This is a genomic window from Bacillus sp. ME78 (assembly GCF_903970865.1).
Lineage (GTDB): Bacteria > Bacillota > Bacilli > Bacillales > Bacillaceae_G > Bacillus_A > Bacillus_A cereus.
The window spans coordinates 1-40,883 of sequence record NZ_CAJCKK010000035.1 but is presented as its reverse complement, the minus strand read 5'-3'; the positions used below and the strand labels follow the sequence as shown (position 1 = coordinate 40,883).

Sequence of the window (40,883 nt, the reverse complement as noted above, 5' to 3'; positions counted from 1 at the left end):
CTTCTTAACTCAGTAATTAACGAGTTTAATAAAGTATCCATTCACTCACCTCATTTCCATTACTATATGTCATACAGTATGTGTTTTATACTATGTATCGTACAGTATTAGTGTGACAAAAACTGTGCTTTTTTAGCTAAGTTATATATATATCTATAACACTCTAAAAGGTAGCAACCTTAACTACTAATTTTGAAATTCCAGTAATGCTATATTAAGTTACAAGTATCGTACACATATGATGTGACCATAACATATCACTATAGGAAGCTAATAAAACGGAAAATTACCATGGTTGAATGATTCCTGTTTTATTCTTTAGGCACTGTTGATTTCACACTGTTTTCAGCACCTAATCAACGTTATTTCCTTCATAAACTTCATCTTGTTCAAAATCTCTATTTTTATTTGGTTTATTAAAGTAAAATAAAAAAACAATTAAATTAGGTTAATTGTTTTTCAAATGCAAAATCTTTATTTTTTTAAATAACCTATGATATTCGAAAAGACAAACTCTCCAAATGCAAGTGGTATATAAATAAACCATAACTTTAATATTGCCTTTGTTTCTTTGTGATCAGAATCCCCCATTAAAACCAATCCAATCCTTTTTCTTCTAATATTTTCATTTTAATTCCAATAACAAGGAAATTATACCATTTATTAATGTTATAGTCTATGTTTTCTAAAAATTAGATAAATAAAACTTTTGTATTCCCTCAATATTCAGATAAACATAATAATTTTTTTACATTTCATCTTCAAAGTCTATAATGAGTCCTGTTAGAACTGCTTCATTACCAATCGATTAGATCCCGTGACCAATAAAATCCATCTTAAATTCTTCCCACTCTAACTGCTCTTTTGTGATTCATCGTCACATTATGATGAATCACTCATACATTATCTAGAAGTAAAAACCCTAATTCACTTTTCTCTTAAAGAGCACAATTCAAATGTGCTCTTTTTAAGTCTGTTCGAATAAAATTAAAAATCCTACTGATAAACAAAAAATCTCGTTTATCAATAGGATTCATTAGCTATATATAGCGATTATAGCGAACTCCATCGCCTATTACTAAAGTCAAACTGATTTAAGTAATATAAATTCCCCTTTTTCTTTAGAAAATGGAACAACCTCTACAATCGCCTCAACATTAATTACTCCGTAAACATGCGGATATTCTTGACCGTTTGAAGCAAGTTCATATTTTACTTTTGCTTTTAATAGGGCTGGATCAATTGTAAGTAATAAAACATCTTCTTCATGCTTGAAATATTTTTCTGCAACTTTTAAAGCTTGATCTAATAATGAACAATGAATAAATCCCTCTTCTATAAGTGATTCTTCATTAATTTCTCCAGTTGTTTTTGCGATTTCCCAATTATTTTTCGTAATTACTTTTGTAATCATAGTGACTCTCCCTTTTTAATTTATGTAATGATATAATAACACTAAATTTTCAACACGTGCTTAATAGATTGGGGACTTATAATGGATAAACCTCTCACTGCATTACAAACTATTATTATACATATGAATACAAATGAGTATTGGCATGATTTTATTTGTTATTGTCAGCATCGCAAAGCGGGACTTCGAAAATTAGCTTATATACATTTAGAGACATTTATTTCAAATGCAAAGAAATGGGAATCAAAAGATCAAGAAGAGTTTGCCATTTCGCTGTTTACTATTTTAGATGCATTAAACGAAAAAGATGAGGTCTTAACTTTCTCACTAAATAGTTTTCTAATTGACATTCTATATAGATGGACAGAAAACAACCCATTTGATTCAAGACCTTTTAGATGGATAGGAATTTATATGGACTCTAGCAATAAAGATGACGATTTAGAAAAATTCCTTCGAAAAGCGATTGAATTAGGTGGTGATACCGAACAAGAAGCTATGATATACCTAGTTTCTAATTACATTAATACTTTAGAATTTGGCACACATGAATTCCCTTCAGGTTATTGCGGAGATTTAAGCGAATGTATAGAAAAACTTCCCTATATGCTTCAATTAACTAATAGAATTCAGAATAAGAACATAAAGAAGCAAAACATTGGTCAAATACAAGAACAACTACACCTTATTCTAGATTGGTTAAAACATACACAAACTCCAGTAGATGCTGTTCGTACATGGGAAAAAGAACAAACTAAGAAATTAGAAAATAGCATCGTATATCATTTAAACAACAGCTCAAGTCATTAATTCGTCTACCATTTCAATATAAAAAAGAGGATCTTCATACTGTACTAGAAAATCCTCTTTTTATATTTATCCCACATTAACTTGCAGTAAAACTCCCCACTGATTATAGTTTCACTTTATTTTAATCCTTTAATTAAAGGTGACGCTTTTCCGCTATGGAAAATCCATAAGTCATGAAGTGATCTCGTACATCCGACATATAGTAACTTTGCATCATGTTTTGTGTTTTTGTAGTGTTCTTCATCCACATCAATTAAAAGCACCGCATCAAATTCTAAACCTTTCGCTAAATAGACAGGTACTACTGATATACCACCTTCATATTTACTTTGGTTTGCTTCAATTACGTTTACCATTAATCCTGCATTTGTTAATTTCATATATATATCACGACATTCATCTTCTGTTCTTCCGATTACCGCAATTGTTTTCACATCTGCATTTTGCAAATGTTTTACCGTCTTCACAATTTCAGTAAATTGATTTTCTGCATGAATTACTTTCACATCTTCTCCACTGCGGAAGACTGGTGTTGCGAGTCCTACTGGGATTTCTGCATTTTTAATTATTTCATTTGCAAATTCAATAATTTCTTTTGTAGAACGATAACTTCTTGTCAATTCATAATAACCGGTTTCTTGGAATACTTCCTTAAAAGCATTCCAATCTTCAATTCCTTGGTAATCATAAATCGCTTGCGATAAATCACCTAATATAGTGAAAGAATTACCTAATGTAATTTCTTTTAATACATAAACTTGGAAAGGCGAAAAATCTTGCGCTTCATCAATAACAACGTGATGAAACTTCTGCCCGATTTCGATCCCTGTTATACGATGATGTATGTATATTAAAGCTGGTAAATCTTCTACACACACTTCTTTTTTACGACAACTCTTTTCTGTTTCTTTAACAAGTTCTTCAGGTAATACCTCAAGTATTTCTTTACTTTTTACTATTGAACTATACAGTGAAAGAGCACTCATTTTCGGCCAAAACTTCATATATGCGTTCAGTCTCTTAGTCGCTTCTTTTTTAAGTAATTTTTTCTCGTTTGTTTCCCCGAATTTTTTAAGTTCAATTTCAATCCAGCGCTTCATTCGTCCTACTAATCGTTCTCTTCTTTTCTGTAAAGGATAATGTTTATATTCAACTTGCATCCATTTTTTAACATCTTCTACTGGAATAATCGCTCTATCCCACGCCTCAAAATCTTTTGTCGGAACTAACTCATTTTCAAATTGGATCATTCTCTCTTCAATAAACGTCTTAAATTCCAACGTACCCTTTAATTTACCTAGCATTACCTTCTTTTCATCACGATTAATTGAAAATGCTTCTTTCAATTTTTTTTCTGTCTGCTTTAGTTTCACTGAATCATCTAACGTACGTAATGCCCAATCTGGAAACGTTGTTTGACTAATATTCCCTACACCTAATTCAGGAAGTACACTCGAAATATAGTCTAAAAACAGACTATTCGGTGCAAATACGATCATTCTTTCTGCTTCTAGTTGTTCACGATATTCATAAATTAAAAAAGCAAGGCGATGTAAAGCAATTGTTGTCTTTCCACTCCCTGCAACCCCTTGAATAAGTAATGGTAAATTTCTTTCCGCTCGAATAATATCATTTTGTTCCGATTGAATCGTTGAAACAATATCCTTTAGCTTATTATCTTTATTCTCACCTAATCGATATAGAAGAAAATCATCGGCATGTGATACATCCTCATTTCCTTTTACATATGTATCAACAACACGTTCAAGTTCTCTTTTTCGAATGGAAATGTTTCGTTTTAAATACACATCACCTTCTACTAACCCATCTGGTGATTGATAAAATGCTAATTCTTCTCCACCGGTAAATGAATAAAACATACTTGCGACAGGCGCCCGCCAATCAATAATGATTGGCTTCATCGTGTCCATATCCGAAACCCCTACTTTTCCGATATAAATCGGCATAACTTCTTCTTTTCCATCTTCCTGAAAATCTAACCTTCCAAAGTACGGCTCTTGCACACCAATACGTAAGTTTTGTCTATTAGACTCCCTCATACTTTCAAGAATTTGCTCTTTAAAATCTTCTCCATAATAAACTGGGATTTTTTCAAGCTTATCCAATTGCTCATCCATCGTATGTAAAGTATCCTTCATTTTTTGTAACTCATCTTCAAATATGTTGCTCATTTCGACGATTCCCTCCTGTCCGTTCTAATTTTTCAGTCGAAGTATCATTGTATTAAAAATCCAATCATAAAGTCAATAGTTTCCATTTAAATTTTCCGAAAAAACTTACTTTTCATCTTTCTAATTTAAAAAGAATATGCAACATCTAAATCACACACATACACATATAGTATAGTGATGCATGTAAAAGATACTTCTTTCTATTTGTCTCCTATTTAATTTATCTATTAAAAAACATTGTAAAAATTAAAGACTTTAATCAATGGGCGTTTTACTGCCCATAAATAGTAGGATAAATAAAAGTAAAGGAGGCTCTTCAAATGAATATTTTGAATCTATCTCAAGATTAAATATGCTTTTATCTGGCTGTATCCTTATGGTTTGTTGGTCAATTATGTATGTTGAAATATATAGACTTACAAAATCCGTCTGGCATGCGTTATCATGCATGCGATCGAGGATGCTGTTCCTACTGTTTTAGTTACCATAACAGGGATTATTCCCCTTACAAACAGTAGTGATTTTTGGTTAAATCCTATTAGCGGGGTCGCTGCTACTGTTTTATTTCTCGGAATTGGAATCGTACTAAGAACTATAAGAATAAAAAGAGAACGACAATTATTCACACAATAAAAAGCAGATAATGAATTCGTCATTATCTGCTTTCCAATTTTTAAAACTACCTTATTATATTTTTTGATACATAAGCCAGTCACCAGATTCTATCACTTTCTTTAACATCTTTTTATCTTGAGCGATATACACATATGCCTCAATTTCCCTATCAGCAACATATACTGTTTGCGTAATTCGATCATATAAATCAGTCTCCGCATTACCTGTATATTCTTCTAGTTCATCTAACTTACACAATATCTCATCATTTACTACATAAACTTCTCCATACACCTTTTCTTCAATCGAATAAGTCATGGCCGGATATCCTTCATTCGTATCAAATAATTTTCCATATGTCCAAGCTCTGTCTGCAATGCATGTTGCACCTAGCATATAATGAGCATTCGTTTGTCCTCTTCTTAACGTGCCATAAACGAAAACATGATACATAAATTCTTATCCCCTTTATATGTCTCTACTTTCTTATTTGTAAATAAGCACGAATCATAAAGTAACTCACTTCATTCGGAAGCTGTTCTTTAATAGATTTCAGACCACCCTCTGCATTTTGAACGGCAGTTTCAATAAGAGATTCATACTCTGATGGAACAAAACTTTGCCACTCTACTTCCATTCCATCCTCGTAGCAGCGAATTAAATGGTTTTCGATTGTTTGTCTTGATAAGTTGCGTTCTTTTGCAATCTCATTCAAATCAATACCTTGTTTATACATTTCATACGTTTCTAAATGAGAATTTGCGGACGCTTTTCCTGACTTTTTACGCTCTGAAACTACTTCTGTCTTAATCGTTTCAGCATAATTTGGATTTTCTTCAATAAAATGCTGAACTGCTTGTAAGAAGTGCGAGCCATATTTCACAAGTTTGTGTTCTCCGATACCTTTTACCGTCAACAATTCGGAATCACTTTGCGGCATTTTCACGCACATATCTTTCAATGTTTGGTCAGAGAAAATAACGAACGGAGGTACACCTTCTCCTTGTGCAATTTCTTTACGTACTTCACGAAGCACTTCAAATAAAGGATGGTCTTGAACAATTTGTCTTGTCTCTACTCGTTCTTTTCGTAAAACATTCTCTTTACCAAGTAATACTTCTTTCCCTTTTTCTGTTACTTTTAACGTCGGATAAGTGCCATGTTCAACTGCAATTAACTCATCTGAAATTAAAAACTCAATAAACTCACTGACCTCTTTTACACTACGGTTCGATAAAAGCCCATACGTTGGTAAAGTATGAAAATTAAATTCAATAACTTTCTTATTTTTCGACCCCGTTAATACTTGCGCTATCATTTGCTTTCCAAAGCGTTGGTTCGTTCTAATCATGCATGATAAAACCATTTGTGATTCCCTTGTCACATCGATGCTCTCGCGATTGTCTGTACAATTACCACAGCGTCCACAATCTTCTTTCGGTTCTTCTCCAAAGTATTGCAAAATGAATGATTGTAAACATTGTTCTGTATGACAGTAATCGGTCATATTTTGCAATTTTTCAAGTTCATTTGAAAAACGTGATTCTCCAGTTGATTGATCAATTAAAAAACGCTGTACTTGTACATCTTGAGAAGAATATAACAATATACATGTACTATCTAATCCGTCACGACCAGCACGTCCTGCTTCTTGATAGTAACTTTCCATATTTTTTGGAAGCTGATAATGAATTACGTAACGAATATTCGATTTATCAATACCCATCCCGAATGCAGATGTTGCTACCATTACACTTACTTCATCTCGTAAAAAGAGTTCTTGTTGCTCATTTCGATCACTATCACTCATACCAGCGTGATATTTTGATACAGAAACTCCTGCCTTCATTAAATCTTCATATAACTGATCGACTACTTTTCTAGTAGCTGCATAGATAATCCCAGATTCCTTTTGATTTTGACGAATATAATCCGCCAAATATGCATTTCGATCTTGCCCTTTAATGACAGAAAACGATAAGTTCTCACGCTCAAACGTTGTCATAATTGTATTTTCTTGATTAATTTCAAGTGTATTACAAATATCATCACGTACTTGCGGTGTTGCTGTTGCTGTTAATGCTAATACGAGCGGCTTTTCTGGAAGATAATCTAATATGCGATGTATATGTAAATAACTTGGACGGAAATCATGTCCCCACTGTGAAATACAGTGTGCTTCATCAATCGCAATCATAGGGATTTTCATATCGATAAGTTGGTCAACAAACTCCATCGAATCAAGACGCTCAGGCGCGACATAAAGTAATTTGTAATGTCCTTGTTTCGCTAATTGAATTCGCTGATTTGCTTCAGCAATAGAAATAGAACTATTAATATATGTAGCTGAAATGCCATTCTGTACCAATGTATCTACTTGATCCTTCATAAGTGATATTAAAGGAGATATAACCAACGTCGTTCCTTCAAATACTAATGCCGGAATTTGATAACAAATTGACTTACCGCCACCCGTTGGCATAATACAAACTGTATCTTTCCCATCTAGTACATTTTTAATTGTTTCATCTTGTCCTCTTCGAAACGAAGAATAACCAAAGTAGGACGCTAAAAGTTCTTGTGCTTTAGTAAACAAAAAAGAGTCACCTGCTTTTCTTTATCTTTCATCTACTCCTATTATATCATCTCTTATGCATCATGAAAGTGATGAATACATGACTAACAGCCTGCTTTTTCATTATTTTATGCTTCTTTACGTTTTTGAGAATGATTAGCAATTATAACGAATTTCAAAATAAATACACATTTTATTAATTCTCCTTGAATACTACTAATCTTATACATATGAATTCAGGGGGTTACTATATGAAGCACCGTAATATTAGTTCCATCAAACAGAAAACGGTATCGAACCAACTCCAATTCTCAAATAATGAAGCGTGGAAATATGAATCATACTATAAGTACCAGCCATTACTCTCTTATAAAAAGCTTTTACATTTTCTTTCTCAACTTTTTAGACGTTAATATATGCGCAAAAAAATGTATCATTCACAGAAGTTTTCTCAATATTAAACGTATAGACTTACTACAATTCAGTTGTTACCATATATAATAATCTGTTGGATAAATCCCTTAAGTTGACCTGCTTATATTAACAGGTCTTTTTCATGATTACATACTTCTGTGCACTTCAATCCCACTTCCAAGTCTTTTCTCCATTTTATAACTATATTTAAATCCCAACAGTTAATGATAATCATAAATTGTTGGGATTTAAATTGTTCACATATAATTATGCAATTCTTCTTTCTCAATACACAAAACACATTTTACTTGTTACTATAAAAGTACTCCAGATGAGTTTTTGCTCATCGACATTATCTAGTTAATGGGGCCTGCCGCGGGAAGCAGGTCCCTTTGACTTTATGACGGTACCAATTTCATTTGGACACATTTACCAGGTTTTTTCAAAAGAATTTTATGATAATATTACGTAGTCGAGTCCGACATCTCGGCAATACCCTTTTGAGGGGCTGCAACTTCCCTTGCAGCCCCTCTTTTACTTTATATTCATTTTATTCATATATACCACAACATCATTCATCGAATTTCTCCATTTCAAATTCCCTAAAAATAATCTAGGACACGTAACTAAAAATAAATATTTATCATACTTTGAGTTATACATGTTCAAAGGAGTGTTACTATTTATGTATTCTTATTGGCAATCGTATTACTCCCCCTACCATAACCCTTATGTAAACTATGATTTATCCGTACGTAACTACCGAATTAGTAAAAACGAGAATTTTTTAAAAGGGTATATGCGTTCTTTATGGGAACAACACGTCGCTTGGACGAGATTGGCTATTATAAGTATTATATTTAATTTACCAGATGTTAACGTTACTGTTGGACGGCTTCTACAAAACGCAACACACATGGGACTATCACTTGAACCATTTTACGGTGAGGATGCAGTGAAAAAATATAGTGCATTAATTAAAGATCACTTAGTAATTGCAGCGGATCTTGTTAAAGCTGCAAAAGCTGGTGATCAAAATGCAGCGGCCGCTATAGAGAAAAAATGGTACGCTAATGGTGATGAAATTACTGAATTTCTTAACAGTATTAACCCATATATTGATAAAGAAGAATTTAGAAAAATGTTTTATGAACATTTAGCACTAACGAAAGCAGAAGCACTTGCCTTCCTAAATAAGGATTATGAAGCAGGAGTAAAACTTTACGATAAAATTGAAAAAGAAGCATTAGAAATGGCCGACATGATAACAAACGCAATCGTAAAACAATTCCCGCAAGTATTTCAATAAAGTGAAACTTTAATCAGAGTAGGTTACTACTCATTAATACTGGATAAAAATAAGTCGATTTCCCAACATAAATCGACTTATTTTTATCCATGATATTTCACCTCTCCTCTTTACATTTAGCTTATATCGATATATTTTATTAATATCCGTTTTTTATAGGAGGAAATAGTTTGATTAACGCCATTGGTCTCGTTTTTATACTTACAAATAAACACGAGAAAAAAAAGAAAGTTTACCTAAATGAAAAATTTGCACTAATAGATATTATTGATTCTAAAGAAGTATTTGATGATGACGGGAATCCTTTAGTAGAACTAACATGTAAATACAGTATATATTTAGATGAAAAATATTACTGTAAATCTCTCGATGATTATACCGGACAAGTATTTCCTTTCTTAAGTGCAAAAATAGGAAAAGGTCTTCTAAGAAACTTAAACTACTACTTTTCTTACGTTGATGCCTATGATAAGAAACCACCAGTTAAAGAAATAAGACCACTTATGAAACAAGTAACGAACAGATAGCCAAAAATACAAAAAAAGAAAGCATCTAACTCTGGATGTTTTCTTTTTTATTGAAAACTCATTAACTTTCATCCTCTTCTAAAAGTATGTATCCAAGCATATTTTAAATTAAAAACATTGGAGGATTAGAGTGAATGAAATACTCAGAAACAATTATAAGCAAACGACTTCGAATACTTAAAATGACGGGTATGTTTTTCATGCTAGTGTTAATAGCATGGATTGGATATACAAAATTACTTTATGAAAACGGATTCCTTCAAGAAAAAAAGAATTCAGTAGAAGTAATGAATACTAGCATTACAGGAGAAATAGAGCAGCTTTTTCATATAAACTTGCAAGGTTATCGAAAAACAAGCCTTGATGCTGTTATAGAAGCAAGTAAAACCGATCCAAGCGAACTATCCCTAATTGAACTGGTCAACAAATCCTGCTCGCGAGATTGCATAGGCGAACCAGTAACATATGTAAACTCAAACAATGGATATATCTTTTATAAGGAATCTAATGGAACTAATGTAGCTATAACGGTTAAAAAGAAAGACACATGGGTAATTGTAAAGAAATCTGTTCAAGATGGATTATAATTCCCCCCAAAAAAGAGTACGTATCGTACTCTTTTTTATTATTAATCCCCTTCCTCTTCATCCCTACAATGACATTTCGGTTTTGTTTTACAATGACATTTTTCACACTCACATTTCGGTTTCTCTTTGCAACAACATTCGTGAAAATCTCTGCATTTACATCTACATCTCCCAAACATTAAATCATCCCAAAATTTATTGCAATTTCGGGAATGCGCACAATGACAAGTATTCCCCATGAATATACTTCCTCCTAAATAGAATTCATCATATTCTATGTTTGAAAGTATACAAAGGCTTGTATATTAGTCTATTTTCTCCATATCATAAGTAGAGTTAGAAGATTACATAAAAATTAGTCTTATCTCACATACTCATAGTACCACTTACGTGAATCTAACCAAGCTGTAAATTTATCGATATTTCCAGCCGGGTAACCATTCGTTATAGCATAACCAATGCCATCTTTCTGAACGACAATTTGTCCATCAATACCCACATCAACCATCGCTTGAGCCAAAGCTTGTAAATTACTAAATGCTACACCGCCAGTTTTTACTTTGAGCAAATCCACTGCACCTCCTCCAGTTTGTCCTGTAAGAGCAAATACAATAGAATTAGCGATTTTATCAACATTCCATTTTGCCATGTCGGATTCATTGTCAATAAACCCCAATTCTATAAGAATAGCAGGTGCTTTCGTCCCATTTAATACCGCTAAATCTGTACGCTGTTTCGCACCTCGATTACGCCATCCAATATCTTTTGCTAGTTGAGCTGAGATTTTAGCCGCCAAGTCTTTCTGATCATAATACAGAACCTCAACACCCTGTCCATTTCCATTGCTCGCATTAAGATGAAAAGAAATAACTAAATCCACAGCATGGGAATTGCTTTTACGAATAATATTAATTAAATTTTGTGATTGAGTTGTCCCTACCTCGTCCGTATCGTCATAAACCGTGTGTCCCAAGGCTCTTAACTTAGCCGCCACAGCATCTTTAACTTGCCTATCCAGAACGTGTTCTCTCCGATTCCCAAAATTAGCACCTTGAACAATACTATTGTGTCCTCCGTGCAAACTATATCTGGCCATTATTCATCAACATCTCCTTTCTTAATATCCTATTCAAAACTTGTCTCATTGCTATTCCCACTTACAATCTTAACTGCACCAATACGTCATACATTTTCTAAAAGTGAAGGCAATTCGTTTTCGATTAAAAAAAGAGATGTCACTTCACAAATCGGATTCTTTATTCTCTAAATTGTATTAACTTGAATGGTAACACGAACAAAAAAGCATCACCTTTTTGGCGATGCTTAAAAACTCTATTTTACTTTTAGTTCCCTAAATAAAGTTTAAGATCATGGTGACCGAAACTATACCTATATTTCCGCCTCCTCCTTCACTGCCTCTTTTAACCTCTGCAACATATACCCAATTCCTTTACACCCCTCTAGCGGATATGTAATCATTTCTTCTGGATATAACTTTGTCACTACTTTTTTATGCTTCTTCCCTGCTAGTAAGACGATTTCGTCAAACTGTAGTAAACTTTTATCTACCATCTGTTTTTGTAATTTCTCTATACTTATTACCTCATCGCTTTTTGAATCAAATGCAAGATCATAGTTTTTTAATACAATATCATTTGGCCTTAAAAATCCATGTTTCGCTGATAATATAACCCAGTTTTCGAAAAACATGGATGCGTACGCCTGACATGCTTTTCCGAACGGACTAATATATACATCTTTTGCTTCCATCGGTCCGTAGTTTGAATGCTTATCCCAAATTTTCTTTTTTCCACATGGAATTATACATAGCCTTTTCATATATATTTCTACTCCCTTAACTTCAATAAATAAAATCCATTATTTTGTACATTTTTCTCTCGAAATACTATATAATAATTCTGAAAGTTTTAATTACACATTTTACCATATAAGTACTATGGATCACTCTCAATGTAAATATTATAATACCATAAAAATTTTTCTTTTTTTCTTCAAAATAATAAAAATAAATTGCAATATTATGATTCATGAATAAAGTTAAAAAGGAGGTTCGTAAAAATGAAAAATATTATCCCTGCACTATTAGTCTATTTTATCGTTTGCGTTATTTCCGTTATCATCCCAGCATCTGAAGGCTACAATTATGTCGGCTGGAAGTTATTTGTTGGGCAAGTGTATGCGATACCTATTTTCTTCATTACTGCGATAATCACATTTTATATAAACAAGAAAAAATCTTACGAATAAACAATTATAAGGATAGCTAACGCTATCCTTATTTTAATTCGTTAATCAAATCTAAAATAGCCCTTGCAGTACTTTGTATCCTTTCTTCCGAAAAGTCAAACGCAACACCTGTATTTTTATATATTTCCTGTATAGATAAATTCCAATCTGAACTCGCTCCCTCTTTAAAGAAAGTAATCGCTTGTTCCGGATTCTCTCGATAAATTTGAAACAATTGAATCGCTCCTATTTGCGCAATTGCATATTCAATTTTATAAAAAGGAAACTGAACAAAGTGAAATGACTCGAACCAACTAGAACCAATTTCATTCTCTACTCCTGCAATATCAACTGATGAATATTGATACCTTTTACATAGTTCAATATATTTCTCATTTCGCTCTTCTGGTGAATGATTTGGATTTGTATAAAGCCAGTGCTGGAATACATCTCCTGAAACTGACGATATTAATAACGATAAAGTACGATATAATTGAACTCGCTGTACTTCTTTATAATCATCCTCTTGCGTATAAAAAATAGTAAGCTTATCCATTAATAATAACTCCAGGCTAAGGGAATAAAGTTCCGCCACCTCTTCACGAAGGTATCTTTCCTGCATACTACTTTCATTGTTAAATTGTTTATAAAAATGTAATGCATGCCCCAATTCATGTATTAATGCATGAATTGCATAAAATGAAGGACTAAAATTAGAATAAATAAAAACGTCTTTACTATGAGGTAAGGTAAAGCAAGCAGCTCCTGATGCTTTATTTTTCCGTTCTTGTACGTCAATTAATCCCGCTTCCCTTATATGAGTAAATTCCTCATGAAAACATGAATCTGTCTTCCGAAACATTTCTTCAACCCCATCCAATAAATCAATGTAATTTTCAAATGAGGATTTTTGCAAATTACAAGGAGCAAGATCCCAAGGACGATACGTTTTTACATCAAGATTCTTTTTAAAAAGACTTCCTAACTGTTTCCAAATTGGTACAACACACTTTTCTATCGACTCATGAAACTTATAACAATCTTCAATACTGTAATCTCTATTTTTTTGTTTAAAGGCATACTCACTATAATTATTAAACCCTGCATTTAAAGCCATCTGATTCCGCAATTGTACGAGTTCCTTCATAATACAATCTATTTCTATTTTTACTATACTTCTTGCTTCGCATAAAGCGTACCAAGCTTTTTCACGAATAGCTCTATTTGGGTTATCTATCCTTGCTTTTACGTATGCAGACGTCTTTTGCTCGCCTTCCCAATTAATAGATATGTTAGACATTATTTCTCTATATTTCGTAATAAGTTCTTGCTCTTTAACGGAAATCGCTATGTTCTTTTCATTAAACATTTCACTCTTCACAAATCTTGCTTTTTTCATAAATCCATATTTCTGCTCATCTAATAAATCAAAAAACGGACAATCTCTAAATTTCTGGTCAAATTTTGCATTGTATCTTTTTAAAAGTGGCTGAATTTCATTTTGGTTATACATATGTATATCACGTATATTACTATCTTTTGTATCTCTATACATAGCGATTAAATTGATCGTTAACTCTTCTTCTATTTCTGCGTTTAAACGCAGCTCCTCCGAAAGCCAGCTCTCTAATTCTGAAACCGACGTAATATTTCGCTCTAAAAGTGACTGTAATTTACTCTCCAAATCATTCAACATACACAATCCTCCCGTTTTTAATTTTCTGTTTTTTAGAGATAAAAAAGGACAAGTAGCCAATCTGACTACTTGTCCTTGCTGTTTATGTGTACTCAATAAAATTAAGCTTGGAATGCTTCTGTTAATACTGGTACGATTTGTTTTTTACGAGATACAACACCTTTTAAAGTAGCTGTGTTGTTTTCTAGTGATACGTTGTATGCTTTCTCAACAACGTTTGCTGCTTTACCGATCGCAAGACCGACAGAATCGTTAGTTAAGATATCAGTTACAACGAATAAGAATAGGTCTAAACCTTTCTCTTCTACTACTGCAGAGATTACTTTTTCAAGTTCCGCTTGGTGTACAAGAACGTCGTTTGTATCAACAGCGTTTACTTGTGCGATTTCAACTTTCGCATTACCCATTTGGAATTCTTTAGCGTCAAGAGAGATTAATTGCTCCATTGTTTTTCCGCTTAAGTCAGCACCAGCTTTTAACATTTCTAAGCCGTAGCTATCAGCATCTACACCAGCGATTTCCGCTAATTCACGAGCAGCTGCTACGTCTTGTTCTGTGCAAGTTGGAGATTTGAATAGTAAAGAATCTGAAATAATTGCAGATAACATTAAACCTGCAACTTCTTTACGAATTGTAACGCCATTTTCTTTGTACATTTTGTTTAAGATTGTAGCTGTACATCCAACTGGCTCACAACGATAGTATATAGGATCGCTTGTTTCAAAGTTAGCAATACGGTGATGGTCAATAACTTCTAACACACGAACTGATTCGATATCGTTAGCACTTTGTTGACGCTCGTTATGGTCAACTAAAATAACGTTGTCCACTTCGCTTGCTACTGTCTCAACAAAACGCGGTCCTTCTACTTTAAAATAGTCTAACGCAAATTGAGTTTCACCGCTGATTTCGCCTAAACGTACAGGCTCAGCATTCATTCCTAATTCTTTTTTCAATTCTGCATAAGCAATTGCAGAACAAATTGCATCTGTATCTGGGTTTTTATGCCCGAAAACTAGTACTTTTTCCATGTTTTCCACCTCTTCATGAAAAGGATATCTTAAAGAAGCAAATATGACAATATTTAAAGCATATTTTTTTATAAATAATTGTACTTTCTTCTATATTTTTCATCATTTTCATAAAAAAAATCATCTAAAATGAATTAGATGATCGAAATATATGTTTCAATTAAAATAGTGTAGGAGTTTGCACTACGTTGTTAAAAGCGAAATTTGAAGCTAAGCCATTATTCACAAGGTTTACATCTATAACTTGATAAAACGCATTTCCAGTGTCTGCAATTTCCCAAACAGCTAAAATAAGATGGTATCCACTACGGTCAGTTGGTACATTTGCTTCGTGCGTTACTGTTGTCCCTGGTCTAGCTCCACCGTCATTTTTCACATAGAATGGCACTAAATCTAAATCTGATCGCGTTAAAGGTTTATTTGGATTCCAACCTTTTTTCGTAATATAATATTTCCACTCTTTTGTACTATGAGGAGCCGTTAGTTTCCACTTGAATGTATTCGTTCCGCCATTTAACGTAACTTTCTTCCACCTATCTACAGTTTGAACATCTAAAGCGGGAAAATGACCAGCCCCTGCAATTTGTCCATCAGAAGGTTCGAGTTGCGGAAATCCACCTATCCCTTCTACACTTTGTGGTTCATATTGAATCGGTCCACAATTTACATTTACCCCTTGCTTACATAAATAAGATCGGCTCGCTGGTGATTCTACATATCCATGAGCTGAAGCCTTTTCTGAAAATCCAAATGTTAATAATCCCGTAAGTAATACGCCACCACTTAAAATAACTTTCTTCATCTTTTGTAAACTATTCTTTTTCATTCTTTCATCCCCTTCCAATAATAAAGCGAAAATAACTATAGTTGCCTAGTCATCTTCTCTACATTTATTATAAGACGAGAATCATTACTAAAAGAACCCTCTAAAAACTTTCTCAAATTCATTTAGTGCGTTAATTAGATTATAATTAACTATTTTAACACCGCCAGAAAAATATAGACGGTGTTAAAATAGTTTCTTATTATTCAGTATGATAACCTTTTAATCACAATTTATATGCATTTATAATAAAGAACCGTAGCATCTAACTTTCCATTCGGAGAAATTGCATACCCTGGTATTGTTCCAACTTCTTGGTAGTCTAGTGATTTGTACAATTTATTGGAAGGATCTCCTTCTCTAGTATCTAATACTAAAAGAGACCTGTTTTCTTGCTTTGCTCGTTCCTCTGCTTTTTGCATAAGCGATCGTCCAATACCGTTACGTCTAAAGTTTGGATGAGTCATTAATTTACAAATCTCGGCTCTATGAATTCCGTTAGGCTTTGTAACTAATTGTAATTGAATACTCCCTGCTACTTCGTTGTTTATTTTAGCCACATACAATATCACTTCTGGCGCTAATACTGTTTGCCAATACTTTGTTGCGTCTTTTTGTTCCAGTGGAGGCAAAAAACCAATTGATGCCCCATCATTTACAACCATTTTCAAAAGTTTCGAAAGTTCTTCCATATCATTTTCTAGTTTCTTAATTTCTTCAATTACTAAATTTCGCATTACTTTTCCCCCTTTTGTTTCATTGTAACAATTTTTAAAGAAGGAATAATGAAATAATAAGATGAATTTATATTAAGATATGATTTTTTTTGAAAGGATAACGATATGAAATATATATTAGATAGAACGTACGCAAAAGAATTACTCGAATGGGCATATGAACAAAACCCGGGCCCTTGGTTTGAACATTCACTACATGTTGCTCATGCAACTGAAAACATAATTATAGAACTTATAAAAAAAGGGTACAAGCTAGATGCTGACATAGCATATAACGCTGCCCTTTTGCATGATATCGGAAGATACAAAGGTTTTACCAAATCGGTCATTCATTCCTATGATGGTTATATGTATATGAATGATTTAGGATATACAGGAAACGCTGTTATTTGTGTGACACACTCATTCCCATGCAAAAATGAACATATAGATATCGCAGCGGAGTGGAGTCTCGTTCCTGACCATATGAGAAGCCGGTTAGTTGAAATATTAAATGAACATTGTAACTACGACTTATACAATAAAGTAATTACTCTTTGTGACGCTCTTGCTGACGCAGATGGCTTTACTACGCTGGAAAGAAGATTAATTTCCGTTGGTTTGCGTCATGGTACAACATCTCATACATCTTTACATTGGAAAGGGTTTTATGCGATTAAGAAAGAATTAGAAGCTTTAATCGGTAAGAGTATATACAAAGTTCTTCCTGATGTAGGAAAATCTATTTATGAAGATATAGAATATTAAATTGAATACAAATTGAAAACGATAAAAATTGAACCCATCCTAGATAATTTTTATACTCAAATTTAATTTCACATAAAAAACGTTTTAAACATAAAGTTTAAAACGTTTTTTATTCAATGCTTTTGATTTTTCAGTTCTGTTAAACACTCTTGCACTAAAGTTACCGCTTGACTCATCGCAGCTCCGCCAGCAAATGCTGCTGAAACACCACATGCTTCCAAAATCTCTTTATCCGAACATCCTTGATCAAGACAACCTTTTGTATGATAAATTGTACAATACTCATCTTGCGTTGCTAAACTAATTCCTAATGCAATAAGTTGTTTTTCTCTTTTTGTTAAAGCACCCTCTTGAAAACAAGCTTGCGTGAACGCATTATATGTCTCAGCGATTTCAGGAATTTGATTTGTAAAACTACCTATACCTTCTTTATAATGATGTAGAATATCATTTATCGAACTATGTTGCTCATGTTCCATCTTATTCCCTCCAGTCATATTATCCATACCTATTGTAGTATGCGATGAAATGGAGGCAATATACCTTCTTTTAAATTGAGAATTTTCAGTTAATTTACGTTATAATTTTAAATTATCATCTACAATAACTTTTTCTCTAGAACTTTTTCTTTCAACCTCTTTACTTCTTTCTTCCCAAAATGTTAATCCTTCAATCCCCACATTTTTAGGATTAAATACTGGATCTTTCCCTTCTTTTTTCTGCGTTTCATAGTCTTTTAACACTTTTAATGCGATTTTACTTAATAATAGAATCGCGATTAAGTTTAACCATGCCATACTACCGATTCCTAAATCTCCGAGATTCCATAAAAGCGACGCTGATTCAACACTACCGATGTAAACCATAATTAAAAATCCAAATTTTAAAACTGGTTTTAACCAGCCATACTTCAATTGACGATCTAAATAAGTAAGTGTCGTTTCAGCGATATAGTAATAAGCGAGTAACGTTGTAAATGCAAAAAAGAAAATTGCAATTGAAATAAATATTGGACCAAACCCTGTCATCACAGTTTCAACTGCTTGTTGCGTATAAATTGGACCTGCTTCCACATTTCCTATGTTTTTTACAATAGCGCTTTTCCCTTCAGGTATAACATTATACATACCTGTAATTAATATCATAAGAGCTGTCGCTGTACATACGACAATTGTATCGATATATACGGAAAATGCTTGAACTAATCCTTGTTTTGCAGGATGCGATACTTCAGCAGCAGCCGAACTATACGTCGCTTCTCCGACACCAGCAACGTTTGAAAATACAGCACGTTTTACACCCCATGCAATAGCTGCACCAACAATTCCACCAAACATTTCATTTACACCAAATGCGCTAGAGAAAATTAAAGCAAACATACTTGGAATCTCCGTTACATTCGCAATTAATATGATACATGTAACAATTACATAACCAATTGCCATAAATGGAACAAGCATTTGAGAAACGCCAGCAATTCTCTTTACACCACCAAAAATAATTGCTGCTAGTAACACGACTAAAAATATACCAGTTATATATTTGTTAATACCATTAGAGTTTTCGAATCCAACTGCGATACTACTAGATTGAATACCTGGTAATAACATGCCATATGAAAGTGTTACAACTACCGCTACAATGACTGCAAACCATTTCATTTTTAAACCTTTCTCAATGAAATATGGAGTACCGCCGCGATATTCATTCCCTACTTTACTTTTGTATACTTGAGATAATGTTGATTCAACAAACGCACTCGCTGCCCCTAACAAAGCCATTACCCACATCCAAAATACAGCTCCAGGCCCGCCGAAAGCGATCGCTGTCGCTACCCCTGCGATATTACCAATTCCAACTCTTCCTGATAAGGCTAAACAAAATGCCTGAAAAGATGATATTCCCGTCTCGGAACTCTTTCCTTCAAATAATAGTTTAATCATCTCTTTAAAATAACGAATTTGCAAAAAACGTGTTGCAATCGTGAAATATACGCCTGCCCCTAATGCAAAAACAACTAAACCGATACTCCACACTTGCCCTACTAACCATTCTACTAAATTCTCCATCCAAATCCCCCTTATCATTCTTTGGAAAAGCAATTTTGTATATAAGAAAACGGACAACTATTATCAAACTTTCTAGTTGTCCGCATCTTTCATTATTTCATCCCTCAATTTTTGTCAGTAAAACGCCCTATTACTTTATATTTACCCAAACACTTTTCACTTCTGTATAATTGTCAAGCGCATATGAACCTAATTCGCGGCCAATACCAGATTGTTTGTATCCACCAAATGGTGCAGCTGCATTTTCTAAGTTATAATCATTAATCCACACTGTTCCTGCTTTTAATTTATTTGCCACTTGATGACCCGTTTTGATATTTTGCGTCCATACACCCGCAGCAAGGCCATAGGATGAGTTGTTCGCTCGTTCAATTACTTCTTCTGTCGAATCAAATGGAAGTACAACAACAACTGGTCCAAATATTTCTTCCTTAACGATTGTCATATCGTCTGTAACGTCTGTGAATACAGTTGGCTTAACGAAATAACCTTTTTCAAGCGCACGTTCGCCACCAGCCGCAACTGTAGCACCTTCTTTCTTCCCTTGGTCAATGTAATGTAACACACGCTCTTGTTGTTTCTTGGATACGAGTGGACCCATTTCCGTTCCTTTCTCCATACCTGCTCCAAGTTTTACGTTGTTCGCCATTTTCACAAGTGCATCTACTACAGTTTCATAATGTTTACGATGAACAAATACACGTGATCCTGCGCTACAATTTTGACCGTGATTATACATAATACCTTGGAATGCACCATTAATTGCTTCTTCCAAGTCCGCATCTTCGAAAATGATATTTGGTGATTTGCCGCCAAGCTCTAACGTTACATGCTTAATCATTTCTGCAGACTGACGCATAATATACTTTCCTGTAACAGTAGATCCTGTAAAAGCAACTTTATCAATGTCATGATGATTTACAATTGCTGCTCCTGCTTCAGGACCAAAGCCTGGTACAAAGTTTACAACACCGTTTGGAAATCCAGCCTCTTTAAAGAGTTTTGCTGTATATAGTAAGGATAAAGGTGTTTGCTCTGCTGGTTTTAATACGATCGTACAACCTGTCGCCAGTGCAGCTCCCATTTTCCAAGAAGACATAACGAGCGGAAAGTTCCACGGAATAATCTGACCTACAACACCTACAGGTTCATGTCTCGTGTAATTTAAGTAATCTTTTGAAATTGGGATTGTTTGCCCAATAATTTTTGTAGCCCATCCTGCGTAATAACGATAATTTTCTACAGTCGCTGAAATATCATCATCAAGTGCTACTTGATATGGCTTTCCATTATCTAAAGCTTCTAGTTGCGCTAATTCTTCTCTATGTTCTTCAATTAAATCTGCTAATTTATAAATAAGATGCGCTCTTTCAGCAGTAGTCATTTCTGCCCACGGACCAGATTTAAATGCAGATCTTGCTGCTTTTACTGCAGCATCAATATCCTCTTCTTGCGCTTCACATACGACTGCTAGAACATCTTCTGTTGCTGGATTGTATGTTTCAAACGTCTTTCCGCCAATAGCAGAAACAAATTCGCCATTAATAAACATTTTAATTTCTTCATTTAAAAACGCTTCCACTTTTGGTTTCAGCTCAATATTTGTCTTTAACATTATGTTCTCCTCCTTATTTAAACAGCTGCATGAGCTGCAATATTTGATAAAATCGTTTGAAGCTTTTGATCTTCGTCAACAGTTAATCCTAGTCTTGGATAGCGAGAAGGTCCTCCCGCTTGCCCATGTAATTCCATGGAACGTTTAACGATTTGAACATATTTCCCTGATCCTTCAAGAAACTCGCAAAGTGGTAAAATAGCATCGTTTATTTCCCACGCCTTTTCTAATTCACCATTTTGAAAATGCTCATACATTTTTGTAACGAGACCAGGAACGATATTTCCTGCTACTGAAACCCATCCCGAAGCACCAACTAAATATGATTCCATAACTAAATCTTCAGAACCACAGAAGACTTGGAAAGCCCCTTCACTTTGTCTAACTAAATCTCTCACTTTTCGAATATCTCCGCTAGATTCTTTAATATGTGTAACATTTTCACACTCTTTTCCAATACGGAGCATTAGCTCTGTACTCATATCGACACCAGAAGTAAATGGGTTATTGTATAGCATAATTGGTATATTTACAGAGTTTGAGATTTCTTTAAAATGAAAATAAATCTCCTCTTCCTTCGGTTTACAATAGTAAGAGTTTATAATTAATGCACAATCCGCTCCGTGCGCTTCTGCATGTTTCGTATATTCAATTGTTTCTTTTGTGGTCTCTGCTGCAGTTCCAACAATGACTGGAATACGGCCATCAATTTCTTTCAACACAGTTTCTACCATTTTAAATCGTTCTTCTTTTGATAAACTTACAAACTCTCCTGTACTTCCATTAATGATAATACCTGCAACCTTTTGTTCGATAAAGTAATTTACATTTTGTTTTACCCCATCCCAATTAATTTCCTGAAATTCATCCATCGGTGTTATTAATACTGGAAATGCCCCTTTAATTTTTTGCATATTTATCTCTCCCTATCACATTTTATTTTAATAAGAATCCTGCCGGAAACGGATCCGTAGGGTCTAATAGAAACGTCTGCATCCCTGTAATAAATCCTCTACTTTCAAAACGGAAAATGTATCCTAGTTCCTCCTTCTTCACTTTTTCCACAGTTATAAAACTATTAAATATACTTTCATTTTTAAAAGGTTTATCCGCCATATAATCATTTTTAAATAATGCATGAACATAGGAAACGATAGTAGAAACAAAACCTGGCGAACGTACGATAAAGTTATCTTCATGAAATGTAATCGACTTTATATGGTTCTTTTCTTTTTGCGAAGGATCTACTAAAATAAGCCTTTTTATTAGCGACTGTTTTTGTATAGCCTGCAGTGTAGCTTCTCCCCATCTTTTCAATTCTGAAATGTTTTCAACACGAATTTCTGGCGAATACGCACCTTTTTCTACAACTGCATATACTTTATCTGCTTGTATGAGAGAATAACTTACATTACCAACCTGTAAATTTTCCTCAATCAAATAGCAAAGTTTGCTTTCAAACGAAACAGATATAACTTCATCATTCTCTACATACGCATGAACTAAAAATATTCCAGATAACGTTTCAATTTTGTATTGATTGGACTCTCTCTTTTTTAAATACCCACTTTCGAGTAACATCGTTATTACCGCAACAATGCCCCCATAATGAAGCGGAATCGAACCTTCATGATTAAAAAATAATACAGCTGCATCCACTTCATTATGGATAGATGGAACGACAATACACCCATTCAAACCGATAAAACCACGTGGTTCATTTAATAAAAGCTTCATCTCTTCTGCTAATTCACCTGAAAATTGTTCATTTAATTGCTCCAAACTGTAGTAGTATTTGCATGGTACGTCTTTCATTACACGAAATGCCTCGCCATTTACATGTACGTCTACTGCTGTATACATTTTTTGAATGTTCATTTTATATCCTCCGTTTCATGTTCCATCGGCGGAATTAGCAAAAATCCTTCTTTGAGTGGATCCATTTCATTGTAAAAAAATTTATGCATACCCATAAGCCAAGCTGATCCCGTAATTTTCGTTATGACAGCTTCAATATTTTCAACATGTGTCGTATTCACGACATATCCTTTAAATAAAGAACCAACGATACTCTCATGAATGAACTCTTCACCAATTTTGATTTCTTTCTGAGCGTATAATACAGCTAGCTTCGCAGATGTTCCTGTACCGCATGGGGATCGATCTATTCCGCCTGGTGGTACAACAACTGTATTTTTCACATGCGCACATTCATGAGTAGCATCTGTATAAAATTCAACATGTGTTAATCCTCTAATAAACGAATACTTTGGATGAATGATTTCAAACTTCTCATTAATTGTGTTTCTTATATGAATCGCCTTATCGATGATTGTAGATGCATTTTCTGGTACTAATTCTAGGCCTACTGAATTCGCATCAATAATGGCATAAAAATTCCCTCCATACGCAATATCAGCCTCTACAGTTCCAATGTCTTTGACGTGTACAGTAATATTTTTCAATAAAAAAGCTGGTATGTTACAGAAAGATACCTCTTTTGCTTTTCCATCTTGAACAGCAATATCTACTTCCACTAAGCCAGCCGGTGTATCTAGTTTTAAAGAAGTAATCGGTTCAACTACTGGAATTAAACCTGATTCAACTAACGCTGTACATACACCGATTGTATCGTGACCGCACATCGGTAAGTATCCACCTGTCTCTATGTATATAACACCTATATCAGCCTCAGGATGACATGGGTCTGTTAATAATGCCCCTGACATTACATCATGACCACGCGGTTCATTCATTAACAATTTTCGAATCCAATCATATTCCTTTTTCATATGTAACATCTTCTCTGCCATCGTCTCTCCAATCAACTTTGGAAGTCCGCTAATTAATGTCCTCGTTGGATTCCCGCCCGTATGTGTATCAATAGTCGTAAAGACTCTTTGTGACCTCATCCGTTTAACACCCTTTCTGTAAAACGACTCAAACGAAGTGGTTCAATAGGAATAATTGTCTCTTTTTCATTTAATAACTCTTCAATTACTTTCCCAGTAACTGCTGCAAGACTAATCCCATCCCCTTCATGTCCAGCGGCAATGAAATAATTCGGAATATGTTCCACTCGTGAAATAATCGGTAAATGATCTTCTGTCCACGGACGTAAACCAGCGTAAGAACGAATTACCATCATATCTGCCATTTTCGGATAAAAGCGAATCGCTCTATTTGCGATACATTTAATGACTTCATTGTTTATTCTCGTATGAAACCCTACAAATTCACGACTACTTCCAATTAAGAAATTTTGACTTTCAGTAGGCTCAAATACGAGCGCAACCCCGTATTTTTCAGTTAAAGCATCTACTTTTCTTTTTCCGCCAAATTTAGAAATTAAATAACCGAATTCCATTACTTTACGGCATCCTACATGTTGTTGCCTTGATGCTACTATAATATGCCCTTTTCTCGGTTCAATTGGTATATTTACATTTAACATCTGACCAATCTTAGGAGCCCACACACCGGCTGCATTTACAACTTGTTTTGCTGTAAAAGTACCATTCGTAGTTTTTACAACAAATGAACCATTCGTCTCTATTTTCATACTCTTTACTTCGGTCTGCTTAAAGGCTTTTGCGCCAAACTTTTGTGCCTCTGACAGAAGCGAGAAAGCAAGGAGATATGGATTCACAGTTGAATCCGTCGCACATTCTAAACCGCCTAATAAATCATCAGCAAAAAAAGGCGACTCTTCTCTTATATCTTGCCTATCAAGCATTCGAAACGGTAATCCAGCTTCTTTTTGCCGATCTACCCATTGTTGCGCAGCCTCCATCTCTTCGTCTGACTCACATACGAGAATACTTCCTGGTGCCCTATATTCAAATGAATGCTCTAATTTTTCACTTAAATCAGTTACTAATTTTTGACTTACTAAAGACATTTGACTATCAAATCCCGGATCTTTATCAATGGCCAAAATATTCCCATCACACCGTGAAGACGTCCCGCTGACAAATTCTCCTTTTTCAATGATTGTTACGTCTCTTCCGTATTTTGAAGTGTAATAAGCGATAGAACACCCTATTATTCCACCACCTATAATTAAAACGTCGCAGTGCCTCACAATATACTCCTCCTTTCCCTAAACCTCTCACTTTCTTTTATGCAATTGACGTGCCAATTTTTCATATATACAATTTCCATAAACAATATTTTTATTTGTAAAAATAATTTAAATTTACAGTAAATAGGTGTATTATTTTTTTATCACTGTCAAAATTTTTATACATAACAGGAGGGCATTATGGCATTTTCATTTCCGACTATACAAGAGTTTTTGGAACGTGTTTTAATCGATCATACATGTAGCCTTAATCACATTAAGCAAGTAAACGAAAGGTTTTATTATCTCCCTTCTACTACAGATGAATATAATTGCGCCATTATTTATGTAGATGACTCATTCACTGCACTAATTGACGCTTTTTCTTATGAATTAGCTGTTATCATCCTTAACGAAAACGATGAGCCGATATGCTGTATAACTTCTCAGCAAATGATTCCATTTCTTTATAAGTCCTACAATGAACTACAGGCATTTTATGACACCGTAATACAAACAACTGACTCTTCTGTTACAGTCATTGATAGTAAAGAATGCGTTCGAACTTGGACAGATGGTGCTGAAAAAATATTTTCAGTCAACCATAATGAAATTATTGGGCAACCGATTACTCGTTTTTTTGATTATAAAGACTTGGAAATTTTACAATCTTTACATGATGGAAAAAGTATAGTCGCTCAGTTCCATCAGCCTCGTCCCGATTTATTCGTATTAATTAATTCAAATCCAGTTTATTGTAATGATGAAATTATAGGAGCAGTCGTTTCAGAAACAGATGTTACAAATCAAGTCGCTTTAAATGAAAAACTATTTAATATGTCACATGAAATGCACCGTTTAGAACAAGAAGTGGCAAAGTATAAAGATGAATCCGATCCATTCCTTGCGATGAATGGGAAAAGTCCTGTTATACAAAGAACGATACAATTAGCTAGAAAAGTTTGTTCGGTGAAATCAACTGTTTTAATACTTGGGGAAAGCGGAGTTGGAAAAGAAGTATTTGCGAAAGCAATTCATGAAGCAAGTGAAGCAGCGAAGGCGCCTTTCATTTCGATTAACTGCGGGGCAATTCCAGAAGCGTTATTTGAAAGTGAATTATTCGGTTACGAGCGTGGGGCGTTTTCTGGAGCTAATAGTAAAGGGAAAAAAGGTAAAATTGAACTCGCACAAGGCGGTACTTTATTCCTCGATGAGATTGGCGAAATGCCGCTCGATATGCAAGTAAAACTGTTACGTGTACTACAAGAACGAAAGTATTACCGAGTTGGCGGAGAAAAAGAAATTAATATTGATTTCCGCATTATCGCTGCTACAAATCGGGATTTACAAGAAGAAATGAGAAAAGGAACTTTCCGAGAAGATTTATATTATCGTTTAAATGTAGTTAGCCTGCATATTCCACCGCTGCGTGAAAGACGAGAGGATATTATCGAACTCACATACTCATTCTTAAACGATTTTTCGATCAACTATAACCGACCAATTCGTGACCTACCTTCAAGCATTATGCATGAACTGCTTCATTACAATTGGCCAGGTAATATTCGCGAACTTCGAAACGTTGTTGAACGACTTGTGGTATTCGCAACAGACGGAATTATAAAACAAGAATATTTACCATTTCATACGACTGAAACTTTAGACAACCATACAGCTCATTCCCTATTACTCAGCAACAATAATACAATCCTTTCTTTACAAGAAGAGATGGATGAGCATGAGAAAAAAGTTATTGAAAGGGCTTTACGAATTTTAAATGGGAATAAATTAGAATGTGCAAAACAACTTGGCGTAACAAGGGCTACTTTATATAACCGTTTAAAAAAACTTGGACTTCAATAAAGAAGCAGTATGCACCGATTAGGCGTTTACAGGTAGCTCTCTCTCTCCCTCCTCTATATTGGCATGATTTTTGCATATATAATTTGTGCAAACCGAACTAGAGGAGGAATACACATGACCAATAAAAACAACTTAATCGTTTGTCGTTGTGAAGAGGTTACATACGGACAACTTCAATCGACAATTGCTGAATATAACTGCTCGGCAAGAGAATTAAAACTAAGAACACGTGCTGGCATGGGATTTTGCGGTGGTCGCACATGCAGAATAATGATAGATCGAATGATTGAAAATGCGAATCCTGACGTAACTCTTAATGAACTACCGTTAAAATATCAACCACCAATACGTGCAGTTACTTTTGGATCGGTAGGTGAAAGTAAATGAGTAGAATTACACATCACCCTATTTTAGGTACTTTACAAAGTAGTGAGCGTATTACTTTTCAATTTAACGGTCATCAATACGAAGCATATGAACATGAAACGATAGCTGCTGCCCTGTTAGCAAATGAAATACGGACATTAAGAGTTCATGAAGATAGCGGGACACCGCGAGGTATTTATTGTAATATCGGGCACTGTTCTGAATGCCGCGTGACAGTAAATAATCAAACAAATGTACGCGCATGCTTAACTGTTGTAGAAGAAAACATGGTTGTTGAAAGCGGGAAACAGCATCCAAATATCGTGAGAGAGATGGTGAAAAAACGATGAGTGATGTAATTATCATTGGTGCAGGACCAGCGGGATTATCTGCTTCTATCTCTTGTGCTCGTTTCGGACTAAAAGTGCTCGTTATTGATGAATTTATGAAGCCGGGCGGGAGATTGTTAGGACAGTTGCATCAAGAGCCTACTGGAGAATGGTGGAACGGAATAGAAGAATCGAAGCGACTTCATGAAGAAGCAGAATCACTTTCAGTACATATTAGGTGCGGTGTTTCGGTCTATAATTTAGATAAAGATGAAAACAATTGGTTTGTACATACTAATATCGGTACGTTAGAAGCACCGTTCGTACTACTTGCTACTGGTGCTGCGGAATATTCTATTCCCCTTCCAGGCTGGACACTTCCAGGAGTGATGTCAATTGGAGCAGCTCAAGTTATGACAAATGTTCATCGCGTGCAAGTTGGAAAAAAAGGAATCATTATTGGTGCTAACATTTTGTCTTTCGCCATTTTAAGTGAATTGCAATTAGCGGGAATTAAAGTAGATCATATTGTACTCCCTGAAAAAAGCGAGTTAAGTCAAAAAGCTGGTGAACCTGAAGAAGTTTTAAACTCTCTTTTAAATGCAGCACATCTCGCTCCTTCTGCTATTTTACGAATAGGTAGCCACTTTATGAAATATGATTGGATTCGAAAAGCTGGATTAACATTCTATCCAAACAGCGGAATGAAAATAAACAGAACGCCACTTCACCTTCGGAAAGCAGCTCTTGAAATTATCGGAACAGATCAAGTTGAAGGTGTACGTATTGCTAATATTGACTCTAAAGGAAATGTTATTAATGGATCAGAGAAAATATATGAAGCAGATTTTGTTTGTATTGCCGGGGGATTATATCCACTTGCCGAACTTGCAGCTGTAGCTGGTTGTCCCTTCCATTACATTTCAGAATTAGGCGGACATGTTCCTCTCCATTCCGAAACAATGGAAACCCCTCTTCCTGGTTTATTTGTAGCTGGCAATATTACAGGCATTGAAAGCGGAAAAATTGCGATGGCGCAAGGAACAGTTGCAGGTCTATCAATTGCTAAATACGCAGGTGAAAAACATGATATAGTCGACCAACAATTATATCACGCCATTCAAAACGTTCACTCTGTTCGTCAAAAAGCTGCAATTCAGTTTAATCCGATGGTAGATATCGGTAGACGAAAGATGAATGAAATTTGGCGTGATTATTCTTCTACATATGCACATACTAAAAAGAGCTGCTGAGATTATTCTCAACAGCTCTTTTCTCTACTCATCCAAGTTATTAAATTTCGCTAATGCGTAAATACCTTCTTCATCATCTAATTCAAGTTGTAATCTCGCTGCGAATGAATTGACATTATATTCTCTGTCAAGCAATAAGCGTAATGCTTCGATTAAGTTTGCTTGAATTAAAATTTGCTGGCGACCATTTACCTCTACTTCCGCAGAGAAACCGTAGTCATCGTCATACATGAGTTCAACTAACACTTCTTCTGGACCCACTTGTCTTTTTTCAGCTATATATACGCAAAGCGCATTTATTAATTCTTGTTCAGAAATTTTTATTGTTTCCATGCTACTTCATCTGCCTTCTTCTTACGTTGGTCTTTGAAGTATTTAAATGCACGAACTGCTAACATTACGATACCAGCCATTACTAACATATTTACCATAAACGCTAATACAGAACCAAGAGCTCCCATATTTGCAAATAAGCTACCCATTAGTAAACCACCAAGACCACCTAGTAATAAACCTTTCATAAAGCTTCCTTTATTACTTTTTGGTGCTGTGTTTGTTGCTTTCGTTTTTGAATCTGGAGTCGTTTTTTGAGAATTTACATTTGAGTCTTTTTTGTTTAAATCAACTTTTGACTTTTGACCTGAACTTGGTGTAAATGATTTTTTACCAGATTTGTAACTTTTCGCTGCTGCATGATCTACGAACATAAAGCTGCTAGCCCCAAAGATAACCATGAATGCTGTCATTACTGCTACAAGTTTTTTCAACATATTATATCCATTCTCCTTTTATATAGATATATGTGAAATCTATCTTTCTAGTAAATTCAGAATGATAGATTTGTTTTTAAGAACATTTTAAAGGTTCTTATGAACTTATTATATGAACTTTTGTCGAAATATGCAAGTATTATTTACTTTCAACAGTTTGGTGACAAAGGAAAAATTAAGCAAAACAGAATTGACTTTAAATGAAACAAAACATATTATAAGTTCATAAGAACTTTTTATTATTTTGGAGGTGAAAAGATGGAAACATTTCATCTCACACGAAACGAAATGGCTACCCTTCTTCTATCACTAAGAGGATGGAATACGAAAAAGCCTCTCGGTATTTTACAAGAAGCTTGGGCAAAGTCACATAAAAAAGATATTGAAAGCGGACAAAGCGTTACAGCTTTTATTACTACCGCACTTTCACCTATTTTTGAAAAGCTGATTAAAATTGACGATACTGATGTCGGTTTTTCTTTAAATGAAATAGTTGCGCTTGGCAATCAGATTGAAAACACAAGTTTCTCTGTAACTGCTATGCAAAACTGGGTGAAACGAGATATAAAAGAAATGATTGGCTCTCCTCAAAAAGGGAAAAAATATTCGATTGAACAAGCAGCCTTACTGTTCATTGTCGAAGATTTAAAAACAGCACTTGATTTTGAATCAATTCGTAAGCTATTACGCCTTATCGTTAATGACCCAGCCGATCGAAGTGATGATTTAATCAATCCTGTTCATTTATATGTAGCATACTCTTCTCTATTTGAAGAACTCAATCAAGGGAATTGCTTACAATTAAATGCAACAGATACCGTTCATACAATTGAAAACATCGTAAAAGAAAAAGCTGATAAAATCGCAAGCAAGTTCGATCAAATTAATAACGAACAACGCGAAGCAATTCGTAACGCTATTATCATTGCGACCCTTTCTGTACATACCGCTTATGTACAAATGTTAGCAAAGCGTTACGTAACAGCAACTTTATTTTTACAGAACTTAGATGTGAAACCTTAAAATATAGGAGCAGAAATGCTTCTATTTTTTTATAAAGGAAACAAGCAACCATCTGTTCCAAATATACAACAAATGCTTGATTTATTTAAATTTAAGTTTCATTTCATATCAAGCCGTAGTATTACGCATATCTACAAGTAGTGTCATTTAAGGTTCCATATATCCCTCTAACCCTCATTACATTCAGAATTAACTGTTTTTTTAACGTGCTATTTTCTCATTCTTAATTCTATGCATATCATACACTTTCACTTCATTCTCTATATATGATTTTACTTTTTTAAATTCAGCTTTCTCATAACAACGAATTGCCCTTTTGTTGTCTTCCCTTACCTGTAATACAACTGCTTGTATATCGCAATCTAAAAACGATTTACTTATGAAATACTTTGTAATTTCTGTTCCAAGTCCTTTTGAATATAAATTCGAAACGCCAATAAGAATAGAGTATTCCATCACATAGGTATCATCATATTTCGTCTTTTTTAATCCGACTCTTCCTATTACTTCATCTCTCACTATTATTACATGATAACTTGCATTAGACCGCGCTAATTTTTTATTCCAATACTCCCGAAGTTCTTCTATTGTATATCGCTTAAATGGTTTCACATCTGCTATGTTATGTAATTCTTCGTTGTTATACCATTCTAATATAATTGGTAAATCATCCAATTCTAGAAGACGTTCTTTCCAGTTCACATTTCCACCCCATCTATTTTATGTTTTCAAACCAATTTAAAAAGAATATGCATATTCTTTTTTAGGTAATCTCACTATCTGTTGAATAAAAGGGGATTTTTCTATAATATCCTCTAACTGCCCCTCACTATAGACGTAAATACCACCTACATATGAACTGTACGCCTTTTTCTCAGTTATTACTGCTAAGGTGCTATTTTCCTTTTTAAAATCACCCTCTAGTCCTTTTTCAAAAGATAAACTTTTGGCTTCTGAAAAATAAAGCTGAATTAACGTCGCTAATTGTACGTCCTCTGATTTTGCAAAGTACTTTATTTCATTTAAAATGATTTCATCTTGTAACGGAAGAAAGTCCTCTACTTCTAACTTCTCTCCGTTATGAAAGAAGTTTTGAAGTTCAGGAGTATAGAACGAAAGATTTTTCTCCTCTATCATTTTAAAAATTGTTTGCAGCAATATGTCTTTTCCTATCACAAACGGGTGGCCAAATCCATTATTGTAAAGCCCTTCTTTCATTTTCATTAATTGTTCGATGAAGGGGATTCCCGATTCTTCAATAACAAGTTTACCGTCAATTAAACGCATGTTATCAATCAATTCTTCTATCTGTAAACCTTCTAATTCAAGCGATGAGTAATATATATCTCTATTCCAAAAATCTAATTGATCCATTCCTAATGAATTAAATAAGAGCTCATCTATAATTGGAAAAACTCCATCTTCTATTAAAGCTTTCGTTACATCATCTAATAATCTAGGTGTTTGATTTAAAATCGTACGTATTTCTTCGTCCTCTTGAATGATTCGTACCGTCCACTCACCATGATCTTCACCCGATATTTGCTGAAAACAATGTGAATATGGCCCATGTCCAACATCGTGTAGAAGGGCTACAGTAGATACTAGCTTTCGTTCATATTTCGATAAATGTATGTCACCAATCTCAGTAAGATGTTCTATCACTTTATTTACTAGCACATATACACCTATCGAATGTTCTTCTCTTGTATGTATTGCGTTCTCATGTAAAAAATAAGTATGTCCTTGTTGTTTAATATACGTCAACCTTTGAAATGCTTTTGTATCTATCAATCGAAGGATATCTCTATCACGAATAGAGATTGGTCCATAAATCGGATCTGTAATATACATACGTTCTCCTCCTATTTTTGTAAATGAAAGACCTATACCATTATACTTAATTTTCAGTCTATTATCATTGATATATGAGAAATTTTTAATAATCTTTTCATTAACCCTTCATGAAAACGTGGCTTATATCCTTTACTATAATACTTATGAGAGACATAAAAGAATAGAAATAGCAATCCCCTATGTAAATAAGGTATAATCTACATATAGTGAACCTTTTATGTCATTAAATAAAAGGTTCTTATACTCAAAAATTCATAAACTAGAAGGTGCAACAATGTTAAGTAGTTTTATTCATTCAGTATTAACGTTTTTTGAAGGATTAGGTTATTGGGGCATTATGCTTGGACTTATGATTGAGATTATCCCAAGTGAAATTGTCCTTGCTTATGCAGGATACTTAGTATTCAATGGAAGTATCTCATTTATAGGTGCTGTTGTATTCGGTACAATTGGCGGTGTTATTGCCCAAATCTTTATTTATTGGCTTGGACGATACGGCGGACGACCTATATTAGAACGTTATGGAAAATATATTTTCATACATAAAAAACAAATAGATGCTGCAGAAGATTGGTTTAATCGTTACGGAACTGGCGTCATTTTTACAGCACGCTTCATTCCAGTAGTGCGTCATGCGATTTCAATTCCTGCTGGTATTACAAAAATGCCTTTACTACGTTTCACTACATTAACAGCACTTGCTATTATCCCTTGGTCAATCATTTTCATTTATCTAGGTGAAAAACTAGGTGAAAACTGGGAGAATATAAACGATATTGCTGGTCCGTATGTGAAATCATTCGCAATTGGTGGCGTCGTACTCATTCTTTTATACTTCGTTATAAAAAAATGGACAAAAAAGCGTAAAAATCTTGCTTAAGAATATAATAAAAACCGCTATAAATTCATTCGGAATTATAGCGGTTTTTTATTTATATATGAATTAATCTTCAGGAATTATATAAACACCTTTCCATCTACATTTATATGGATAAGCAACCATTCAATCATTCTTTTCGTATATTATCTCAAAAAGGAGTGATTCCCCTATGCATTGGCAGCAAAAAATACCATACCTGATTGGACGCCCTATCGGTATTTCCTTCATAAATGGGCAAGGAACTTCAGGTGTATTATGTTCAGCGCATGATGGACAATTATATGTGTATGAATACCTTTATCAAGCTCAGTTCGCAATGAAACATTATGATTATAGACAGGTTCAAGATATACATGCATTCCCAAATTGCCCTCACCAAAATCCTCTATACTAAAAAAATCGGAACGGCTCATAGCCATTCCGATTTCTATACTTTATTTCTCAGAATAAAATTTCTGCACTGCTTCATCAAAATAAATCCAACCTTTCCAGCCTAAATGAATCGTATCTTTTAAGAAATACTTATCATATTCATGACCAGAGAAATCAACTACTGGATATCCTGCTTTCTCAACCTGTTCTCGAATTTTTTTATAATACACTTCACGGCGTTCTTTCGGGAAGCCAGTATAATCATACCAAGGCCCATTTACAGGTACAGAAATAAAGAGTGGTTTGACATTTTTCTCTTTAAATAAATCTAAAATAATTTGCAAATCATCATATTCTGGTGATTCATCATATGTTTCATTTGCTCTAAAGTTTTTTAAACCTTTTAGTTTTTTCTTCAGATTATTCTTATGATAATAAGGATTTTCAATTCCGAATGTATTTGTAGTAGACTCAGCTTTCCCTTCTTGTTCCGCGTGTTTACGTGCATCTTCCCAAGAAATTGAACGAAGTCCGATATTTGTTTTCTCTTTCATCGGTTCGATTTTAAATAAAGAGTTAAATAAATCTCTATGATCTAAAATATTTCGATGCATATAAGCAAGTGGTTTAGCTAAACCTGCTTTTATATTATGTTTCGTATCATTATATACAATACCTTCTAATGAATTTTTTAATATATCATCTTCTTGAACAACTTTATAATCTAATAGCCGTTTCGCGATTTTCTTCTTCGTTTCTGGATTTATCTCATCATTAAAAATAAAATGATATGCTTGTTGTTTGGAGAAATTATTAGTGAAATCCCCTTGTGAAACACCAGTCTTTGTAAACCATTGTGGTGAAAGAACAAAGACTACTTTTTTACCTTCTAATTCATCCATAGTAGATGTCATATTTAAAATATGAGCTAAACTTTGTGTACCGCCAGTTCCAATTAAAAACGGTGTAAAACCAGCTGGATTTACTTTGAAATAATTAGACGGATGATATGCATCCATTCGTAAAAATTCTGATGAACCGTACATCGGTAAATACTGTGAATTCTCTAACATTTTTTGCTGTAAGAAAACACTTTGTAATTTCTCTTTTTGTAAAGAAGTTGCCGCATCTTCTACCTTCTTATCACTAATAAGCGATACTAAACTTTTCGATGGGATTAGAATGATAATGAAAAAAAGCACACACGCTAAAATTATCGGACCAAAAGCATGCTTCATTTTCATCTGCTGTCCCTCTTTCTATCGGTATTAAATTGTAACCCTTGTTTTTGACACGTCATCTTTTCTCTCCTTTTTCTCTATACATGTTCCATTCTATTTATCTATTATATACATGTATGTATTTCCTTACTTGTTCTATTAAGTCCTATATAAATAGAACAAAAAATGTTTCCATAGAAACACGTTAATTATACAAGATTCTACATAAATTTCACACTGGAATTTTAGTAATAATTTTATTTTTTAACAATGAAAAAACATATGAAATGTCTAGAATTCTTCGGATGATGTATGAAGTTCAAAATATGATAATAAGCGCCCGCTATGATCAACCTCATGAGTATATATAAACCCGAGCTTTCGTAAAAGTTTTTTCGAGCTCTCATTTGCTACTTTAACTCTAGCAATTATTCTTGTTACATTCAAAGTCTCTATTGCATATTTAATGGAAGCCTCTGCTGCTTCTAATGCATACCCATTCCCCCAATGTTCTGGGGCAAGGAGATACATAATTTCTATTTCACCTGTTTCATCTACCTTTCTTAAACCACAATGTCCTAAAAGCTGTCCTGTTTCACTATTAAATAACAACCATACCCCGAAGTCATACTGTTCCCAATGTAAGATAAGTTGCCCGATATAATCATTTGTTTCTTCCCTCGACATTCCTCTTGATTTAGCCAACCATTTGCCAACAGTATCTTTTTTTAATATGTTATAAAACTGATCAATATCTTCTACAATTGGTTTCCTCATGAATAATCTTTTTGTATAAATTACTTTCTCTTCTTCAAACATAGACATCATTTCCCCTCCAAATACTGTTTACAGACTAATAAATTATACCATGAACTATTTTTCTAACTTTAAATAAGAAAAAACAGACTCTCACATACGTGAAGTCTGTTTCCCCATTCTTTTATTTTTGTACATCTGCCCATTTTAAACTTGTAGCTGGACCAAATTGATGTACATATAAATCTTTCACATATGGTTTTTGTAAGTAAGATAATCCGCGCTGGAATACCGGTGCAATTACTGCATCATCAAGTAGCATTTTTTCAGCTTCTTGCATTGCTTTCCAGCGAGCCTTTTCATCATTACCTAATTCTGTTTTAATCTTCTTAATTAACGCATCATATTCTGGGTTTGCATATTCTGTATTATTGACGCTACTTCCAGAAAGGAATACTTCTAAGTAAGTCATTGGATCTGGATAATCCGGTAACCAGCGTGATAACGACATTTCATATTCTTTTTTCTTCTCAAGTGCTAATTTTTGCGTATGTGGCTGTAATTTCACATTCACTTTTAAGCCTGGTAAGTTTTTCTCAAGCTGCTCTTTAATGTACTCTCCAACTTTTTTAAAGTTTTCTAAGTCATAATTTAATAGTTCTAACGTCACTTCATCTGTACCTGTTTCTTGCTTTGCCTTTTCCCAATATTCTTTCGCTTTTTTTACATCAGTTTTATTAAACTCACCTGCCGTACTTCTAAAATCTTTTTTATCTGGTCCCTTTAAAAATCCTTTTGGTACGTAATAGTTTGCAGCAACCGAACCATCATTTAAAAATGAATCCGCAAGTCCTTTCTTATCAAAAACTGTACTTAGCGCAAGACGTGCATTTTTATTTTTAAGAATCGGTACATTTTCATTAAATCGGAAGAAGTACATAACTGGATCTGTATATTGTTTTAGCTCTTTATTATTTTTATATTTATCCACGAATTCTGTAGAAATAACAGCTCTATCAACTTTATCTGTTTCATATAAATTTACCGCAGTTGAAATTTCTTTTACAATTTGATAGTTTACTTCATCTAACTTCACTTCTTTTTTATCCCAATACTTATCGTTTTTCTTCATTGTAAAGCTAGCTTCGTGCTTCCACTCTGATAATGTAAACGGTCCATTATATACCGCTTTATTTGCCTCTAATCCGTATTTTTCACCTTGCTCTTTCGCATATTTTTCGTTAATTGGATAGAAGGATGGTAAAATTAATAATTTCGTAAAATACGGTACAGGATGTTCTAGCTCTACGACGAACGTTTTATCATCCTTCGCTTTTACCCCTAATTCATCTAGACCTAGTTGTTTTTTATTTATCTTCTCAGCATTTTTTACATCGTACGCAATGTATGCATATTGAGAAGCTGTATCTGGATTAATCAATTGCTTCCAAGCGTATACGTAATCATGAGCGGTTACTGGATCTCCATTAGACCATTTCGCATCACGCAACTGGAATGTATATGTCTTTCCATCTTTACTCACTTCATATTTTTGTGCGCCGGCTTCAATTACTTCATCATTTTTCGATAGTCGGAACAGTCCTTCCATTACGTTATTCAAAACGTTAAACGAGACCGCATCTGTTACTTTCCCTGAATTTAACGACGGAATTTCACCCGTTTCTAGTAACTGTAATACTTTCTTCTCATCTTTCGGCTTTGTTGCAGTTTTTTCTTTTGCGCAACCAACTAAAAATGAAGAAACTAATAGAGTACTAACTAATGAGTAATGAACAACTTTTTTCATTTAAAAACCCCCTCTATTTTTAAGGTAAGTAACGACGAGCACCAGCGTATTCTTCTATATATCCTGGTGTATTTAGCGGTATAATCTCTACCGACCTTTCAGCTCTTGGTGAGTGAATCATATTACCATCACCAATATACATTGCAACGTGATGGACACTACCTTTCCCTTGATCATGTGCAAAGAAAATTAAATCTCCTTTTTGTAGATTTTCTTTATCAACTGCAATTCCTGCTCTTGATTGCGGTCCAGAATCTCGTGGAATTGTAATGCCGTGCGATTTATAGATCGTATGCGTGAAGCCAGAGCAATCAAATCCGAAGCCACTTGTACCAGCCCATATATACGGTAAGCCTAAAAACATTTTCCCTGTGTTAATTAAATCATCAGCTGTCGGTTTGGGAATATCAGTTTGAGAACGGTAAACTGTTCCATCATTTTTTCGTAGCCATGCTTTCTGACCATTTGGCAACAATACACGGTATGACATTGTGTCTTCACTTAATAGCGGCAGTCTTGTATTATAACTGACTTCAAGTGATTTATGTTTTTCAGAAGGATTTATATATAAAATCGCTGTTGGCTTTGTTATTAACACAAAAGGTTCATTTGTTTTATCTGCAAATTCTTGATTATATGTTAATTGCTTTTCAGGCATCCAGCCCGGATAACCTTCTTCATTTCGTGGTGTTGGCTGTCCATGCACTAATACCTTCACCCACTCGCCTTTCTTATCAATAACAGTTACTTCTTGACCGAGTAACGCTTGTGTTTCTAATTTATTTGCATTTGTTAACCATAGTTTCTCGTCAAGTGTCATTGATTTCGTCCATTTCCAAAGATCCACTGGATTTGTTGCACTCGGTGTATCGATTGACCTTAATGAATCAGGTGCTGTCCATAACGTTGCAGCAGATACATCTATAAATGCTTTATTATCCTTCTTTTCTTCAGCATTTGCCGATGTAAACGATGAAAATATAAATAAAGTTGTTAAAAATGCAGTTCCTACTTTTTTCATATATATCCCCCTTAAAAAAATAGTTTACTAGTCTCTTCTCCTAAGACTTACTATTCACTGTCGATTGAAGGTTTACCTTTGATCCAGAATAAGTCATTCCTTCTGGCTCTTCCATTAACCAAAGCGGTGCATCAAGATCAAAATAATGTATATTAGGATGTGCTGCCGCTAAATGTGCAACAGCGCTAACGGAAAGTGAAGATTCCATCATGCTTCCCACCATACACTTCACACCAGCCGTTTCTGCGATATCTGCAATACGCCATGCTTCACGTATGCCACCACATTTCATTAATTTAATATTAATTAAGTCTGCGTATCTTCCTTGAACGAGCTTTAATGCATCACTTGCTGAAAATATACTTTCATCGGCCATAATTGGCGTTTGCACACGATCTTTGACGTACTTTAACCCATCCCAATCTTTCGCGTGTACTGGTTGTTCAATAAATTCTATATTTAAATTACGATTTTCCATCTCTTGAATGATAGAGATCGCTTCTTTTGGACTCCAACCTTGATTCGCATCTAAACGTAATGTCGTATTTCTTGGTACTACATTTCGAATTGCCTCAATACGTTCCAAATCTAAATGCGCCTCCTTACCCACTTTAATCTTTAATGTTTGAAATCCTTTTTCTATATGTTTCTTCGCTTCTTTTGCCATTAATACAGGCTCATCCACACTCACTGTAATATCGGTATAAATTTCTTTCTTCCCGCCTAACAATGCATATAACGGCACATTTTGATATTGGCAATATACATCATATAGAGCGATATCTACCGCTGCTTTCGCACTTAAATTTCCAATACAACTCATTTGAATGCGCTGTAGTAACTGCTGAAACTGAATGATATCTTGACCAATTAAACATGAACGCATCGGTCCTAAAATCGCTTCTTCCATTCCACTGGTGAAATCACCCGTAATAACTGGCGTTGCGGCTGCAGCCCCTTTACCAATCACTCCTTCGTCTGTATGAATATAAACATCTATACTTTCAATTTCTGTTACAGTACGAAGCGCGGTTTTAAACGGTGTATGAAGTTTTATACGTCTACGATTTACTTTTACATCTGTAATTTTCATTTTGTTCATCCTTTCTTCTTCCAATGAAGTGAAATCTTAATCCACTGGAAATTTATACCCACAGATTATTAGGTAAACCTATTGAGCATTTACTCTCCTATCTCTCTACTTTGTTTTCGTTTACTTTTGGTGTAGGATGATAATGTGAAATAAAAAAATCCAGCCATAAGAATGATTCTTACGGCTGGATTTTGTCTATGATTGAGTAGACAAAGCAGCAATCTGATTATATTTTTTCTGTGCATCTTTTAGCGCTACAAGTAACGCTTTTTGAGAAGAGCCAAAATATCGGTTCTTTACTTCCATTACTAACGCCGGGTCATTTATATTTTTATGTAGAAATAAATATTTAACAAATCGAGATGTTAATGCAATTGTCGCTGAGCAGTCTGCATCTACAATTTCCCCTGTATCCTTAACAAGTACAAATGCTACGAAATAGCTTTTAAACTTTTCAGTAATGGGATTATTTTGAGGTGCTTTCGCATCCCCTACGATATAAATTGTATTTGAAGCGTACACAGCTATCTTCCTTTCTTATACGAGGATAACGGGTTTCTTAATAGTCGTATGAGCGAGGAACTCAACGTTGATTAAAAAATGTATCCGCTTACCTTGTATTATAATATAATTGACAGAAATTTAACAACATTTATTTTAGTGCATATTCCATATTTATGCAAATAGCTTAAACTCTTCATTTTTACAATATGTGATTGTTCCTTGTACCATGACATTCATACATAAAAAACTGCACCTCCAATTGTTAGACGGTGTCTAACAATTGGAGGTGCAGTTCAAT

41 protein-coding genes, 1 pseudogene and 1 riboswitch are annotated in these 40,883 nt (G+C 34.3%); of the genes and pseudogenes, 14 read left to right on the top strand and 28 right to left on the bottom strand.

The window, feature by feature from the left end; all coding sequences use genetic code 11:
- Positions 1-1,020: 1,020 nt before the first annotated feature.
- A riboswitch (Fluoride riboswitch) is annotated at positions 1,021-1,082 on the bottom strand.
- Positions 1,083-1,084: 2 nt separating this feature from the next.
- Positions 1,085-1,414, bottom strand: coding sequence for a DUF952 domain-containing protein (locus H6481_RS24880; protein WP_182813455.1), 330 nt, complete (start codon positions 1,412-1,414; stop codon positions 1,085-1,087).
- Between the two features lie 81 nt (positions 1,415-1,495).
- Here H6481_RS24880 and H6481_RS24875 point away from each other — a divergent pair, with 81 nt between their 5' ends.
- Positions 1,496-2,224, top strand: a complete 729-nt coding sequence (locus tag H6481_RS24875; RefSeq protein WP_182813453.1) for a hypothetical protein — start codon at positions 1,496-1,498, stop codon at positions 2,222-2,224.
- Between the two features lie 116 nt (positions 2,225-2,340).
- Here the strand turns inward: H6481_RS24875 and H6481_RS24870 are convergent, their stop codons facing one another.
- Positions 2,341-4,416 carry a UvrD-helicase domain-containing protein gene (locus H6481_RS24870; protein WP_182813451.1) on the bottom strand — a complete coding sequence of 692 codons (2,076 nt, stop codon included), beginning with the start codon at positions 4,414-4,416 and terminating at the stop codon, positions 2,341-2,343.
- Between the two features lie 319 nt (positions 4,417-4,735).
- On the opposite strand from H6481_RS24870, the pseudogene H6481_RS29005 reads away from it, so the two are divergent.
- A pseudogene (locus H6481_RS29005) lies at positions 4,736-5,049 on the top strand (CPBP family intramembrane glutamate endopeptidase); the annotation flags it as partial.
- 54 nt (positions 5,050-5,103) lie between these two features.
- Here H6481_RS29005 and H6481_RS24860 read toward each other — a convergent pair.
- Together H6481_RS24860 and recQ are read right to left on the bottom strand one after the other, a co-directional pair.
- On the bottom strand, positions 5,104-5,484 hold the full coding sequence (locus H6481_RS24860; protein ID WP_063547535.1) for a gamma-glutamylcyclotransferase family protein: 381 nt from the start codon (positions 5,482-5,484) through the stop codon (positions 5,104-5,106).
- A gap of 25 nt (positions 5,485-5,509) precedes the next feature.
- Positions 5,510-7,627: a DNA helicase RecQ gene (gene recQ, locus H6481_RS24855; protein ID WP_063547537.1), complete on the bottom strand. Its 2,118-nt coding sequence runs from the start codon at positions 7,625-7,627 to the stop codon at positions 5,510-5,512.
- Positions 7,628-8,705: 1,078 nt separating this feature from the next.
- On the opposite strand from recQ, the gene H6481_RS24850 reads away from it, so the two are divergent.
- The 3 genes from H6481_RS24850 to H6481_RS24840 all read left to right on the top strand — a co-directional run bounded on the left by H6481_RS24850 (position 8,706) and on the right by H6481_RS24840 (position 10,443).
- Positions 8,706-9,329, top strand: a complete 624-nt coding sequence (locus tag H6481_RS24850) for a hypothetical protein (protein ID WP_063547539.1) — start codon at positions 8,706-8,708, stop codon at positions 9,327-9,329.
- A 170-nt stretch (positions 9,330-9,499) separates the two neighbouring features.
- The gene (locus tag H6481_RS24845; protein ID WP_063547541.1) at positions 9,500-9,856 is read left to right on the top strand and encodes a hypothetical protein; all 357 of its coding nucleotides are present in this window, start codon (positions 9,500-9,502) and stop codon (positions 9,854-9,856) included.
- Between the two features lie 134 nt (positions 9,857-9,990).
- The gene (locus H6481_RS24840; RefSeq protein ID WP_000877573.1) at positions 9,991-10,443 is read left to right on the top strand and encodes a hypothetical protein; all 453 of its coding nucleotides are present in this window, start codon (positions 9,991-9,993) and stop codon (positions 10,441-10,443) included.
- Here the strand turns inward: H6481_RS24840 and H6481_RS29000 are convergent.
- The 3 genes from H6481_RS29000 to H6481_RS24830 all read right to left on the bottom strand — a co-directional run bounded on the left by H6481_RS29000 (position 10,388) and on the right by H6481_RS24830 (position 12,282).
- Positions 10,388-10,618, bottom strand: coding sequence for a hypothetical protein (locus H6481_RS29000; protein ID WP_098277220.1), 231 nt, complete (start codon positions 10,616-10,618; stop codon positions 10,388-10,390). The two genes, H6481_RS24840 and H6481_RS29000, sit on opposite strands and share 56 nt — an antisense overlap.
- A gap of 186 nt (positions 10,619-10,804) precedes the next feature.
- Positions 10,805-11,539 (bottom strand): N-acetylmuramoyl-L-alanine amidase, encoded by a 735-nt coding sequence (locus tag H6481_RS24835; RefSeq protein WP_063547543.1) that lies wholly within the window; start codon positions 11,537-11,539, stop codon positions 10,805-10,807.
- A gap of 293 nt (positions 11,540-11,832) precedes the next feature.
- Entirely contained in the window at positions 11,833-12,282 is a 450-nt protein-coding gene (locus tag H6481_RS24830) for a DUF6884 domain-containing protein (RefSeq protein ID WP_000824876.1), read from the bottom strand.
- Between the two features lie 240 nt (positions 12,283-12,522).
- Between H6481_RS24830 and H6481_RS24825 the strand changes: the two genes are divergently transcribed.
- Positions 12,523-12,711, top strand: coding sequence for a DUF4017 family protein (locus tag H6481_RS24825; protein ID WP_000789485.1), 189 nt, complete (start codon positions 12,523-12,525; stop codon positions 12,709-12,711).
- A 28-nt stretch (positions 12,712-12,739) separates the two neighbouring features.
- Here the strand turns inward: H6481_RS24825 and H6481_RS24820 are convergent, their stop codons facing one another.
- The 4 genes from H6481_RS24820 to H6481_RS24805 form a co-directional block, all read right to left on the bottom strand.
- Positions 12,740-14,386: a M3 family oligoendopeptidase gene (locus H6481_RS24820; protein ID WP_182813448.1), complete on the bottom strand. Its 1,647-nt coding sequence runs from the start codon at positions 14,384-14,386 to the stop codon at positions 12,740-12,742.
- Between the two features lie 101 nt (positions 14,387-14,487).
- Positions 14,488-15,417: a manganese-dependent inorganic pyrophosphatase gene (ppaC, locus tag H6481_RS24815; RefSeq protein ID WP_000416871.1), complete on the bottom strand. Its 930-nt coding sequence runs from the start codon at positions 15,415-15,417 to the stop codon at positions 14,488-14,490.
- Positions 15,418-15,577: 160 nt separating this feature from the next.
- Positions 15,578-16,243, bottom strand: a complete 666-nt coding sequence (locus tag H6481_RS24810) for a lytic polysaccharide monooxygenase (RefSeq protein WP_182813446.1) — start codon at positions 16,241-16,243, stop codon at positions 15,578-15,580.
- Positions 16,244-16,473: 230 nt separating this feature from the next.
- Positions 16,474-16,977 (bottom strand): GNAT family N-acetyltransferase, encoded by a 504-nt coding sequence (locus H6481_RS24805; protein WP_023522191.1) that lies wholly within the window; start codon positions 16,975-16,977, stop codon positions 16,474-16,476.
- Positions 16,978-17,082: 105 nt separating this feature from the next.
- Here H6481_RS24805 and H6481_RS24800 point away from each other — a divergent pair, with 105 nt between their 5' ends.
- Positions 17,083-17,724: an HD domain-containing protein gene (locus H6481_RS24800; protein WP_065484020.1), complete on the top strand. Its 642-nt coding sequence runs from the start codon at positions 17,083-17,085 to the stop codon at positions 17,722-17,724.
- Between the two features lie 113 nt (positions 17,725-17,837).
- Here H6481_RS24800 and H6481_RS24795 read toward each other — a convergent pair whose 3' ends face one another.
- From H6481_RS24795 to H6481_RS24765, 7 genes are all read right to left on the bottom strand, one after another.
- Positions 17,838-18,230 carry a carboxymuconolactone decarboxylase family protein gene (locus H6481_RS24795; protein WP_001999958.1) on the bottom strand — a complete coding sequence of 131 codons (393 nt, stop codon included), beginning with the start codon at positions 18,228-18,230 and terminating at the stop codon, positions 17,838-17,840.
- A 72-nt stretch (positions 18,231-18,302) separates the two neighbouring features.
- Entirely contained in the window at positions 18,303-19,793 is a 1,491-nt protein-coding gene (locus tag H6481_RS24790; RefSeq protein WP_006920613.1) for an alanine/glycine:cation symporter family protein, read from the bottom strand.
- A 130-nt stretch (positions 19,794-19,923) separates the two neighbouring features.
- The gene (locus tag H6481_RS24785; RefSeq protein WP_097960880.1) at positions 19,924-21,408 is read right to left on the bottom strand and encodes an aldehyde dehydrogenase family protein; all 1,485 of its coding nucleotides are present in this window, start codon (positions 21,406-21,408) and stop codon (positions 19,924-19,926) included.
- Positions 21,409-21,425: 17 nt separating this feature from the next.
- Positions 21,426-22,322, bottom strand: a complete 897-nt coding sequence (gene dapA, locus H6481_RS24780) for a 4-hydroxy-tetrahydrodipicolinate synthase (RefSeq protein WP_088020699.1) — start codon at positions 22,320-22,322, stop codon at positions 21,426-21,428.
- 22 nt (positions 22,323-22,344) lie between these two features.
- Positions 22,345-23,286 carry a proline racemase family protein gene (locus H6481_RS24775; RefSeq protein WP_001025560.1) on the bottom strand — a complete coding sequence of 314 codons (942 nt, stop codon included), beginning with the start codon at positions 23,284-23,286 and terminating at the stop codon, positions 22,345-22,347.
- Positions 23,283-24,320: a proline racemase family protein gene (locus H6481_RS24770; RefSeq protein ID WP_182813444.1), complete on the bottom strand. Its 1,038-nt coding sequence runs from the start codon at positions 24,318-24,320 to the stop codon at positions 23,283-23,285. The genes H6481_RS24775 and H6481_RS24770 overlap by 4 nt, the downstream gene beginning before the upstream one ends.
- The gene (locus H6481_RS24765) at positions 24,317-25,492 is read right to left on the bottom strand and encodes an FAD-dependent oxidoreductase (RefSeq protein WP_182813443.1); all 1,176 of its coding nucleotides are present in this window, start codon (positions 25,490-25,492) and stop codon (positions 24,317-24,319) included. The genes H6481_RS24770 and H6481_RS24765 overlap by 4 nt, the downstream gene beginning before the upstream one ends.
- 180 nt (positions 25,493-25,672) lie before the next feature.
- Between H6481_RS24765 and H6481_RS24760 the strand changes: the two genes are divergently transcribed.
- The 4 genes from H6481_RS24760 to H6481_RS24745 all read left to right on the top strand — a co-directional run bounded on the left by H6481_RS24760 (position 25,673) and on the right by H6481_RS24745 (position 29,282).
- Positions 25,673-27,334 carry a sigma 54-interacting transcriptional regulator gene (locus H6481_RS24760; RefSeq protein ID WP_109737117.1) on the top strand — a complete coding sequence of 554 codons (1,662 nt, stop codon included), beginning with the start codon at positions 25,673-25,675 and terminating at the stop codon, positions 27,332-27,334.
- Positions 27,335-27,448: 114 nt separating this feature from the next.
- Positions 27,449-27,721 carry a (2Fe-2S)-binding protein gene (locus tag H6481_RS24755; RefSeq protein ID WP_000182619.1) on the top strand — a complete coding sequence of 91 codons (273 nt, stop codon included), beginning with the start codon at positions 27,449-27,451 and terminating at the stop codon, positions 27,719-27,721.
- Complete coding sequence (locus tag H6481_RS24750; protein WP_000087063.1) at positions 27,718-28,050, top strand: (2Fe-2S)-binding protein; 333 nt, start codon at positions 27,718-27,720, stop codon at positions 28,048-28,050. The genes H6481_RS24755 and H6481_RS24750 overlap by 4 nt, the downstream gene beginning before the upstream one ends.
- Positions 28,047-29,282, top strand: a complete 1,236-nt coding sequence (locus tag H6481_RS24745; RefSeq protein WP_063547557.1) for an NAD(P)/FAD-dependent oxidoreductase — start codon at positions 28,047-28,049, stop codon at positions 29,280-29,282. Before H6481_RS24750 ends, H6481_RS24745 begins: the two co-directional genes overlap by 4 nt.
- 24 nt (positions 29,283-29,306) lie before the next feature.
- On the opposite strand, the gene H6481_RS24740 is transcribed toward H6481_RS24745, so the two are convergent.
- Both H6481_RS24740 and H6481_RS24735 read right to left on the bottom strand, forming a co-directional pair.
- Positions 29,307-29,615, bottom strand: a complete 309-nt coding sequence (locus H6481_RS24740; RefSeq protein WP_023522202.1) for a YxcD family protein — start codon at positions 29,613-29,615, stop codon at positions 29,307-29,309.
- Entirely contained in the window at positions 29,603-30,052 is a 450-nt protein-coding gene (locus H6481_RS24735) for a hypothetical protein (RefSeq protein WP_000914478.1), read from the bottom strand. The genes H6481_RS24740 and H6481_RS24735 overlap by 13 nt, the downstream gene beginning before the upstream one ends.
- A gap of 258 nt (positions 30,053-30,310) precedes the next feature.
- Between H6481_RS24735 and H6481_RS24730 the strand changes: the two genes are divergently transcribed.
- On the top strand, positions 30,311-31,075 hold the full coding sequence (locus H6481_RS24730; RefSeq protein WP_000447231.1) for a DUF1836 domain-containing protein: 765 nt from the start codon (positions 30,311-30,313) through the stop codon (positions 31,073-31,075).
- Positions 31,076-31,276: 201 nt separating this feature from the next.
- Here the strand turns inward: H6481_RS24730 and H6481_RS24725 are convergent, their stop codons facing one another.
- Positions 31,277-31,777, bottom strand: a complete 501-nt coding sequence (locus H6481_RS24725; protein ID WP_182813441.1) for a GNAT family protein — start codon at positions 31,775-31,777, stop codon at positions 31,277-31,279.
- Positions 31,778-31,813: 36 nt separating this feature from the next.
- Complete coding sequence (locus H6481_RS24720) at positions 31,814-32,929, bottom strand: HD domain-containing protein (protein ID WP_023522204.1); 1,116 nt, start codon at positions 32,927-32,929, stop codon at positions 31,814-31,816.
- A 277-nt stretch (positions 32,930-33,206) separates the two neighbouring features.
- On the opposite strand from H6481_RS24720, the gene H6481_RS24715 reads away from it, so the two are divergent.
- Positions 33,207-33,812, top strand: coding sequence for a DedA family protein (locus H6481_RS24715; protein WP_000952913.1), 606 nt, complete (start codon positions 33,207-33,209; stop codon positions 33,810-33,812).
- A gap of 169 nt (positions 33,813-33,981) precedes the next feature.
- Positions 33,982-34,206, top strand: a complete 225-nt coding sequence (locus tag H6481_RS24710) for a hypothetical protein (RefSeq protein ID WP_000558692.1) — start codon at positions 33,982-33,984, stop codon at positions 34,204-34,206.
- Positions 34,207-34,246: 40 nt separating this feature from the next.
- Here H6481_RS24710 and dltD read toward each other — a convergent pair whose 3' ends face one another.
- The 6 genes from dltD to H6481_RS24680 all read right to left on the bottom strand — a co-directional run bounded on the left by dltD (position 34,247) and on the right by H6481_RS24680 (position 40,603).
- Positions 34,247-35,428, bottom strand: coding sequence for a D-alanyl-lipoteichoic acid biosynthesis protein DltD (gene dltD / locus H6481_RS24705; protein ID WP_078993772.1), 1,182 nt, complete (start codon positions 35,426-35,428; stop codon positions 34,247-34,249).
- A 267-nt stretch (positions 35,429-35,695) separates the two neighbouring features.
- Positions 35,696-36,229, bottom strand: coding sequence for a GNAT family N-acetyltransferase (locus H6481_RS24700; RefSeq protein WP_065484038.1), 534 nt, complete (start codon positions 36,227-36,229; stop codon positions 35,696-35,698).
- A 115-nt stretch (positions 36,230-36,344) separates the two neighbouring features.
- A complete protein-coding gene (locus H6481_RS24695; protein WP_182813439.1) occupies positions 36,345-37,967 on the bottom strand; it encodes a peptide ABC transporter substrate-binding protein in 1,623 nt (540 codons plus the stop codon).
- Between the two features lie 19 nt (positions 37,968-37,986).
- Complete coding sequence (locus H6481_RS24690; protein WP_078993775.1) at positions 37,987-38,988, bottom strand: C40 family peptidase; 1,002 nt, start codon at positions 38,986-38,988, stop codon at positions 37,987-37,989.
- A 40-nt stretch (positions 38,989-39,028) separates the two neighbouring features.
- Positions 39,029-40,090 carry a dipeptide epimerase gene (locus H6481_RS24685; protein WP_182813437.1) on the bottom strand — a complete coding sequence of 354 codons (1,062 nt, stop codon included), beginning with the start codon at positions 40,088-40,090 and terminating at the stop codon, positions 39,029-39,031.
- A 186-nt stretch (positions 40,091-40,276) separates the two neighbouring features.
- On the bottom strand, positions 40,277-40,603 hold the full coding sequence (locus H6481_RS24680) for a DUF3870 domain-containing protein (protein ID WP_071732095.1): 327 nt from the start codon (positions 40,601-40,603) through the stop codon (positions 40,277-40,279).
- Positions 40,604-40,883 lie beyond the last annotated feature (280 nt).

What these genes read in the sequence shown, in the direction of transcription:
- H6481_RS24770 (WP_182813444.1), bottom strand. Translation starts at nt 24,320, where the DNA reads ATGAGGTCACAAAGAGTCTTTACGACTATTGATACACATACGGGCGGG.
- H6481_RS24875 (WP_182813453.1), top strand. Translation starts at nt 1,496, where the DNA reads ATGGATAAACCTCTCACTGCATTACAAACTATTATTATACATATGAAT.
- H6481_RS24690 (WP_078993775.1), bottom strand. Translation starts at nt 38,988, where the DNA reads ATGAAAAAAGTAGGAACTGCATTTTTAACAACTTTATTTATATTTTCA.
- H6481_RS24745 (WP_063547557.1), top strand. Translation starts at nt 28,047, where the DNA reads ATGAGTGATGTAATTATCATTGGTGCAGGACCAGCGGGATTATCTGCT.
- H6481_RS24730 (WP_000447231.1), top strand. Translation starts at nt 30,311, where the DNA reads ATGGAAACATTTCATCTCACACGAAACGAAATGGCTACCCTTCTTCTA.
- dltD (WP_078993772.1), bottom strand. Translation starts at nt 35,428, where the DNA reads ATGAAAATGAAGCATGCTTTTGGTCCGATAATTTTAGCGTGTGTGCTT.
- H6481_RS24825 (WP_000789485.1), top strand. Translation starts at nt 12,523, where the DNA reads ATGAAAAATATTATCCCTGCACTATTAGTCTATTTTATCGTTTGCGTT.
- H6481_RS24700 (WP_065484038.1), bottom strand. Translation starts at nt 36,229, where the DNA reads ATGTCTATGTTTGAAGAAGAGAAAGTAATTTATACAAAAAGATTATTC.
- H6481_RS24840 (WP_000877573.1), top strand. Translation starts at nt 9,991, where the DNA reads ATGAAATACTCAGAAACAATTATAAGCAAACGACTTCGAATACTTAAA.
- H6481_RS24880 (WP_182813455.1), bottom strand. Translation starts at nt 1,414, where the DNA reads ATGATTACAAAAGTAATTACGAAAAATAATTGGGAAATCGCAAAAACA.
- H6481_RS24710 (WP_000558692.1), top strand. Translation starts at nt 33,982, where the DNA reads ATGCATTGGCAGCAAAAAATACCATACCTGATTGGACGCCCTATCGGT.
- H6481_RS24805 (WP_023522191.1), bottom strand. Translation starts at nt 16,977, where the DNA reads ATGCGAAATTTAGTAATTGAAGAAATTAAGAAACTAGAAAATGATATG.
- H6481_RS24685 (WP_182813437.1), bottom strand. Translation starts at nt 40,090, where the DNA reads ATGAACAAAATGAAAATTACAGATGTAAAAGTAAATCGTAGACGTATA.
- H6481_RS24850 (WP_063547539.1), top strand. Translation starts at nt 8,706, where the DNA reads ATGTATTCTTATTGGCAATCGTATTACTCCCCCTACCATAACCCTTAT.
- H6481_RS24830 (WP_000824876.1), bottom strand. Translation starts at nt 12,282, where the DNA reads ATGAAAAGGCTATGTATAATTCCATGTGGAAAAAAGAAAATTTGGGAT.
- H6481_RS24750 (WP_000087063.1), top strand. Translation starts at nt 27,718, where the DNA reads ATGAGTAGAATTACACATCACCCTATTTTAGGTACTTTACAAAGTAGT.
- H6481_RS24860 (WP_063547535.1), bottom strand. Translation starts at nt 5,484, where the DNA reads ATGTATCATGTTTTCGTTTATGGCACGTTAAGAAGAGGACAAACGAAT.
- H6481_RS24760 (WP_109737117.1), top strand. Translation starts at nt 25,673, where the DNA reads ATGGCATTTTCATTTCCGACTATACAAGAGTTTTTGGAACGTGTTTTA.
- H6481_RS24870 (WP_182813451.1), bottom strand. Translation starts at nt 4,416, where the DNA reads ATGAGCAACATATTTGAAGATGAGTTACAAAAAATGAAGGATACTTTA.
- H6481_RS24755 (WP_000182619.1), top strand. Translation starts at nt 27,449, where the DNA reads ATGACCAATAAAAACAACTTAATCGTTTGTCGTTGTGAAGAGGTTACA.
- H6481_RS24740 (WP_023522202.1), bottom strand. Translation starts at nt 29,615, where the DNA reads ATGGAAACAATAAAAATTTCTGAACAAGAATTAATAAATGCGCTTTGC.
- ppaC (WP_000416871.1), bottom strand. Translation starts at nt 15,417, where the DNA reads ATGGAAAAAGTACTAGTTTTCGGGCATAAAAACCCAGATACAGATGCA.
- H6481_RS24735 (WP_000914478.1), bottom strand. Translation starts at nt 30,052, where the DNA reads ATGTTGAAAAAACTTGTAGCAGTAATGACAGCATTCATGGTTATCTTT.
- H6481_RS24715 (WP_000952913.1), top strand. Translation starts at nt 33,207, where the DNA reads ATGTTAAGTAGTTTTATTCATTCAGTATTAACGTTTTTTGAAGGATTA.
- H6481_RS24775 (WP_001025560.1), bottom strand. Translation starts at nt 23,286, where the DNA reads ATGAACATTCAAAAAATGTATACAGCAGTAGACGTACATGTAAATGGC.
- H6481_RS24695 (WP_182813439.1), bottom strand. Translation starts at nt 37,967, where the DNA reads ATGAAAAAAGTTGTTCATTACTCATTAGTTAGTACTCTATTAGTTTCT.
- H6481_RS24720 (WP_023522204.1), bottom strand. Translation starts at nt 32,929, where the DNA reads ATGTATATTACAGATCCGATTTATGGACCAATCTCTATTCGTGATAGA.
- H6481_RS24785 (WP_097960880.1), bottom strand. Translation starts at nt 21,408, where the DNA reads ATGTTAAAGACAAATATTGAGCTGAAACCAAAAGTGGAAGCGTTTTTA.
- H6481_RS24835 (WP_063547543.1), bottom strand. Translation starts at nt 11,539, where the DNA reads ATGGCCAGATATAGTTTGCACGGAGGACACAATAGTATTGTTCAAGGT.
- H6481_RS24800 (WP_065484020.1), top strand. Translation starts at nt 17,083, where the DNA reads ATGAAATATATATTAGATAGAACGTACGCAAAAGAATTACTCGAATGG.
- dapA (WP_088020699.1), bottom strand. Translation starts at nt 22,322, where the DNA reads ATGCAAAAAATTAAAGGGGCATTTCCAGTATTAATAACACCGATGGAT.
- H6481_RS24795 (WP_001999958.1), bottom strand. Translation starts at nt 18,230, where the DNA reads ATGGATAATATGACTGGAGGGAATAAGATGGAACATGAGCAACATAGT.
- H6481_RS24790 (WP_006920613.1), bottom strand. Translation starts at nt 19,793, where the DNA reads ATGGAGAATTTAGTAGAATGGTTAGTAGGGCAAGTGTGGAGTATCGGT.
- H6481_RS24820 (WP_182813448.1), bottom strand. Translation starts at nt 14,386, where the DNA reads ATGTTGAATGATTTGGAGAGTAAATTACAGTCACTTTTAGAGCGAAAT.
- H6481_RS24810 (WP_182813446.1), bottom strand. Translation starts at nt 16,243, where the DNA reads ATGAAAAAGAATAGTTTACAAAAGATGAAGAAAGTTATTTTAAGTGGT.